This window comes from Streptacidiphilus alkalitolerans, assembly GCF_042511045.1.
GTDB lineage: Bacteria > Actinomycetota > Actinomycetes > Streptomycetales > Streptomycetaceae > Streptacidiphilus > Streptacidiphilus alkalitolerans.
This window is the reverse complement of sequence record NZ_JBHEZX010000023.1, coordinates 57464-112956: the sequence shown is the minus strand read 5'-3', so window position 1 is coordinate 112956 and position 55493 is coordinate 57464. Positions and strand designations below refer to the sequence as shown.

Here is a 55493-nt window from a genome sequence, read left to right as displayed (position 1 = left end):
CAGCCGGTCCAGCACCAGCGGCAGCGCCTGCTCGTTGTAGACGACCAAGGCGGAGAGCTCCGGGTCCTGCCCGAAGAGGTCCTCGATCGCCTCGGCCACCCCGGCCGGGCTGGCCTCGGCCGGGCTCCAGACCGGCGGCACGCCGCGGGCCGCCATCTCGTCCAGCGCGCCGGACCTGGCCCGCAGGGCGTAGCCGGCCTCGCGGGCGTAGGTGTCGGCGGACTGCCCCAGGAACCCTATGTGACGGTGCCCCAGGTCGTGCAGGTGCTGCACGCACATCGCCCCCGCCGCGGCGAAGTCGAAGTCGACGTGGACCAGGTCGCCCGGATCCTCCGGGGTGCCGATCAGCACGGCCGGGCGTCCGATCGAGGCGAGGAGCGGCACCCGCGGGTCGTGCAGCTGCACCTCCATCACGATGACCCCGTCGACCATGGCGCTGCCGACCACGTTGTTGATCTCGGCGACGCCGTCCTCGGCGGTGAGCAGCAGCAGGTTCATCCCCTTGGCCCGGGCCGCGTGCACCACCGCGAAGACGAACTGCATCTGCACCCGGCTCTGCCCGTCCGAGAGCATCGGCAGCACCATGGCGATGACATTGGTCGCCTGCCGGCGGATCGAGCGCGCCCCGGCGTGCGGGCGGAAGCCCAGCTCCGCGATGCTCTGCTCGACCCGGCGCCTGGTCTCCTCCGAGATCGGCCGGTTGCCGCTCAGTACGTAGGAGACCGTGCTGGGCGACACTCCGGCCAGCCGTGCCACATCCACCAACCTGGCGGCCACCGCACCTCCATCACCTTGTCGCTGGAACTCTGGGAACTTCGGGACTCTGGGCCTTCGGGACTCCGGCCTTGTCAAATTACACGAGCGGGCAGTATCGGCAGGCTGGCGTCGTCGCGCAGGAACAGCGGGATGCGTTCCAGCGGGGCCCGGACCAGCGGGCTGGTGCCGCCCGCGAACTGCTCGCCGGTCCAGGCGTCGGTCCAGCGGGCCCCGACCGGCAGGTACACCGTGCGGCTGGTGGCGCCGGCCTCCAGCACCGGGGCGACCAGCAGGTCGGGCCCGAGCAGGTAGGCGTCGGCGACCTCCCAGGCGGCCGGGTCCCCGGGGAACTCCAGGAACAGCGCCCGCATCGGCGGCAGCCCGGTCCTGGCCGCGGTCTCCATCTGCTGCCGCAGGTAGGGGCGCAGCCGCTCGCGCAGGGCCAGGTAGTCGGCCATGATCGCGCCGGCCTGCTCACCGTAGGACCAGACCTCGTTGGGGCCGCCGCTGATGCCGGCCCCCAGCGCGGTGCGCGGCTCGCGGTGCCCGTGCATCCGGAACAGCGGGCTGAACGCGCCGAACTGGAACCAGCGGACCATCACCTCCCGGTAGGCCGGGTCGTCCGGGTCGCCGCCGTGGAAGCCGCCGATGTCGGCGCACCACCAGGGCAGCCCGGACAGCGAGGTGTTCAGTCCGGCGGTGATCTGCCGGCGCAGCGCGTCGAAGTCCACGCCGATGTCGCCGGACCACAGCGCCGCGCCGTAGCGCTGGCTGCCGGCCCAGGCCGAGCGGCAGAAGGTCAGCCCGTCCTGGGGCGCGCCCTGCTGCTCCGCGTCGGCGGTCATCCCCTCCCAGAAGGCGCGGGCGTGCTCGCGCGGGTAGAGGTTGGCGACCTCGGCGCCGTTGCCGGCCCACAGCCGCAGGTTGGCGTGGTGCATCGGCACCATCTCCGGCTCGCAGGCGTCCAGCCAGAAGACGTTGATGCCCAGGTCGGCGTAGTTGCGCTTGACCGTGTCCCAGACGAAGGCCCTGGCCTGCGGATTGGTCGGGTCGTAGAAGGCGACCTCGACCGGGGTGTCGGACTGCTTGTCGATCCAGCGGGTGTGGGTGGCCGCCCCCGACTCATTGCCGACCAGCAGGCCGCGCTCGCTGAGCGCGGGCCAGTTCTCGCTGGCCGGGTTGACCGAGGGCCAGACCGAGACCATCAGCTTGACCCCCATGGCGTCGAGTTCGGCGACCATCTGCTTGGGGTCGGGCCAGTCGGCCTCGTCGAAGCGCCAGTCGCCCATCGCGGGCCAGTGGAAGAAGTCGGCGACGATCACCGACAGCGGCAGGCCGCGCCGCTGGTGCTCGCGGGCCACGTCGAGCAGCTCCTGCTGGGTCCGGTAGCGCAGTTTGGACTGCCAGAAGCCGGTGGCCCAGCCGGGCAGCTCCGGGCTGTGCCCGGTCGCGTCGGCGTAGCGGGAGAGGATCCCGGCCGGGCCGCCGCCGGCGGTGAACCAGTAGTCGATCTGCCGGGCCTGGTGCGCGGTCCAGCGGGTGCCGGTGGAGGCCAGTTCGACCGTGCCGGCGGCGGGGTTGTTCCAGAGCAGCCCGTAGCCGCGGTCGGAGAGCAGGAACGGGATGCTGACCTCGGTGTTGCGCTGGACCAGGTCGATCACCGCGCCCTTCTGGTCGAGCAGCCCGTGCTGGTGCTGGCCCAGGCCGTAGAGCCGTTCGCCGTCGTAGGCCTGGAACAGCTGCTCGATGCGGTGCCGGCCGTTGCCGAGCGGGCCGAAGTGGCGGGCGCCGGGCCACCAGACGTGGGCCGGGCGCTCGGCGAGCAGCTCGGCGCCGTCGGCGTCCAGGAAGCGGAGCAGTCCCGCCGGGGAGATCTCCACCCGCAGCCCCCCGTGCCGCAGCACGGCGCTGGGGCCGTGCACGGCGCTGCGGGCGCCGATGGCGGCCTCGGCGGACACCGTTATCGCGTCAGCGGCCGGGATCTCGATGACGGGGGCCGGGGTCGGCTCCGGTGCGTCGAGCAGGGCGCCGGGCAGATCGTCGAGCAGCCGTCCGGTGCCGGAGCGGACCCGGACCGCGTCCGGGCCCCAGACCTCGACCCGGACGAACTGCTCGGCGTTGCGCCACTCCAGGCTCGTCGCGTCCTGCCGAAACACCGTCATGCCCTGGTTCTCCTAGCGTCGAAATAATTCGATGAATCCAGGACGTGCCTGGCCCATGGAGCGAAACCATCCCCCCGGGAGGCGACTCCCGTCAAGGGCCTGGGCTGCCGGACCTGGTCCGTTGTGCTGCGGAGATACAGGCCGGTAACGGTTGTGGAACATATGATTGACACCTCGGCGGGGCCGCGCTTTGATTCGTCGAAACGTTTCTACGAATGATCGGGAAAGAGCCAGCGATGACCAGAGTGAGCAGAATCCGGGCCCGGCGCGGCAGTTGGCTGCTGGCGACGACCGCGGCCATGGCCCTGACGCTGACGGCCTGCGGGTCCGGCGGCACGGCCAAGCCCGCGGCGGACGGGAAGATCGCGCTCACCGCGATGGACTACTTCACCTCGGAGCCGCAGCACAGCGCGGTCGGCGCGATCCTGAAGAGCTGCGCGGCGGCGGCCGGGGCGACCGTCACCCAGCAGAGCGTGGCGAACCCGCAGCTGATGCCGAAGGTGCTGCAGCAGCTGTCCTCGCACACGCTGCCCGACCTGCTGATGCTGGACAACCCCAACCTGCAGCAGATCGCCCAGACCGGCGCGCTCACCCCGCTGGACTCGGCCGGCGTCGACCTGAGCGGCTACTACCCGTCGATCCTGGTCGCGGGCTCCTACCAGGGCAAGGTCTACGGCCTGGCCCCCGCGGTGAACTCGATCGCGCTGATCTACAACAAGGACCTGCTCGGCGCGGCCGGTCTCAAGCCGCCCACCACTTGGGCCGAACTGACCGCGGACGCGGCGAAGCTGACCACGCCCAAGCACTACGGCTTCGCCTTCTCCGCCGACAACGACGGCGAGGGGGCCTGGCAGTTCCTGCCGTTCTTCTGGGGCAGCGGCGGCGACCTCCAGCACCTGGACGCGAACGGCTCGGTCCAGGCCCTGCAGCAGCTCACCGGCATGGTCAAGAGCGGTTCGGTGTCCAAGTCGGTGGTGACCTGGGCGCAGAGCGACGTCAACGACCAGTTCATCGCCGGCAAGGCGGCCATGATGATCAACGGACCGTGGCAGTTCCCGACCCTGGACGCGGCCACCTCGCTGCACTACGGGGTCGCCCCGATCCCGGTGCCCAAGGCGGGCGACCCGGTGACGGTCCCGCTGGGCGGCGAGGTGTGGACCGTCCCGGTCACCACCACGGCCAAGGAGAAGGCCGCCGCGAAGGTGCTGGCCTGCATGAACAACAGCGAGAACCAGCTCTCCTACGCCAAGAAGGTCGGCGAGGTGCCGTCCCTGAAGTCGGCCGCCGCGCAACTCGGGCAGACCACACCGGAGATGGCGCCGTTCGTGACCGAGGTCGAGAACGCGCGGTCCCGCACCGCGGAGGTCGGCACCAAGTACCCGGCGATCCAGACCGCCATCGAGACGGCGCTGCAGTCCGCGTTCACCGGCTCCGCGACGCCGCTTCAGGCGATGACCAAGGCGCAGACGACCGCGAGCAGTGCCCAGTAGCTCCGGCGGCTCCTGCTCTGGAACGGAGGTAGCAGTCGATGACCCACGTCGAACTGACTCGCAGTCACCTGACCGATAGTCAACTCGGCAGGGATGCAAAGCCGTCGGCGCCGCCGACCGGGCGTACGCGGGCCCGGCGCGAGCGGCTGGCGCAGTGGGCCTTCGTCGCACCAGCGGTGGTGTACCTGGTGGCCTTCTTCGGCTACCCGATCGTCAAGAACGTCGTCATGAGCTTCCAGGACTACAGCACCGCCAGCCTCTACACCGGCAGGGCGCCGTTCGCCGGGCTGGCCAACTACCGGGCCCTGCTGCACTCCGGGCGGTTCGGCGAACTGGTCTGGCACACCGCGGTGTTCACCGTGGTCTCGCTGGTCGGGCAGTTCGTGCTGGGACTGGCGCTGGCGCTGTTCTTCACCCGGCGCTTCCCGCTGGGCGGGGTGATCCGCGCGCTGCTGCTGCTTCCCTGGCTGCTGCCGATGGTGGCCTCGGCGACGGTGTGGCGCTGGATGCTGGACCAGGACAACGGCGTGGTGAATTCGCTGCTCACCTCGGCCCGGCTGGCCCCCGCGCACGGCGTGCCCTGGCTCTCGGACTCCCACACCGCGCTGTTCGCGGTGATCATCGTCAACATCTGGGTCGGGATCCCGTTCAACCTGGTGATCCTCTACGGCGGGCTCAAGGAGATCCCGCCGGAGCTCTACGAGGCCGCCGCCATCGACGGCGCCGGACGGATCGCCACCTTCCGGCACATCACCTGGCCGCTGCTGCGCCCGGTGGTCACCGTCGCGGTCGTGCTCGGCTTCATCTACACCGTCAAGGTCATCGACATCATCCTGGTGGTCACCGGCGGCGGCCCCGCCTACGGCAGCCAGACCCTGGCCGTGGAGTCCTACCAGCTGTCCTTCAAGACCTTCCTCTTCGGCCAGGGAGCCGCCATGGGAAACATCCTGATCCTGGTGTCGCTCGTGTTCGCCATGGTCTACCTGCGCTTCAACCGGCAGGCGGTCCGGGCGGAGGGCGAGCAGTGAGCGCCGTGACCGCGCAGCGCGGAACCCGGCGCGGCAAGCGGCGCGGAGCGCAGCGCGGCAGGGGGTCGACCGTCGTGGCCCTGGTGATCCTCTGCGTGCTGCTGTTCCCGGTGTACTGGATGGTGAACACCTCGCTGCAGAGCGGGGTCACCTCGTTCAACACCGACTGGTTCCCGTTCCACCCGAGCCTGTCCGGCTACCGGCAGGCCATCGCCGACCAGGGCGGCCACCTGCTGATCAGCCTGGCCGTCGCGCTGGGGGCGACGGCGATCAGCCTGGTGCTGGCCACCCCTGCGGCCTACGGGCTGGCCCGGTTTCCACTGCCGGGGCGCGGCGGAATCATCGTCGTCATCCTGGTCACCCAGATGATCCCGGGCATCGTGGTCGCCAACGCCCTCTACGGGACCTACAGCTCGCTGCACCTGCTCAACTCGCTGCCGGGGCTGGTGCTGGCCGACGCCTCGTTGGGCATCCCGTTCTCGATCCTGCTGATGCGGTCGTTCATGGCGACCATCCCCAAGGAGATCATCGAGGCGGCCCGGGTCGACGGGGCTGGCCGGCTGCGGACCTTCCTGTCGATCGTGGTGCCGGTCAGCCGCAACGGCATCATCACCGCCGGGCTGTTCAGCTTCCTGTTCGCGTGGAGCGACTTCCTCTTCGCGCTCACCCTGACCTCCACCGACAAGGTCACCCCGATCACCCTCGGGATCTACCAGTACCTCGGCGCGCAGACCGAACAGTGGAGCCCGGTGATGGCCAGCGTGGTGCTGGCCTGTGCTCCCTCGGCCGTACTGCTCGTCGTCGCCCAGCGGTTCATCGCCTCCGGCATCACCGGCGGCTCGGTCAAGTAACCCGAGTAACCGCACGTGAGCACCACCCACCTGTCCGGACCCACCCGTCCATCCCAGGGAGTCCTCATGCATGTGCCAAGCCTGCCCGGCCGACTTCGGGCCGCGCTCCTCGCCATGACCACCGCCGCCGCGCTGAGCTGCGCGTTCCTGGCGTCCCCCACCCACGCGAGCGCCGCCGACAGCACGGTGTCGGTGGACCTGTCCAAGCCGGGGGCCACGGCCACCCACGTCGGCTCCGGCTTCCTCTACGGCCTGTCCCAGGACGGCTCGGGCCCGGCCGACTCGCTGCTCCAGCCGCTGCAGCCGACCCTGTTCCGCGGCGGCGGGGCCCGGATCGACGGCGGCGGCTGGATCGGCGACGGCTACGCCGCCGGGTCCGGCTACCGGGTCCGGATCAACTCGGCGCTGTCCCAGGCCAAGCGGGTCACCGCCGCGCCCTACGGCGCCACGTACCACCTGCTGGTCTCCGACCTGTACGGGGCGGACACCACCCAGCCGTCGAACACCGTCTACCCGTGCGACAACGGCAACTGCGCCAACTGGACCGCCTTCATCGACCAGGTGGTCGGCGACGTCCAGGCCTCCGGGGTGAAGGTCAGCTACGACATCTGGAACGAGCCCGACGGCACCGGCTTCTGGCAACGGGGCGTCAACAGCGCGCAGTATTACCAGATGTGGGACACGGCGGTGCGGGAGATCCGCCGCCTGGTCCCGTCCGCGTCCATCGTCGGCCCCTCCTACAGCGGCTACAACCACACTTGGCTTGACGGCTTCCTGGGCCAGACCAAGGCCGACGGCACCCTGCCGAGCGTGCTCAACTGGCACTTCGGCAACGACCCGGCCGCCGACGCGGCGGACGCCGACAGCCTGCTGGCCACCCACGGCCTGCCCGCGATCCCGCTGACCATCAACGAGTACCTCTTCTCGCAGCAGCAGAACTCGGCCTACTCGGCCTGGTTCCTGGACCGGCTCGCCGTCTCCGGGGTCTCCGCCGCCGCCCACGCCATCTGGACCGACTGCTGCGGCGCCGGCACCCTGGACTCCCTGCTCACCGGGAGCGGCAGCGGCCAGCAGCCCTCCGGGCAGTGGTGGGTCTACCAGGCCTACGCACAGCTGACGGGCAATCAGGTGGCCAGTAGCAACAGCGGGGCGATGGCCATCGCCGCCACCGAGGACCAGGGCCGGGGACGCGCCACCGCGCTGCTCGGCAACAACGGCGGCCAGACCGGCACCACCACGGTCGCGGTCAACGGGCTGTCCTCGACCCCCTGGCTGCTGTCCGGCGGCACGGTGCATGTGACGGTGCAACGGATCCCGGACCAGAGCCAGTTGGTCACCCCGATCACCGTCACCGACACGGTGATGACGCCGAGCAACGGCAGTATCAGCGTCCCGGTGAACGTCCTCTCCGGCACCGACGCCTACACGGTCACCCTGTCGCCCAACGGCGTGGCCGCCACCCCGCCGCCGGTGCCGACCACCACGGTCGACGCCAACAGCACCGGCGCCGGCATCGACCAGTTCTCCTACAGTGCGGGCTGGGGCGTGGCCACCGGCATCGGCGACATGTACGCCGGCACGGCGAACTGGACCCACACCGCCGGGTCCACCGCGCAGTTCCAGTTCCAGGGCAGCCAGGTCGCGCTGCACGCGGTGCGCGACACCGACCAGGGCACCATGACCGTCTCGGTGGACGGCTCCGCGCCGGTCACCCTGGACGACTACGCGGCCACCCGGAACGCCTCCGGCATCGTCTGGACCAGCCCGGTGCTGGCGAACGGCGCGCACACCCTCACCGTCACCGCGACCGGCAACCACAATCCGAGCAGCAGCGGCAACACCGTCGCGCTCGACAGCGCGGACGTGCTGCAGACCCAGTCGACGTCCACCACCGTGGCCGTCGACGGCAACGCTACCGGGAGCGGCAACGACCAGTTCTCCTACAGCGCGGGCTGGGGCCTCGCCAACGGCATCGCGGACATGTACGACGGCACCGCGAACTGGAGCCAGACCACCGGCTCCACCGCGACCTTCGCCTTCACCGGCACCCGGATCGCGCTGCACGCCGTGCGCGACGTCGACCAGGAGATGATCGCCGTCTCCGTGGACGGCGGCGCCGAGACCGTGGTCGACGACTACGCGGCCACCCGGAACGCCTCCGGCGTCGTCTGGACCAGCCCGGTGCTGGCGAACGGCGCGCACACCCTGCGCGTCAGGGTCACCGGCAACCACAACCCGAGCAGCAGCGGCTACAACGTCGCGATCGACAGCGTGGACGTGACCACCAGCTAGGCACGTACGGCGCCTGTGCCCTCCGGACAGCCCGTCCGGAGGGCACAGGCGTTTCTACCGTAACGGCGATACGGGTTTTAAGTAGCAAAGTTTCTGCAGGAGTGTTACTGTCGTTTCCATGGACGTGAGAACACGGATTCTGGAAGCGGCGGCCGAGCTGCTGTCGCAGTCGGCCGACGCGGATGTCTCCACCCGGGCGGTCTGCGAGGCGGCCGGGGTCGGAGCACCGATGCTCTACCGGCAGTTCGGCGACAAGGAGGGCCTGCTCTCCGCGGTCGTGGACTACGGCTTCGAGCAGTACCTGGCCTCCAAGCGGGCCGCGCGCCCCTCGGTGGACCCGGTGCAGGACCTGCGGGACGGATGGGACAACCACATCCGCTTCGCGCTGGAGAACCCCAACTACTACCGGTTGATGTACTCCCCGGGCCTGTCCGTACCGCCGGAGGCCGCCGCGGAGGCGCACCGGCTGCTGCTCGGCGTCTGTGAGCGCTGCGCCGCCGCCGGCCTGCTGCGGGTCTCCCCGCAGACGGCGGCCCAGATGGTGATGTCGGCCAACGCCGGCGTCGCGCTGTCGCTGATCTCACGTCCCGCGCTCTACCCGGACCCGGCCTTCTCCCGGCGGGTCCGCGATGCCCTGGTCAGCACGGTCACCTTCGAGGCCGCAGAGCTGGACGGGGCGGCCGGGACGGACGGGACGGCGCTCGCCGCCACCGCCGCGACGCTGGGGGCGCAGCTGCGCTCCACACCGCCGCCGGGCCTGACCGGGCCGGAACAGGCCCTGCTCCAGCAGTGGCTGAGCACCCTGGCGGACCACACCGCCGACTGACCGCCGCCCCCGGCCCACACCACGAGCCCACACCACCACAGCAGGCGACACCCACGACCGGCGCCCCGCGCGCCGGACGGCGATGCCGCACACCCTGATTCACGCGAACACCCCATGAGGAGCATCACCATGAGCACCACCACCCCCGCCAGCGTCACCACTCCCGCCACCACCCAGCGCGTCGCCATCGTCACCGGCGGCTCGCGCGGCATCGGGCGGGCGGTCGTGGACCGGCTCGTCGCCGACGGCCACGCCGTCGCCATCGCCTTCGCCGGCAACCAGGCCGCGGCCGACTCCGCCGTCGAGGCGGTCCGCGCCGCCGGCGGCCGGGCGATCGCGGTCCGGGCCGACGTCGCGGACGAGAACGCCGTGTCCGCCCTGTTCGACCTGGTCGAGCAGACCTTCGGCGGCGTCGACGTCGTCGTCCACGCCGCGGGCCGGATGGACCTGGCGCCGCTGGCCCAGCTGGACCTGGACGTCCTGGACCAGCTGCACCGCACCAATGTCCGCGGCACCTTCGTGGTCGACCAGCAGGCCGTGCGCCGACTGCGTTCCGGTGGCGCCCTGGTCAACTTCTCCAGCTCGGTGATCGGCCTGGCCTTCCCCGGCTACGCCGCCTACGCCGCCAGCAAGGGTGCGGTGGAGGCGATGACGCTGGTCCTGGCCCGCGAGGTGCGCGGACGCGACATCACCGTCAACGCCGTCGCCCCCGGCCCGACCGCCACCGAGCTGTTCCTCGAGGGCAAGGACGAGGAGACCCTGGCCCGCCTCGCCGCCCAGCCGCCGCTGGAGCGCCTGGGCACCGCCGAGGACATCGCCGGGGTTGTCGCCTTCCTGGCCGGCCCGGCCGGCCGTTGGGTCAACGGCCAGGTCCTGCGCGCCAACGGCGGCATCATCTGACGCCCGCCCACCCCTCCCGGATCCGAACGTACGAGAGAACGTACGAGAGAAAGGCAACCGTCATGTCTGTCACCCTTCCCCAGGTCGTCCTGGTCACCGGCGCGTCCAGCGGCTTCGGGGCGCTCACCGCCCGGGCCCTGGCCCGCGCCGGGCACACCGTCTACGCCGGCATCCGCGAGACCGGCGCCCGCAACGCGCCCGCCGTGGCCGAGCTGGCCGAGTACGCCGCGGAGCACGGCGTGGACCTGCGCGCCGTCGAGCTCGACGTCTCCTCGCAGCCCTCCGCCGACGCGGCCGTCGCCGTGATCGTCCGCGACCACGGCCACCTGGACACCGTGGTCCACAACGCCGGGCACATGGTGCTCGGCCCGGCCGAGGCCTTCACCCCCGAGCAGTTCGCCCAGGTCTACGACACCAATGTGCTCGGCGCCCAGCGGGTCAACCGCGCCGCGCTGCCGCACCTGCGGGCCCGCGGCAGCGGCCTGCTGCTGTGGGTCGGATCGTCCAGCACCCGCGGCGGCTGCCCGCCGTTCCTGGCACCCTACTTCGCCGCCAAGGCCGCGATGGACGCCCTCGCCGTCAGCTACGCCGCCGAGGTGGTCCGCTTCGGCATCGACACCGCCATCGTGGTCCCCGGCGCCTTCACCTCGGGCACCAACCACTTCGCCCACGCGGGCACCCCGGCCGACACCGACCGCGCCGCCGCCTACGACGACAAGTACCAGGCGCTGATGGCCGACGTGAACAAGCGGCTGGCCGCGATCATCCCGCCGGACGCGGACGTCGCCGAGGTCGCCGAGGCCATCGTCCGTCTGGTCGCCCTGCCGGCGGGCCGGCGTCCGCTGCGGGTGCATGTCGACCCCAGCCGGGACGGCAGCGAGGTGGTCTCCGCCGTCGCCGACCGGGTCCGCGCCGAGTTCTTCCGCCGGGTCGGCCTGGAGGACCTGCTCGCGGCCGACGCCAGCCTCTGAGCCTCGCTCGGTCGTGGCCGGTCGTGGTCAGTGGTGCTGTTTGACGAAGGCGAGGGCGGTGTCGGCGACCTCCTGCCAGCCGCTGTCGAAGACCAGGGAGTGGCCCCGGCCGGGGATCTCCTGGAGCTCGGTGGGGCTGGAGTTGCGCCGCTGCTTGCGGTAGGACGCCTCGGCGATCGCCCGTGGGGCGATGTGGTCCGACTCGCCGGTGATGAGCAGCATCGGGCCGCGGCGGGGATTGCCGGTATCGGCCTTCGCCTCGGTGGCCGGGTTGAGGTTCGCGGTGGCCGCCTGGAACAGCGGAACCCCGGAACCGGCCACCGGGAAGGTCCGGTAGAGGCGCTCGGCCTCGCTCTCGCTCACGGCGTTGGCGAAGGAGTAGCGGAACTGAGGGTAGGTCAGGCTGACCGCGCGCCGGTAGTTGGCCGGGTTGCCGAGGACCGGCATGGCCGACCTCAGCGCCGACAGCGGCAGCGGCAGCACACCCCGGAACGGGGCGGAGTCGATCGGCACGGACACGGCGGCCAGCCCGCGTCCGGCCAGCTGCTGGGTGATCAGGCCGCCGAAGGAGTGGCCGATCACCGCGGGCTGCTGGGTCAGACCGCCGACGGCCTCCGCGACGTGGTCGGTGACCTGCTTGATGCTCTTGCCGGCGAAGACCTCCGGGTGCTCCCGGGCCTCGGCGACGGTCTCCGGGTCGTCGGGCCAGCCCGGAGCGAGGGTGGCGTAACCGTTCTGCTCGAAGAACGACCGCCACGGCTGCCAGCTCGACGCCAGCATCCACAGCCCATGGACGAACACCACCGGTTTCCGGCCGGAGGCGTTCGCCGCGTCGACCTCCTGCTGCTCACGAGCGTTGAGACTCATCGTGCACCGCCGTTCGGGGGGAGAGGCATCTCCCTGTATTTTCCGGGAGGCGCGTGCCGGAGTCGATGTCTCGGCCGACACGGTGTTGGGCCGATCATTGTTTGCCAGAACAATGAAGGCCGGGATGGCGGGGTTCGGGCCCGGCTATTATTGGTCCGTGGAACACAAGCCGCAGGACAGGGTCGGGGCGCAGGTGGCCGAGCTGGGTGCCCGGATGGTCCAGCAGGCGGAGCCGCTCGCCGATGCGCTGGTCGACCGGATCCGGGCCGCGGTGCCCGTCTACCGCACGGACGCGGCGGTCAGCGCGGAGGAGCTGCGGCGCACCTGCCTGGACAACATCCACTTCGTCTTCGGGCCGATCGGACGGGTCCCCGCGCTCAACTCGCCCGAGTCGCGCGAGAACGGCAGGCAGCGCGCCAGAGCGGGCGTGCCGCTGACGGCGGTGATGGAGGCGTACCGGGTCGCCGCCCGCTTCCTGTGGGAGCAACTGGCCGACACGGCCGCCCGCAGCGCGGTCCCGGCCGAGGTCACCGTGCGGGCCGCCTCGGAGATGTGGCTGGTGCTGGACACCTACACCCAGCACATGGCCGAGGGCTACCGCGAGGAGATCACGGCCCAGCTGCTCAGCCGCGAGCAGGAGCGCTCGGCGCTGCTGGAAGCGCTGCTGGAGGGCCGCCTCGCGGAGGCCGACCTCTGGGACGCGGCGGACGTCCTGCGGATCCCCGCGCGTGGACCCTATGTGGTGATCGCGGCGCGGGTCCCCGACATCGGACGGCACGCGCTCCCGCAGGCCGAAGCGGCGCTCAGGGGCATCGGGGCGGCCTCGGCCTGGCGGCTGCTGCACGACGTCGAGGTCGGCGTCGCGCGACTGCCGGGGTTCGGCTCCGGGTCTGACTCCGGATCTGACGCAAGGTCAGGTGCCGGAGTGGGATTGGCACTTGACCGGCTGGCCGAGGTGCTCGGGTCAGACAGCGGTGCCCGGGTCGGGGTCAGTCCGCCCTATGACGACCTCAGGGAGACCGCGTCCGCGCTGCGACTGGCGAGGATCGCACTCCGCGGCGCGTTCGACGGCCGGAGGGTCACCCTCTTCGACCGCGACCCCCTGGCCGTCGTCGCCGCCGTCGGCACACCGGAGGTGATGCGGCATATCGCCCGCAGCGTCCTGGTCGCCCTGGACCGGCTCTCGCCGGAGCGGCGCTCGCTGCTGCTCTCCACCTTCGGCGCCTGGCTCGACAGCGGCGGCTCGGCCGACCAGGCGGCCGGGGTGCTGTTCTGCCATCCGAACACCGTCCGGCACCGGCTGCGGCGGCTGGAGGAGCACACCGGGCGCTCGCTGGCCGACCCGCGTGGCATCGCCGAGTTGAGCGTCGCCTTCGAGATCGACCGGCGGGTCAGCCGCGCTCCTCGCCCGAGGTGACCGGGTTGTCGGTGTCGTCGAGGGCGTCGAGGGCATCGATCAGGATCCGGATCTCCTCGGCCTGCTGCGGATCGTCCATCGCCTGCCAGAGTTCCCTGGCCCGCTCCAGATGGCCGCGGGCTTCCTCGGCCGGGCCGGTGGCCGTACGGAGCCGACCGAGATTGCCCAGGATCTCGGCCTCGGTGATCCGGTTCCCCACGGCGCGGGTGAGCGGCAGGGCCCGGAGCAGAAACTCCTCGGCCTGGTCGAACTCCTTGGCGTGCAGATGGGCGGCCCCGACATTGGCTGTCGATATGGCCACGCCGTCGTGGTCCGCTATCTCGATGGCGGAGGCCAGGCTGGCGTGGTACCAGCCGAGGGCCTCGGTGAAGTTCCCGAGCCGCTCCATGGCGCTGCCGAGGTTGTTCTGCACATTGGTCACCGCCATCGGCCGATCCAGCGCTCGGGCCAGGTCGAGGGCCTGCAGCCCCAACTCCACTGAGAGCGCGACCTTTTCCGGGTGGTCGATGTAGAGGATCGCCAGGTTGGTCAGCACGGACAACTCGCCCACCGCGTCGTCCAGTTCCCGGCGGATGGCGAGCAGGGCCACCAGGCAGGACTCGGCCTCGTCCGGGCGATTGGTCTGGTAGAGCAGCGCCGCCTGGGAGTTGAGCAGCCGGGCCTCGGCCTCACGGTCCCCGAGCAGTTGGGCGGAGGCGATCCCGGCGGTATTGCTGGCCTGCCACTCCCGATGCCGGGCAACGAGCCGGAAGTATCCCCAACTGAAGGAGGCGAGCAGGACCGCCGACTCCGGCAGGCCGTGGGTCACCGCCTGTTCGGTCATGGCCACCAGGTTGGCGCGTTCCTCGTCGCACCACTGGAGTGCCGCGCTGAAGCTGTCGAACGCCAGCGGTTGGTGGCCCGGGTCCGGCGGCGCCAGCTCCGGCCGCCGGATCTTCGGAACGAGCAGGCGGTCGGCTGCCGCGAGGGTGCCGAGGTACCAGTGGGCCAGTCGGCCGAGCGCCTCGCGGCGCAGTTCCTCGGGCTCCTCCCGCAGGGCGCATTCGGCGGCGAACACGCGCAGCAGGTCGTGCAGTCGGTAGCGGCCGGGGAGGACGCAGTCCAGCAGGCAGTTGTCGACCAGGTACGCCAGGGTCCGCTCGGCCACAGCGAGCGGCTCGCCGAGCAGGGCCGCCGCCGCGGGCAGGCTGATGTCCGGCCCGCCGGCCAGGCCCAGCAGGCGGAACGCCCGGGCCGGACTGCCCTCGCCGGACGCGGCGCCGCTGGGCAGGCTTCGGTAGCTGACCTCGATGCTGGCCCGGACCGCGGTGTCCTCCACCCGCAGCTGGTCCAGCCGCCGGTACTCGTCGGTCAGCCGCTCGGCCAGGTCGGCGATGGTCCACGCGGGACGGTTGGCCAGCCGGGCCCCGGCGATGCGCACCGCCAGCGGCAGCCCGGCGCAGCAGCGCAGCAGGTCGGCGGTGGCCTCCGGCTCGGCGTCCGCCCGGGCGGAGCCGACGATGCCGGCGAACAGGGCACGGGCCTGGGCGTCGTCCAGCGCCTCGATGTCGAGGCGGTCGATCCCGACCAGGCTCGGCAGCCTGCTGCGGCTGGTGACCAGCACCGCGCTCCGGCCCGTGCCGGGCAGCAACGGCCGCACCTGGGCGCTGTCCCGGGCGTCGTCCAGGACGATCAGCAGCCGCTGGTCGGCGACCAGGGTGCGGTAGCGCGCGGACCGTGCGTCGATGTCGCTGGGCACGGCGTCGGCGGCGACACCGAGGCTGTGCAGGGCGGTGGCCAGTGCGTCGGCCGGTGGGACGGGTTCGGTGCCGGCGCCGCGCAGGCTGATGAAGAGCTGCCCGTCCGGGAAGTCCCCGGCCAGCAGGTGCGCCGCGTGCACGGCCAGGGTGGTCTTGCCCATCCCACCGGTTCCGCTGATCGCGGACACGGCGACGGTGCCGCCGTCGCCGGTGGCGGCGAGTGCTGCGCGCAGGCGGCGGAGGTGGCTCTCGCGTCCGGTGAAGTCGGGTATGTCGATCGGCAGTTGACGGGGGACGGCGGCGCGGGCCGGCTTGGCCGTCCCCGACGACGGCTCGGTCGACCCCGCCGACTCCTCGGCGTCGAGCACCTCGCGCTGCGCCTGCCGCACCAGCGGCCCCGGCTCCACGCCGAGTTCGTCGACGAGGCGCCGCCGCAGCACCTGGAAGACCTCCAGCGCCTCGGCCTGCCGGCCGGCCCGGTGCAGGGCCAGCATCAGCTGCGCGTGCAGGCCCTCCCGCAGCGGGTGGGCGTCGGCCAGGGCGCGGATCTCGGCGATCAGCTCCTGGTCGCGGCCGAGTTGCAGGTCCGCCTCGATCCGGCCCTCCTGGGCCAGCAGCCGGGTCTCCCGCAGCCACTGGTCCTGGGCATGCAGCAGCTCGGGACCGTCGGGTATGCCGGAGAACGGGTCGCCCCGCCACAGCGAGAGCGCCGACGCCAGCACGTCGCCGGCCCCGGCCCATTCGGACTTCTCCAGCAACTGCCTGCCCTGCTTGCACCGGTCGGCGAAGACCTGCAGATCGAGCTCGCCCTCGGTCACCCGCAGCAGGTACCCGCCCGGCGAGGTGCGCAGCCGGGACCCGGCCTCGTCACCCAGCGCCCGGCGCAGTCGGGCGATCAGGTTGCGCAGCGAGGCGTCGGCGGAATCCGGGGCGTTGTCGCCCCACAGGTGCTGCCGCAGGGTGCCCGGGGCCAGCTCCTGGTTGGCATGCAGCAGCAGCACCGCCAGCAGCCCGCGCAGCTTGGAGCCGCTGACCGGTCGCTCGGTCGCGCCGTCCAGGACGACCAGCGGCCCGAGTAGGCAGAACTGCATCCTGCGGCTCCGTATCACCTGTGGTTCCCGCGCCGGTGGTTCCCAGCGGTTGCCCAGATGTTACCCCGGTGTTGCGCGGCTCCGGCAGGCTCGTCGCAGTCAGCCGATTCGAAGTGGGGGTCGGAGACGGCACGGACGTGGTCCTGGCTGCGGCGGCAGCCAGGACCACGCCCCGTCCCGGTACAGGACACGGGGCCTGGGACCGGGCGAACTTCCCGCAGCGGCGGCATCCCGGCCATGACCGGCCGTCAGCCGCCGCAGGGCGGAGTGGAATTCCTGATGCTGTTGAAGAGCCATGGTGTGCACCGGGCCCTTGGTGATCAGGGGGTATGGGCGATACTGATCCGGTGACGTCCACCGCTTGGCTCGACATCGGCATATTGATCTTTGGCCTCGTCGCGGGCGGCTTGATCAACTGGTTGGCGCAACCTGCGAAACTGGGCCAAAAGGCCATCATCATCTGTATCTGCGTGGCCGTAGCCATTGTTGTGGTGCTTACGGTGATCAAGGATGGTCCCGATGATGAGCAGCATCGCATCGACGCCATTGCGTGCCCGCGCCTCCTCGACGGCGCACACGACCTACTGGCGAAGCAATCCGGGTTGGCCGCGCCGCCCCTTGCGGGCTTTGCCTTCACGCCGAGCCAGGAGCTTCCCGGAAGGGTTGACCTCACGCTGACCTGGATCAATCCGTCACCTGTCTATCAGAGCGCCATCGCGATAGAGGGTGTTTATGGTCAAACTGGTTCCAATGACGGCTTTATTGACCACAAGGAACCCGCAGCTGCCACTGGCGAGTGCTGGAACTGGTACCACTACGGGACGCGCGATGACGCGCAGCCAGAGACTGTGAGAATTCAAGTGAGCGGACTGTGGCCGGAGCAGCAGTACTGCTTCTACACCGTTTTCCGGACCGACAAGGGCTACTCCAAACCGACGGCGATTCGCTGTGATACGGCGACCTGGAAACCCGGGTGGGGTGTACCGGCGCAAGCTCCTCGGACATAGCCTGAGCCGTGTCCGACGCCCCGGCCGTATCGGGGCAGCCGCTCGGCAGTGGACGGCTCTCGCTGAGCCCCGAGGGCCGGGCCGAGGTGGAACGCATCGCCACCCGCGTTTGCTTCTGACTGGATCGGGTGCCCTTCGCGGCGGGAGTTGTCGGAATGCTGATGTGACTTGCACCACTCCTGCTCACACTGCGTACGGGAAGGATGGGAGCTACCAGCGGTGGTCTGTACCACCGCATCGCTGCGGAGTGTAGTGGGAGCGTTACTGGTGCGTATCCCGGGCGGGAGCTGGTGACCCGTTGTGTCCGGCCTCGTCTGCTGGGTGACTTTCCGCCGGGATCGTGCGTAAAACCCGGGGGCGAAACGTTTAGCTGGTTCTGGGACACACCGTGTCTTCGGCGAAAGGAAACTGACGCTGTGTTGAGTGAAGAGAGCCAGATGAACACCACCAGTAGTCCCCGAAGCGACAGACTGCGCCAGCCGCTGCGGGCCGCCCGGGAGGTCGGGCGATGAGCGACCCTCGTGCGGGAACGGGTGAGCCGACGGGTCTGTCGCTGGACGCGGAGGGCTTCTACCTCCAGCACCACCGGCCCTACCACGCCTACGCGTACGTCCGGCTCGGCGACGGGCGCGGCACGGACCGGCTGGTGCACGAGGTTTTCGCGGACATCGCCTGCGACTGGGAGGCGATGCTGCGAGCGGCCAACCTGCAGGACCGCTGCTGGCATGTGCTGCGCTCGGCTGTGGACCACCGCAGCGCGCAGACACCCGGCCGCTTCGAGGCGCGACTGGCCCTGGGTTATGCCGCGCTCCTGGACGCCGCGCCTGCGGCGCAGGCTGTGCCGGTTGAACTCTTCAAGAGCGTCGGCGAGTTGACAGAGCGTCAGCTCGATGTCCTCATCCTGCGTCGAGTGCTGGGGTACGACCTCCCGTACACCGCCTGGATTCTCGGCGTACCGCAGCGCGGCGTTGTCGAGCGCGATCTGCGGAGTGCGCTCGCGCACCTGGAGGGGGCGCTCGACCGGCCGCGCATTCCGGTCCAGCACGATCCGCAGCAGAAGCTCGACCGCGTCTTCGCCGAGTTCGCCGCCATCCGCGAGAGCCTGACGGCGATGCAGAGCCCGGTCGGTCTGTACAAGGCGATGGCCGACCTGGGGGACCGTCGGATGGGCGTGTTCCTGCTGCGCAAGGTGATGGGCTTCAGCTCGCGCTATACCGCGTGGCTGCTGGACGTGACCGTGTCCACGGTGGATCGGGATCTGCACAGCGCCATGGCGCAGGTCGAGGAGGCACTGGTCGAGCGGCGGGTGCTGCGGGCAGCGAACGAGATGCTGGCGGAGGGGGAGCAGTGAGCGCCGTGCAGCGCATCGGCCTGGACGACATCGTCGCGGTGGCCTTTCCCGCCGAGCGGAGTTCCGCGCCGCCGCCCGATGTGGCACAAGGGCTGCGCGACCTGGCTGCGACGGTGGCCGGCCGGCGTGCGGGTGGCGGGTCGGTCCCGTCGTGGGCGGTCCAGGCTTCCACCGACCGGCACACATTGGAGTTGTTGGCGCGCTCGGTCGTCAACTCGCGCTCTGCGGCGGCGGAGATCGGTGCGCTGACCCAGGACTCGGCGGCGTCGGCCGACAGTGCCCGGGCGGTGGCGGATCCGGACCGCGAGATCGAGGGAGCCAGGGTCTTCGGCTGCCTGCTCTATCTGACCGGCCACCCCCACAGTGCCCGGTTCTGGTGGCAGATCGCCGGGGGCGCCGGTGACAGCACCTCGGCCTACTGCCTGTATCTGCACCATCGGCAGCGGGGCGAGACGCACACCGCCGGACTGTGGCTGGACACGGTTGCCCCCGGGTACGCCCAGCCGGGTCTGGGTGCGTACGCGCCCTCGCTGCCGCCGCTGCCGCAGGAACTGATGGGCGGTGTCTTCGGTACCGGTGCACCGCCGACGCAGGGGGGCCGACTGGCGGGCGAGGGCCAACTGGCCGGCGAGGTGGAGCGGCTGGTGGTCCACCTCCCCGGGGACGACAACGACGGGATCGCCGTACGCCCGGGGCCCGCCCTGGCCGCCCGCCTGCGGGAACTCATCCCCGCAGGTCACAGCTGCACCCCAGCGCGACGCCCGGCAGTGGACGAGTGACCGCCGCCCTCCTGGCGCTCGCGCTCGTCGCCGCCTTCCTGCTCGCGCTGCTGGTCGCCATCGCTGCCGCGCTGCTGGCCCGCATGGACGGCGCGACCGTGCCCGCGGCCCTCCTGCGCGGGGGCAGGACGTTCGGTGGCGCCCTCACCCTCCTCGTGGCCTTGCTGGCGCTGGGAATCGGAGCCCTCGGGTGAGGCACCGTCAGCCGGCGTCGGGCAGGCGGTAGACGCGGGTGGCGGTGGCGCCGAAGACGGCGGCCTCCTCGTCCGGGGCGAGTGCGGCGGTGAGGATCCGGGCGGCGTCCAGCACCTCGCGGTAGGAGGCGGCGAGGGTGCAGACCGGCCAGTCGGTGCCGAACATCAGCCGGTCCGGGCCGAAGGCCTCCAGGGCGGTGTCGACGTAGGGGCGCAGGTCGGCCGTGGTCCAGCTGGGCCAGTCGGCCTCGGTGACCAGCCCGGAGAGCTTGCCGACGGTGTTGGGCAGCGCGGCGAGCGCGCGGATTTCGCGCTCCCAGGTGGCCCGGTCGCCGGAGCTGATCGGGGGCTTGCCGAGGTGGTTCAGGACGAAGGTCAGCTCCGGCAGGGCCGCGGCGATCTCCGTGGCGGCCGGCAGCTGGTGCGGCTGCACCAGTAGGTCGTAGACCAGGCCGGCCGCGCCCACCGCGGCCAGGCCGCGGCGTACGTCCGGGCGCAGCAGCCAGCGCGGGTCGGGCTCGCCCTGGACCTGGTGACGGATGCCCACCAGGTGCTGCCCGCCCGGTAGTTCGCGCAGCCGGGCCAGGGTGTCGGCAACGTCGGGGGCGGTCAGGTCGGTCCAGCCGACCACGCCCGCGACCAGGGCGCTGCGTTCGGCGACGGCCAGGAACTCCGGGGTCTCCTCGGCCACGGTCACGGTCTGCACCAGCACCGAGGCGCCGACCCCGGCCGCCGCGGCTTCGCGTTCCAGCTCCTCGACCGCGAAGCCGCGGCGCAGCGGGGCCAGCTCGGGGCCGGTGATCCAGTCCTGGTCCCGGACCGTCAGATCCCAGAGGTGGTGGTGCGCGTCGACCACCGTCGGCGCCGACGAAGCCGCCGCGCTCACAGCTGCCACACCACGGGCAGGGCGGCGTCGCCACCGTCGTCGGAGTAGTCGTGGACGACCTCCAGCAGCTCCGCCATCCGCAGCTGCCAGGCCGTGTTGACCGGCAGGGTGGCCAGGTGGGAGATCAGGGCCGGGTAGTCCTCGCAGTCGATCAGGTGGAACAGCTCGGTTCCGCTGCGCCAGATGGTCCAGGAGTGGCAGCCGGCCTCGCGCATGGCCTCGGTCAGCTCCGCCGGGACCTCGCGGTGGGCCTGTTCGTAGTCGGCGATGCGGTCCGGCAGCACCCGGGTGTGCAGGGCGGTTCTCATGTCAGCTCCGAAGCGGGGGAGTCGGCGACGACCAGGACGTGCAGGGTGCGTGGTCCGTGCACGCCCTCCACCCGGTCGAGTTCGATGTCGCTGGTCGCGGAGGGGCCGGAGACGAAGGTCAGCGGCCGGGACGGGTCGAGCCGGGCCAGCGCCTCGGGCACGTCCCCGACGATCTGGTCCTCGCGGACCACGCAGAGGTGGTAGTCGGGCAGCAGGGTGAGGGCCCGTCGGCCCTGTCCGGGGCCGGCGTCCAGGACCACGGTGCCGGTGACCGCGATGCCCAGCGCGGCGGTGGTGAGCACCCCGTCCGCGCGCTCCAGCGCGTCCACCGCCAGCGGCGGTTCGTCGCCGAGCCGGTGCCACGGCCCCTGCGGCAGCAGTTCCTCCGGGAAGCCGGGCGGGACCAGCAGCTCGCGCACCTCGCGTTCGGCCAGCAGCGCGGCGATGGCGGCGGCGGCCTCGGCCGCGCTGACCCGGACCACCCGGGCCCGGTAGTCGGCCACCCGCTCGGCGAACAGCCCCGGCACGTCCGCACCGGCGTGGCTGCGCAGGTAGTCGGACGGGACCGGGACCTGCTCGGGCAGTTCGGCGGCGGGGACGTCGCCCAGCGCGGCGCGGATGTCCGCCAGGATCTTCTCTCGGGCGCTCAACTCCCGCTCCCCTCTTGAGTTTTGTCGATAGCAGGATGGGTGCGGCGCCACCAGGCGTGGAAGGTCTCGGCCGGCGGCTGCGGGGTGTCCCGGCTGTCGGCCCAGCCGTGCAGCGGTCCCGGCAGTCGGCCGATCCGGCCCTTGCGGGCGAGCAGATGGCTGCCGAGCCTGGCGCTGCGCTGCGCGGCGGAGAGCCGGCGCGGGGCGGCGAAGGTGGCCGCTGCCGCCTTCATCACCAGGGCCTCGGCTGTGGGCAGGGTGCGGCTGCGGCGCTTGCTCTCGACCACCTGGGCCCGCAGATGGGTGAGCACCTCCGGGATGTTGATCTTCACCGGGCAGGCGTCGTAGCAGGCCCCGCACAGGGTGGAGGCGAACGGCAGCGAGGCCGCCGCGCTGTTCGGGTCGCTGCCGACCCCGACCAGCTGCGGGGTGAGCACCGCGCCGATGGGCCCGGGGTAGACCGAGCCGTAGGCGTGGCCGCCGGTGCGTTCGTAGACCGGGCAGACGTTGAGGCAGGCGGAGCAGCGGATGCAGGCCAGCGCCTGGCGGCCGACGGTGTCGGCCAGGGTGGCGGTGCGGCCGTTGTCCAGCAGCACCAGGTGGAAGTCCTGCGGCCCGTCGCCGGGGGTGCTGCCGGTCCAGGTGGAGGTGTAGGGGTTCATCCGCTCCCCGGTGGAGCTGCGCGGCAGCAGCTGCAGGAACACCTCCAGGTCGGACCAGTCGGGCAGCACCTTCTCGATGCCCATCACGGTGATCAGCGTCTGCGGCAGGGTCAGGCACATCCGCCCGTTGCCCTCGGACTCGACCACGCCCACGGTGCCGGTGGCGGCGATGGCGAAGTTCGCGCCGGAGACGGCCACCCTGGCGCGCAGGAACTTCTCGCGCAGGTGCAGCCGGGCGGCCTCGGCCAGGGCCCGCGGTTCGTCGGTCAGGTCGGCCGGGGCCGGGCGGCCCCACTTGCCCATCTCCCGCTCGAAGATGTCCCGGATCTCGGCCCGGTTGCGGTGGATCGCCGGGACCAGGATGTGCGACGGGCGGTCGTCGCCGAGCTGGACGATCAGCTCGGCCAGGTCGGTCTCGTAGGCGGCGATACCGGCCTCGGCCAGCGCCTCGTTCAGCCCGATCTCCTGGGTGGCCATGGACTTGACCTTGACCACCTCGTCCGCACCGGCGGCCCGGACCAGCCCGGCGACGATCCGGTTGGCCTCGGCGGCGTCGGCGGCCCAGTGCACGGTGCCCCCGGCCCGGGTCACCGACTCCTCCAACTCCAGCAGGTAGAGGTCGAGATGACGCAGGGTCCGGCGCTTGAGGGCGGCGCCGGCGTCGCGCAGCTGCTCCCAGTCCTGCAGCTCGCCGGTGACGGTGAGCCGCTTGTCCCGGATGGTGCCGGTGGCGTGGCGCAGGTTGCGGCGCAGCTGGCCGTTGGCGAGGGCGGTGCGGGCGGCCTCGGGGAAGGGCGGGGTGTCCAGCCAGACCAGGCCGTTGGGGGTGGTCATGCGGGGTCTCCCTCGGTCGCGGCGAGGATCTCGGCCAGGTGCAGGGTGCGGACCCCGGAGTGCAGCCGGGACAGTCCGCCGCCGATGTGCATCAGGCAGGAGTTGTCGGCGGCGGTCAGCGCCTCGGCCCCGGTGCCCCGGACGCAGGCCGCCTTGTCGGCGAGCATCGCCGCCGAGGTGTCGGCGTTCTTCAGCGCGAAGGTGCCGCCGAAGCCGCAGCAGGACTGCGCGTCGGGCAGTTCGACCAGGTCGATGCCCTTGACCGCGCGCAGCAGCCGCAGCGGCTTGTCGCCCACTCGCAGCATCCGCAGCGAGTGGCAGGTGGGGTGGTAGGTGACCCGGTGCGGGTAGTAGGCGCCCACGTCGGTCACCCCCAGCACGTCGACCAGGAACTCGGACAGCTCGTGCACCCGGGGCGCCACCTCGCCGACCGCCGAACGCAGCGCCGGGTCGCCGTACTGCTCGGCGAGGACGCCGTGGCCGTCGCGCACCATTCCCGCGCAGGAGGCCGAGGGGGTGACCACGGCGTCGTAGCCGGCGAAGGTGTCCGCGAAGCGGCGCACCATCGGCATCGCCTCGGGGCGGTAGCCGGTGTTGAAGTGCATCTGCCCGCAGCAGGTCTGCCCCTGCGGGAACTCCACCGTGTGCCCGAGCCGCTCCAGCAGCCGGACCACGGCCTGCCCGGTCTGCGGGTAGAGGCTGTCGCTGAGGCAGGTGATGAACAGTGCGATCCGCATCAGACCTCCCCGGCCGGGGTCGGCACCCGCGCGTCGAGCAGGCCCTCGGCGCGCAGCTCGGACCACAGCTCCGCGGGGATCCGACGGGTCGTCATATCGGCGGCGTCCTCGGCCTCGGCGGCGCTGCGCAGGCCCACCAGGACGGCGGCCACGGCCGGGTGGCCGAGCGGGAACTGCAGCGCGGCGGCCCGCAGCGGCACCCCGTGCCGCTCGCAGACGGCCTTGATCCCGAGCGCCCGCCGCAGCAGGGCGTCCGGGGCGGCGGCGTAGTCATAGGTCGCCCCGGGCCGGGGGTCGGCCAGCAGACCGGAGTTGAACACCCCGCCGGCCACCACCGACACCCCGCGCCGCTGCGCCTCGGGCAGCAGCTCGGCCAGTCCGTCCTGGTCCAGCAGGGTGTAGCGGCCGGCCAGCAGCACCACGTCCAGGTCGGTCTCCCGGACGAAGCGGGTGAGCAGCGCGGACTGGTTCATGCCCGCGCCGATCGCGCCCAGCACGCCCTCGGCGCGCAGTCGCTCCAGCGCCGGGTACGCCTCGGCCAGGGCCTGGGCCGCGTGCTCGTCCGGGTCGTGCAGATAGGCGATGTCGATCCGGTCCAGGCCGAGCCGGGTGAGGCTGTCCTCGATGCTGCGGCGCACGCCGTCGGCGCTGAAGTCCCAGACCCGGCGCCGGGCGGCCGGGACGGCGAAGCCGTTGGCGAGGTCGTCCCCGTCCACCCGGTCGACCGGTTCCAGCAGTCGGCCGACCTTGGTGGAGAGGGTGTACTCGGCGCGGGGACGGTCGCGCAGCGCCGCGCCGAGGCGGTGCTCGGACAGCCCCAGGCCGTAGTGCGGGGCGGTGTCGAAGCTGCGGACGCCGGCCTCCCAGGCCGCGTCCACCGCGGCGCGCGCCTCCAGGTCGCTGACCGGGGTGAACAGGTTGCCCAGGGTGGCGGCCCCGAAGGCGAGCCGGGTCACCGGGACCTTGCCGCGGCCGAGGGTGGTGGTCTGCATCCGGCTCACCCTTCCACGGGGCGCAGCCGCAGGCCCTGCATACCGCCGTCGACGGCCAGGGCGGTGCCGGTCACCGAGGCCGCGTCCGGGCTCGCCAGGTAGGCGATGGCGGCGGCGACCTCCTCGGCGCTGACCAGTCGGCCGGTCGGCTGACGGGCGTTCAGGGCCGCGCGCTCGGCGGCCGGGTCGCCGGCGGCGTCGAGCAGTCGGCCGACCCAGGGGGTGTCCACGGTACCGGGGTTGACGCAGTTGACGCGGATGCCCTCGCGCACGTGGTCGGCGGCCATGGCCAGGGTCAGCGACAGCACCGCGCCCTTGCTGGCCGAGTACAGGGCGCGCTGCGGCAGCCCGGCGGTGGCGGCGATGGAGCAGGTGTTGACGATCGCGGCATGCTCCGAGGCGCGCAGGTGCGGCAGCGCGGCGCGGGTGGTGCGGACGATGCCGAGCAGGTTGATGTCCAGCACCCGGTGCCACTGGTCGTCGGGGTTGTCCTCGACCGAGCCGATGGCGCCGATGCCGGCGTTGTTCACCAGGATGTCCAGCCCGCCCAGCTGTTCCACGGCCGCGGCGACGGCGGTGCGCACCGAGGCGTCGTCCGCCACGTCGGCCTTGAAGCCCAGCGGCAGGTTGCCCGGGTCGAGGTCGAGCACGGCGACGGTGGCGCCGCGCTCGGTGAGCCGGTGCACGGTGGCCAGGCCGATGCCGGAGGCACCGCCGGTGACGAGTGCGCGAAGTCCGGTCAGGTCGCTCATACGGAGACCTCCTGTGCGGTGAGGGCGAGTTCGGCGGCCCAGAAGCCGCCGTCGGGATAGGTGTAGCGGGCGATCGACTCCGGGTGCATCTGTGCGGAGAAGCCGGGCGCCCGGGGCGCCCGGTAGTGGCCGCGGTGGATCCGCACCGGTTCGACGAAGTGCTCGTGCAGATGGTCGACGAACTCGATGACGCGGTCGTCGGTGCTGCCGGACAGCGCGAGGTAGTCGAACATCGAGAGGTGCTGCACCAGTTCGCACAGTCCCACCCCGCCCGCGTGCGGGCAGACCGGGACGCCGAACTTCGCGGCCAGCAGCAGGATCGCCAGGTTCTCGTTGACCCCGCCGACCCGGGCGGCGTCGATCTGCAGCACGTCGAGGGCGCCGGACTGCAGCAGTTGCTTGAAGACGATGCGGTTCTGCACATGCTCCCCGGTGGCCACCCGGACCGGGGCGACCGCGGCCCGGATCGCGGCGTGGCCGAGGATGTCGTCGGGGCTGGTGGGCTCCTCGATCCAGTAGGGGTCGAACTCGGCCAGGGCCTTGGTCCAGGCGATGGCCTCGGTGACGTTCCAGCGCTGGTTGGCGTCGATGGCGATGCGTACGGCGGGTCCGACCGCCGCGCGGGCGGCCCGGCAGCGGCGGATGTCGTCGGCCAGGTCCGCGCCGACCTTCAGCTTGATCTGGGTGAAGCCGTCGGCCAGGGCCGCCCGGGCCAGCCGGGTCAGCTTCCGGTCGGAGTAGCCCAGCCAGCCGGGCGAGGTGGTGTAGGCGGGGTAGCCGCGGCGCAGCAGCTCCCGCTCGCGCTCGGCGCGTCCGGCCCGGCCGCGGCGGAGCAGCTCCAGCGCCTGGTCCGGGCTGAGCGCGTCGGCGATGTAGCGGAAGTCGACCTGGGAGACCAGCCACTCGGGCTCGGCATCGGCGAGGAACCTCCACAGCGGTTTGCCCGCGCGCTTGGCGGCCAGGTCCCAGACGGCGTTGACCACGGCGCCGACGGCCATGTGCATCACGCCCTTCTCGGGGCCGAGCCAGCGCAGCTGGCTGTCGCCGACCAGGTCGCGGTTCAGGCTGGCCGGGTCGGCGCAGAGCTCGGTGACGGACCGTCCGACCACATGGGCCCGCAGCGCGTTGATCGCGGCGACCTGGACCTCGTTGCCGCGGCCGATGGTGAAGCTGAAGCCGTGGCCCTCCAGGCCGTCGCCGGCGTCGGTGCGCAGCACCAGGTAGGCGGCGGAGTAGTCCGGGTCCGGGTTCATGGCGTCGGAGCCGTCCAGGTCCCGCGAGGTGGGGAAGCGGACGTCGTAGGTCTCGACGGCGGTGATCCTGCCGGTCCTGCCTGGCGTGCCGGGCATGCCGTTCATGCGGGTTCGAAGGTCTGCCGCTGGGTGCCCAGGCCGTCGATGGACAGCTCCACCACGTCCCCGGAGCGCAGGTAGGGGTTGCCGGGCAGGCCGAGGGCGACCCCGGCCGGGGTGCCGGTGTTGACCACGTCGCCGGGCTCCAGGACCAGGTACTGGCTCAGGTACCAGATCAGGTGGGCCACCTCGAAGACCATGTTTTTGGTGTTGCCGTCCTGGCGCTGGACGCCGTTGACGGACAGCCGCAGGCCCAGCTGCTGCGGGTCGTCGGCCTGGTCCGGGGTGACCAGCCAGGGGCCGAGCGGGTTGAAGGTCTCGCAGGACTTGCCCAGGTCCCACTGGCCGGAGTACTCCAGCTGGAACTCGCGCTCGGAGACGTCGTTGCTGACCGCGTAGCCCGCGATGGTGTCCAGCGCGGCGGCGGGGGAGTCCAGGTAGCGGGCCCGCCGGCCGATCACCACCGCGAGCTCCACCTCCCAGTCGGTCTTCACCGAGTTGCGCGGGATCAGCACCCGGTCGTGCGGGCCGACCACGGTGCCCGGGTCCTTCATGAAGACCACCGGCCGGGGCGGGATGGCGGCGCCGGTCTCCTCGGCGTGGTCGCGGTAGTTCAGGCCGATGCAGACGACCTTGCCGGGCCGGGCGACCGGGGCGCCGATCCGCAGCCCGTCCGGGTCGAGCAGCGGCAGGGCGCCGTGCGCCAGCGCGGCGCGGGCGCGCTCGGGGCCGCCCGAGGACAGGAAGGCCCCGTCGATGTCGGAGGTGATCCCCGACAGGTCGCGGAGCCGGTCCTGGTCGTCCAGGAGAGCGGGGCGCTCGGCACCTACCGGGCCTACGCGTAGCAGACGCATCCTACAAACCTCCGATGAATGGGGGGAGTGATGTGGACTTTAGGCGCGCCAGTATCAATCTCGCAAGCGCCCACCAGGGTCGGGCTATCATTCATCTGATGACTGTCACGGGTGGTGCATCATGCTCGGGATGACGAGGATCTGCGAAGGGAACGGCCGTGGCGCTGACGGACGAGGCGATCGACCGGATCAAGGCCATGCTGGTCTCCGGCGAGCTGCAGCCGGGCGAACGCCTGCCCAAGGAGGAGGTGCTCGCGGTCCAGCTCGGCCTGTCCCGCAGTTCGCTGCGTGAGGCGGTACGGGCGCTGACCGCGATGCGGATCCTGGTGGCCAAGCAGGGCGACGGCACCTATGTCTCCAGCCTGGAGCCGCATCTGCTGCTGGAGAGCCTCTCCTTCGTGGCGGACGTCTCCCAGGGCGAGGCGGCGATGCAGCTGCTGCAGATCCGGCGGCTGGTCGAGCCGCAGGCCACCGCGGTCGCTGCGGCCCGGATCAGCGACGCCGAGGTGGCCTCGCTGCGCGAGGTCCTGGCCGCGAGCATCGCCGCCGACAATCTGGACGAGTTCATCCGGCTGGACTGCGAACTGCACCGCAGGATCGCGCTGGTGGTCGGCAACCCGGTGCTGTCGCTGCTGCTGGAGATCCTCTCCACGCAGACCCAGCGGGTCCGGCTGCTGCGCGGCACCCGGGTCGGGCCGGCGATCGAGGACGTGCACCGCGAGCACACCGCCATCGTGGACGCCCTGGCCGCCCGCGACCCGCAGTTGGCCGCCGCCGCGGCGACCGTCCACGTCGCCGCCGTCGAACGCTGGCTGGCGGTCGACGGCGACTAGCGCGCAGCGGGTTGTTGGGCTCAGTGCGGGCAGGTCAGCAGCCCCGCGGCGAGCTTGGCGGTCAGCACCCGCCGCACGCTGGCGTCCACGCCCTTGCGGAACGCCGGGTCGCGGTTCACCTCGGCCAGCACCGCCGCGGTCATCGCGCCGACCGTGGCGGGGTCGACCGTCAGCACCAGGTCGCCGCCCGCCGCCAGGAAGCCGGTGGCCCGCTGCCCGGCCGGGACCGACCGCACCGAGGCGGCGTTGCCCAGGTCGTCGGAGACCACCACGCCCTGGAACCCGATCGTGCCGCGCAGCAGCCCGCGCACCACGGTCGGCGAGAAGACCGCCGGGTGGCGCGGGTCGATCCTGGTGTAGGTGGCCAGGGCCACCATGACGAACTGCGCGCCCGCCTGGATCCCGGAGCGGTACGGCAGCACGAAGTCGCCGTCAGGACCGGTCACGTTGTCGACCACGTTCGCCGCGAAGTCGGTGTTGCCCTGGACATGGCCCAGGCTGGGGAAGTGCTTCAGGGTGCTGAGCACGCCGCTCTGCCGCAGGCCGCGCACAAAGGCCGAGGACTGCCGGGCGACCGTGCCCGGGGTGCTGCCGAACCCGCGGGCGAGTCTGCCGATCGGCTCATTGACCGAGGTCTCCTCGGCCGGCACCACGTCGACCACCGGTGCCAGGTCCAACTGGACCCCGGCCTGGGCCAGTTGGCGCCCCCAGGTGGCGGCGCGCCCCTGCAGCAGCGCGGTCGGCCAGCCGCCCTGCTCGGCGGCGCTCGGCATGGCGGAGAAGCCCGGGCCGCCCAGCACCTGGATCTGGCCGCCCTCCTGGTCCACGCCGACCAGCAGGCCGACCCTGCTGCCCGCGACGGTGGGCGCGAGCGCCTGCACCCGGTCCGTCCCGGCCCGTACCGCGCGGGAGCCGGCCTCGGTGTGCCCCATCAGGATGACCGAGCCGACCTGGCCCTGGCGCAGCACCTGCAGCTGCGCGGCGGTCGGCCCGGTGCTGCTGACCGCCGACATGAACAGCTGGCCGACCCGCTGCGCGGTGCTCATCCCGGCCAGCGTCCGCTCGACGCAGGCACTGGCCGCGCTGCGGGTCTGCGCGCCGGTCGGGGACGCGGTGGGCGACGTGGACGTGGGCGACGTGGAAGCGGGTGATGCGGAAGCGCTGTGCGGCGCGGTCGGGGTGGGCGACGCGGAGGCCGGGGAGCCGCCGCCGTCCCCGCAGGCGGCGGCGGCCATGGCCACTCCCAGCAGCAGGACCAGCAGCGGCAGTTTCAGGCCTGCGGTACGGGCAGCGGCCGGCATGGATGCTCCAAGCGGGTGGGATCGCGGTGGAATCGTCGTCCGCCGCCGGCCATCGGCGGAGAACTGCAGCGTACGGGGACGGGGCGGGCTCAGGGGGTGCCCGGCCGACGGCCGGCCAGGGTCCGCACCACCTTGGGCCCCGCCCACTTCCGCAGCTTCCGCAGCGGGGTGAACTCCTCGGCGGCCTGGTTGACCCAGTAGTACATCTGCGGCGGAACGTAGGGCAGCAGCGGTGAGTGCCGCTGGCCGAGCAGCGAGAACAGCTGAGGGGGCTTCAGGTGCATGTAGCGGGGGATGTTCTCGTACCACTGGGCGCTGTAGCGGGCCGCGCTCTGGGTGGAGAGGATGGCGAACTTCCGCTCCGCCTCGTAGGCGGCCAGCGCGGCCGGGAGCGCGGGGTGCCGCCGCACCGCCCCGGCCAGGCTGACGGCGTCCTCCAGGGCCAGTGTGGTGCCGGCGCCGACGGAGTAGTGGGTGGTGTGGGCGGCGTCGCCGATCAGCACGATGCCGTCGTGGTGCCAGCTGGCGTTGGTCAGCGTCCGGAAGCTGAGCCAGGAGGCGCTTCCGCCGCCGTCCGGCCTGCTGATCAGCGGGTGGCCGTCCAGCTGCCGGGCGAAGATCCGCTCCAGCAGCGCCATGGTCCCGCTCTCGTCCAGCCGGTCGAAGCCCAGCCCGGCCCAGGTCTCCGGGGAGCACTCCACGATGCAGGTGCTGCGGTCGCTGCTGAAGCGGTAGCCGTAGAACCAGATCCAGCCGTGCTCCGACTCGGCGAAGGCGAAGGTGAAGGATTCGAAGGCCCTGCTGGTGCCCAGCCAGATGAACTTGTTCCGGCCGGTCGCGACCTCGGTCCCGAAGCGGTCCGGGTACTGCTGCCGGAGCCGGCTGTGCAGGCCGTCGCCGGCCACGACCAGCTCCGCGTCCGGGAGCTGGCCGCGGTCGGTGATCTCCCGGCCGAACTCGACCCGGACGCCCAGGTCGGTCGCCCGCTCGACCAGGATGTCGAGCAGGCGCTGCCGGCCGATGCCGAAGCCCTCGTCGCTGGGGTGCGTCGTGGACTGCTCCCGGACGTGCGCCACGCCGTCGGTCCAGCGCACCGAGTTCTCGCTGATCGCCCGCGCGGTCGCGGGATCGCCGTCCCGCAGCCGGTCGAGCAGATCGCCCCAGTAGGTCACGCCCCACCCGTAGGTGGACCCGGCCGGGTTCCGTTCGAGGACGGTGATGTCGTGGCCCGGGTCGGACCGCTTCATCAGGATCGAGAAGTACAGGCTGGCGGGCCCGCCACCAGCGCAGACGATGCGCATGTCTTTCCCATGGTTCAGTAGCTCGGTGTAGTCGAACGATTTCACACCGTAGCAGCTGAGCGGTGGGGGAAGGCTCAGCGGTAGACCCGCAGATAGTCGGCGGCGAAGGTGATCGGGGCGGTCCCGGAGGGGCCGGGGTGGTACTGGCCGGCGCTGACCGACAGGCTCAGGTTCAGGTAGGCCGACCAGTCGGCGCCGACGCCGGTGCCGTCCGAGTAGACCTTGGTGCCGTTGACGTACCAGTCCACCGACTTCGCGCCGTAGTACGTGCCGATGGTCACCCAGTCGCCGGGGCCGACGGCCTTGGCGTCGGTGTAGTAGTCGTGCGCGGCGTTGACGTGGTTGGTCAGTTCCAGCAGGTTGGGGTTGTCGGGGTGGTACTCGAAGGAGTCGATCTCCCCGTTGCCGTTCTTCCAGGTCCACAGTGCGGGCCAGGCGCCGGAACCGGTCGGCAGCTGGACCCGGGCCTCGGCGTAGTCGCCGGTCCTGACCTGGAAGCCCTCGGTCGAGCCCTCGGTGGTGAGCTGGCCGGTGGTCCACGCCTGCTTGCCGTTCTCCAGGGTGTGCGCGGAGGGGGCGGCGGTGAAGGTGGCGACGCCGTTGGCGACCTGGACCGCGTTCGGGTCGAGCCAGTCGAGCTTGTTGTCGTTGGGGTTGTGGTTCCCGTACTGGAACGCGCTGCTGGTGCTGCCGACCCAGCGCGAGCCCCAGGCGATCGGGCTGTTGAACTCGTCCGACCAGGCCAGCGAGGTGCCGGGGACGGGCGAGGCCGGCGGGGCCGAGGACGGCGCGCTGGGTGTGGGCGTCGGGGTCGGTGTGCTGGGGCCGGTGGCCGCGGCGGGAGCCACCGTCAGCGTGCGGGTGGGCAGGTTGTGCCAGCCGCCCCTGCTGTCCTGCCAGAAGCCGAACTCGGTGTAGCTGCCGGCCGGCAGCGTCCGGCTGCCGGTGGTCAGGGAGACCGCGCCCGGGCAGATCCGGACGTTGCTCCGGGAGCCGGGGAAGTCGAGGTTGGCGCCGGACGCGTCGCGGACGCCCACGCCGAGCGTCCTGGCCGTGAAGCAGGAGCTGGAGTGGACCGTGAGCGAGGCCGTGGCGGCGACGCCGGCGGTCATCGAGCTGGGGGTGAGCCGGTCCTGACTGACGCTGGTGGCGGCCTGGGCCGGGACGGCGACCAGCGGGACGGCGGCCACGGCGGCGGCACCGGCTATCGCGGCGAAGCGCGCGGGGGTGATCCAAGGAGACATGGCAGGGTTCCTCGTCACGCCTGCGAGGTGAGCTGTCGGGTTCGGACTGAGGTAGCCCGGCCGCCCGGTGGGAGCGGCTTCACCCCGAGCCGAGACCCGCACGCCCGTTCGGGCGCGGACTCGGCAACTGACCTGGTTCCCCCGCTCCTGTCCGTACTGGAGCTCGGTGTCCCGCCGACGAGTGGACAGGACTCGGCGTCCCGGCGGCAGGCTCCGCCCACGGCGGAACCTGCAGGCTAGACATGCTTACGGGAATCGAACAACGGAATGTGCGCGGACTCACAGCGAGGGAGCAGGACCGCGCGCCACGGCCGATTAGGAGCGAAACAGACCTATTTCCTGGCTAGCGTGAGCACCACGCGATCGACCGCACGGGTCGGGCGCAGCGAGGAGGAAGGTGGTCCCCATGCCCACGCTGGTAGCCGCAGAGACCGATGAGCGCGACGCCCTGCTGCAGTTCGTGGAGGCCCAGCGCGGTGCGCTGCGGCGGGCGTTGGCGGGTCTGACCGAGGCCGAGGCCGCAGCCGCTCCGACGGTCAGCGCGCTGTCGGTGGCCGGGCTGGTGAAGCACTGCGCGGAGATGGAGAGCAGCTGGGTCAGGTGCACCCTGGCCGGGCGCCCCACCCTGCTGAAGCGGGACGAGTCGAACTGGGGCGACTCCTTCCGGCTGGTGGAGGGCGAGACCGTGGACGACGTGCTGGCCTTCTCCGACGCGGTGGCCGCCGAGACGACCGAGATCATCACCGCCCTGCCCGACCTGGACCTGACCGTCCCGCTGCCGGAGGCCCCCTGGTTCCCCGCGGATTCGCGGCGCTCGGCCCGCTGGATCCTGCTGCACCTGGTGGAGGAGACCGCCCGCCACGCCGGCCACGCCGACATCCTCCGCGAGTCCCTCGACGGAGCCACCGCCTTCGGTCTGATCGCCGCCGGGGCGAGGAAGTAGGCCCCCGGGGCCGCCGGACCTGGGCTTCAGCGCCCGGTGCTCCCGTTGTTCCCGGCGGTCCCGGCGGTCCCGGTGGCTCCGGGTGGGAGCAGTGGGCCGCCGGGCCAGTGCTGGAAGACGAGGTTGGTGAGCACCCGGACCACCTCGTCGCGCACGGTCAGCTGGTCCAGCACCAGCCGCTGCAGGCCCTGGCTGGTGTCGGTGGCCACATGGGCCAGGAAGTCGTCGGGCCCGGTGAGGTGGTAGACCGCGCGCACCTCGGGCTGGGCCAGCAGGTGGTCGACGAACGGCTCGACCAGCGGGCGGCGGTGCGGGCGGACCTGGATGTACAGGAACGCCTCCAGCGGGCGGCCGAGCTTGGCGGCGTCGACCTGGATCCGCTGCCCGGTGATCACTCCGGAGGTGCGCAGCCGCGCCACCCGGTCCAGACAGGTCGACGCGGCGACGCCGACCACGGCGGCGAGGTCCTTGTTGCTGATCCGGGCATCGTTCTGCATCACCCGCAGGATCTCAAGATCAACCGTATCCAGTTCGATGTTTCCCATGGAGCCAGAATAATAATCGAAAGCGTTGTGGCGCCACTGAACATTGCTCGAACCTATGGGCATGAAACCCGCTGACATCCGTACCCGGGCCGTCCACGCCGGCCGTGAGGACCTGGCCGATCTCGGCGTCCATGCCGCGCCGATCGACCTGTCCACCACCTACCCCTCCCGGGACAGCAGGGCCGAGGCGCTGCGCCTCGACGGCTTCGGCTCGGGGGAGTGGGACGGCGGACTGCCGGTCTACGGCCGCGTCTCCAATCCGACCGTCGAACGCTTTGAACGCGCTCTGGCCGATCTGGAGGGACTGCCCGCGGCGGTCTCCTTCGCCAGCGGGATGGCCGCGATCAGCGCCGCGCTGCTGGCCGTGCTCAGCGGCGGACGGCGGCACGTGGTGGCCATCCGCCCGCTCTACGGGACCACCGACCACCTGCTCGGCTCCGGGCTGCTGGGCACGGAGGTCAGCTGGGCCGACCCGGAAGGCGTCCGCCGGGCGCTGCGCCCCGACACCGGCCTGGTCTTCGTGGAGACCCCCGCCAACCCCACCTTGGCCGAGGTCGACCTGGCCGATATCGCCGCCCAGGCCGGGGACGTGCCGCTGCTGGTCGACAACACCTTCGCCACCCCGGTGCTGCAGCAGCCCGCCCGCCAGGGCGCCGCCATGGTGCTGCACAGCGCCACCAAGTTCCTCGGCGGCCACGGCGACGTGATGGGCGGCGTGATCGCCTGCGGGGACGAGCAGGCCGCCCTGCTGCGCCGGATCCGCTTCGCCACCGGCGGGGTGCTGCACCCGCTGGCCGGCTACCTGCTGCTGCGCGGCCTGTCCACGCTGCCGCTGCGGATCGGCGCGGCCAGTGCCACCGCCGCCGTCCTGGCCGACCGGCTGCGCGAGCACCCGGGCGTGCGGGCGGTGCACTACCCGGGCCACCAGCAGGGCCGCCCTTCCGACCAGATGGCGTCCGGCGGCGCGCTGGTCGCGTTCGAGGTCGACGGGGATCCGCACCGGGTCATCTCCGCGGTGCGGCTGATCACCCCGGCGGTCAGCCTGGGCAGCGTCGACACGCTGATCCAGCACCCCGCCTCGATCAGCCACCAGATCGTGGACCCCGAGCAGCGCAGGGCCTGCGGGATCAGCGACCGGCTCCTGCGCCTGTCCGTCGGCCTGGAGGCACCGGACGACCTCTGGAGCGATCTCGACCAGGCGCTCGATCAGGCGCTCGACCAGGCCGGGAACGCCGCCGCCGGGTAGGTCCGGTCCGGCTCGGGTCAGCTGCGGGTGGCGAGGCAGAACGGGTGGCCGGCCGGGTCGAGCATCACCAGCAGGCCCAGGGCCCGGTCCTTCGGCTGGTGCTCGGGCGTGGTGGCCCCGTAGGCCTGCAACTGCTTCTCGGCCGCCTCCAGGTCGTCCACGAAGAAGTCCATGTGGACCCGCAACGGCACTTTCGACGAGGGCCAGGTCGGCGGCCGGTAGCCGTCGACTCTGCGGAAGACCCAGGTCGTTCCCGACATGGTGACCCAGGCCGAGTCGTCGTCGCTGTGGGTGATCTCGCCGCCGGACGCGTCCCGGTAGAACGCGGCCACCCGCGCCGGGTCCTGGCAGTCGATGACGATGCAGGCGAGTGCGATGACAGGGGCCACGGTTCGCTCCGAGGTCAGTGGGCGGGGGTCAGGGTTCGGGGTCGCTCCCGCTCCAGCATGGCAACCGCTGAACCGACGTCAGTGCTGGAAGAGCATCTCGGGGTAAGTAGGTGAGGTTCCGTCAAGAATCGGGTCGTGGCCGCCGCGCAGCCAGCGGTCGAAGAAGGCCGCGACATAGGTCTCCTCCAGGCTGACGGCCCGCGCCGGACGGATGGTGCCGACGTCGTCGGTGACGGTGCTCGGAGGCAGGACCGTCGGGCCCAGCGCCCGCGCCAGTTGCGGGACCAGGCTCTCGGCATCGGTGTAGGAGACATGGCGCGAGCCGGCCATGGTCACGTCCCGCACCCAGCCCCGCTCGTGGTCGTAGAAGGCACGCCAGGACGGGTCGGAGGCGAGGCTCTCGCCGTCCGCGCTCTGACTGCCCATCAGCAGGAACGGCCGGTCGATCCCGTTCGCGGCCGAGGACATCAGCGGTGCGCCGGGGGTGGGCTCGCCCGCGTACTCCAGGATGCCGTCCAGGTCGATCCCGGCCTTGATCCGGCGGTCCTGGTACATCGCCTGCGCGGCGGTCGAGCCGCCCGCGGACTGGCCGTACATGCCGACCCGGCCCAGGTCCAGCGACCCGGCCAGTCCGGCCGGCAGGGCGGCGCCGGCCGGGGCGTGTCCTGCGGCGATCCGGCCGAGCGCGTCCAGCACCGAGGTCGCGTCGTCGGCGCGCACGGACACCACCTTCCGCAGCAGGTCGCCGACGGTGCCGTCCTGCTGCGCCTGGGCGAACAACTGCGGCAGCACGCTCGTCTCGACCCGCCCGCCGGGGAACTCGACGCCCGAGGCGTCGTAGGTGGGGTCGATGGTCACCACCACGAAGCCGCGGCTGGCCAGGTCCTCGGCCACGGTGCTGTCCCAGCCCCGCGGGTCGCCCGCGCCGGGCGAGAAGAGCAGCACCGGGAACCCGCCGCGCGGCGCGGTGGCGGCGGGCGCCTCCCGGTAGGCCCAGGTACGGGTGGAGGCCCAGTCGACCAGGCCGCTCGGCAGGCCGAGTTCACCCGCGTTCAACTGGTCGAAGGCGGCGGCGGTACCGGCCGGGAACTGCGCGGCGCGGGTCCGGCCGGCAGTGTCCCGGGCCGGGTAGTAGACGCTGGCCATCAGCTCCCGGTAGGCCGGCGACGCCGTCCACGGGTTCGGCCTGGCGGCGTCGACCAGATGCAGGTCGACGATGCCGACCTGGTGCGGCCCGGTCGGTTTCGGCAGGGTCAGACCGCGCACCGGCGTGCTGTGGGGCCCGCCGCCCGCCGCCGGGGCGCCGAACGAGACCGCGGGAACGGCCGTCGCCGCCATCGCGGCGACCAGGCCGACGGCGGCGGCCCGCGCGGCCCAACGGCGGCTGTGACGGGGTGTCAGGGTGCGGCTGCTCATGTGGGAGGGCCCTTCCTCTGGTGTCCTCTGGTGCCGGTCGGATCGTCCGCCCCTGCGGACGCCCCCCTCCAGGTTCTCCCGCCGCGCCGGCCCCGGACGAGGGTGGTGGCCCCCGGCCCGGGGGTGAGGTTGACCCCACCCCCGGGCCGGGCGACGGCCGTCGGCGTGTCCGGGAACCGCGTCTGCGAGGATGCGGAGGGGAATCCGACGACCGAGGACCGGTACCAGGACCTCACATTTTCCGGGCGCCGCGCGTCTACCTGGTGAGAGCTACGATGCGGGACGCAGAGAGGACCGGGATCATGTACACACGCCACGCGCTTGTCGACACCGTGCTGGGCGAGGTGACCGTGGTGGCCTCGGACGAGGCCGTCGTGGGCGTCTACTTCCCGCACCACTGGTACATGCCGGCGGTGGACAGCCTGGGCACCAGGGTCGAGGTCCAGGGCGACGCCCTGCTCGAAGCCGCGCGGACCCAGCTGACGGAGTACCTGGGCGGGGACCGGACCGCGTTCGACCTGCCGACGGCGACCAACGGCAACCCGCTGCAGGAGCAGGTCTGGGCCATCCTCCGGGAGATCCCGTACGGCGAGACCACGACCTACGGGGAGATCGCCGAGCGGCTGGGGGACAAGGCGCTGGCGCAGGCGGTGGGCCAGGCGAACGGCCACAACCCGATCTCCATCATCGTCCCCTGCCACCGGGTGGTGGGGAAGAGCGGAAAGCTGACCGGCTACGCGGGCGGGCTGAAGCGCAAGCAGTTCCTGCTGGAACTGGAGGAGCCGGAGCAGCTGAAGGCCGCCAAGCTGTTCTGACCGTCGGAGCTGTGCGGAACGCCGGAGCCGATAGCAGGAAAGGGACGATGAAGAAGCCTTTCGAGCAGGTGGTGGCCGACCACGGGGACACCGTGCTGCGCGTGTGCCGGGCCGTCGTCGGCGTCCACGACGCCGACGACGCCTGGTCGGAGACCTTCCTCGCCGCGCTGCGCGCCTACCCCGGCCTGCCGGAGGACGCCAATGTGCAGGCGTGGCTGGTCACCATCGCCCACCGCAAGGCCGTCGACGTGATCCGGGCCCAGGGCAGACGCGCCGTCCCGACCGGGGACCTGCCCGAGCGGCCGTCGGCGGTCGGTGTGCCCGAAGGCCCCGACCGCGACCTGTGGGACGCCGTCAAGGCGCTTCCGGCCAAGCAGCGGCAGGCCGTCGCGTACCACCACTTCGCGGGCCTGCCCTACAAGGACATCGCCGAGATCCTCGGCGGGACCCCGGAGGCGGCGCGCAGGGCCGCGGCCGACGGCGTCAAGACACTGCGGACCACCTTTCCGGACGCGTATGCGAGAGGAGCGACCCCATGAACGACACCGCACACGAGCCGGAGGTCTCCGCCCTGCTGGCGCCGGCCCCCGCCGACTCCGGGGCACTGGAGCGGCTGCACCGCCGCCTCGAGGCGGCGGCCGAGCGGGACGGGCTGCTCGACGTCGCCTATACGACCGTGGACACCCCGGTCGGCTGCCTGCTGCTCGCCTCGACCCCCAGGGGGCTGGTCCGGGTCGCCTTCGACCGGGAGGACCACGACAAGGTCCTGGAGACCCTCGCCGGCAGGCTGAGCCCCCGGCTGCTGCGCGCCCCGAAGCGTCTGGACCAGGCCGCCCGCGAGATCGACCAGTACTTCGCCGGCACCCGGACGGCCTTCGACCTGGCCCTGGACCTGTCGCTGTCCAGCGGCTTCCGGCAGCTGGTGCAGCGGCATCTGCCCGAGATCGGCTACGGGCGGACGCAGAGCTACGCCCAGGTGGCCCGGCTGGTCGGCAACCCGAAGGCGGTCCGTGCGGTCGGCACGGCCTGTGCGACCAACCCGCTGCCCGTCGTCGTCCCCTGCCACCGGGTGGTGCGCACCGACGGCACGCTCGGCGGCTACGTCGGCGGCCCGGACGCGAAGTCCGCGCTGCTGACCCTGGAAGCGGCGGCCTGACCGTCCCGGCCCGGTTTCTGAGGGTTGCTCAACTTTCCCTCAATTCACTTGTGTAGCAATGGGTTTATGGATTGACTCACTGTCGTGACCGGCTCCCGCCTCGGAGAATCCCGGTTCTGGCAGGGGGAGCCGGCAGGCCTCAACCGAGCCGTTCACGCACCGGACCCAGCCCGTCCCGGACGGGCTGCTCCATCATCAGGAGTACAGGAACCGTATGCACCGTCTTGTGAGCACAGCCATCGCCACCACCCTGGCCACGGGCGGGCTGGTCGCCGTCGCCGCCCCCAGCCAGGCCGCCGTCCACCCGCAGATCTGCTCGGACGCCGGCATCCACTACGACATCATCAACAAGTCCAGCGTGCTGGTCCCGACCAACCTCTACAGCGCCTGGGTGCCGATCAACGGCAGCATCCTGCCGACCTACAACCAGACCAAGACCGCCACCGTCAGCGCCTCCGGGACGGCCACCGTGTCGGCCGAGGCCGGGATCATCTTCGCCAAGGCCAGCACCTCCTTCGCCGTGACCGTGGGCAAGAGCTGGAGCAAGAGCGGCTCGTGGACCTACGCGGTCCACTCGATCCCGAAGAAGTCGGGCAAGAAGTGGGCCCGGCTGATGATGTTCCACTCGGCCAAGAAGTTCACCGCCGAGAAGTACAGCCTCAACGGCACCTGCAGCAAGACCACCATCATCTGGAAGAAGGTCATCACCGCCCCGGTGGCGAAGAACGACAACTACTGGAGCCTGCAGTACAAGTAGTACGCAGGTCAGCATGCACGCAGGCGTGACGGCGGCGAGCACGGCGTCCGGCGCTCATGGAGCCCGCTATGCTTCATGAACTTTCCAGAACGCCGTGCTCGTCCCCCATGGTGCCCGGACCAGGGCCGGAATGTCAGCACGGCACCGTGTGCTCCGGTGATCACGGGACGAGTGGGGAGATTCGTATGACGCAGAGTCAGGACACGCGCAATTCGGACGGCGGCGCGGCTCCCGCGGGGCCGTCGACCCTCCTGCTGGCGGATCTGGCGCGGGCCGTGATCGCCTCCGCCGCTCCGGAGCAACTCGAGCTGCTGGAACGCATTCCCGCTCGCTGGACGGACGGTGGGGGCCCCGGCCGGGGCCGCCGCGGATGGGCCGGCGGCTCGGTCTCCTCCGGCATCGACCCGGCGGTGCTCAGCGAGATCGTCTATCCGCTGCTCACCGGCGCCTTCGCCCAGGTCCTGGGAACGGCCGCGCTCACCGGCTGGCAACAGCGGCGGACCCTGCGGCGGTTGGGCCGTCGAAGCACCGACACGCCGGTCGCCCAGGTGCAGTTGAACCTCGACGCCGCCCAGGCCGACCGCCTCCGGGCCGCCTGCCTCGCCCACGGCGAGACGCTCGGCCTGACCGCCGCCGAGGCCGGCATGCTGGCGGACGCCCTGTACGGCGCGCTGCGGCAGACGCTGAACGACGATCCCCAGCAGCGCCCTTGACGGATCCCGACTCCCGTCCCGAGCCCGCGCGCCGGTCCGGGTCGCCCTTTGCTGATGCGGCGCGGGTGGCCGCACCACCCCACCTGTGGTGGACCTACCTGCTGACCTTCTTCGCGTTGGCCGTCATGGGCGGCGGAGCCGGGCAGGCCCTGTTCTCCACCCGCGACCTGGGCCACTTCGCCGCCGGCCTGCCCTGCCTGGCCGGATACGGCTACACCGTGCCCGTGTTCGGCGCCGTCGTCACGGACCCGTTCGATCCGCACTTCGTCGACTGCGAGGCCCCGTACAACCACGGGAACGGTGTCGCGATGATGGTCGGCGCCGTCTCGGTGGTCGTCGCCGTCTGGCTGCTGATGGTCTGCGGCGGGCTGATCATGCGTGCCCGGCTGAACCGCGGCGCTCGGGACGGGTCGTCGGCGACGGCCGCGGCGGCCCAGAGGGCTGTCGATCGCTTTGAAATCTGGTGCGACGTCTGGCAGTTGACCGGGCGTCAGCGACCCCGACTGGTACTGGTGGCTCCGGGCCGGTTCGGCGGCCGGGCGTTCACCACCGGGGTGCCGCTGGCCCGGCCGGTGGTGGCGCTGCCGCTGGGACACGCCTACCTCGAACCGGCGCGGTTCGACGTGATCGTCCTGCACGAACTGGCCCATGTACGCTCCCGCGACCTGCTCTGGGCCGCCTCGGTGTGGTGGGCCGGATGGCTCAACGTCCCGGTGCTGCTGCTCTCGATCAGTTCGGTCCTCTTCGGCCACCCCGAAGCCCATGTGTCGCGCTACACGGCCTCGTTGTGGACTGCGGCCGCCCTGTCCGCGGCGGTACTGATCCTGCGTGCGGCGCTGCTGCGGCGCCGCGAGCTGGCCGCCGACCGGTTCGCGGTCGAGGTGCTGGGTGCGGACGGCCCGCTGCGGGAGGTGCTCGGCGCCCGGGCCAGGACGCCGGCCCGGTCCGGGCCCGCCGGTTTGGATCTGGCCCAACTGGTCTTTCGGATCCAGCAGTTGACCGCCTCTCATCCGCCGCCGGAGCAGCGTGCCGAGGCGGGCGGGCGCCGTGGTTCCGGGGATTCCGACCACTGGGAGGGCGGGTTCGCGGTCTCGGCGGCGACCAGTCTCATCGCCATGTTCACCTATCAGGGCGTGTACATCGCGCTGGCGGACCTGTCGGGATCCCACTGGGCGAACCCCATGCTGCCGACCGACCTGGAGTTCGCCTCGGCCGGTCTGCTGTGGGCCTGTGTGATCGTCCCGGCCTGGGTCGGCCGGGTGACGGCCGCTGCCCGTGCGGGCAGGGCGCCGACCTGGTGGGGCCCGGTGGCCGGGGTGGTTCTGGGCCTGGTCGTCGGCTACCTGCTCCAGGCGCCGGGGAACCAGCCGGTGGGCGGTGTCAGCCTGTTCCCCGGTCATCTCGCGCTGGTGGGCGTGGTGTTGGGGGGACTGGCGGTGGCGGGAGTCGCCGTCTTCACCGCCGGGCTCGCGACCTGTGTCGCCGGGTCCGCGGTCGGCGGTGCTCGGCGCAGACTCGCCCTGGTCTCGGCGGTGCTCACCGCGGCCGTCGCCCTGACGACAGCCCTCGGTGTGGCGGTCCTGCTGCTCGTGGCCCAGGAGCGGTGGGGGAGTGCGGCGGAGAACCGGACACTGCTGTCCGGGGCCGGCGATCTGCGCGACTGGTACGGCGTGCCGTTGCTGATGCTGGTCGGATGCACCCTCGTCCTGCCCCGGCCGGTCGGCGCCCGGTGGGTCCGTTCGCTGAACCCGCTGCCGCGTCGCTGCCTGCCGGTGGTGGCTGCGGCGGCCGGCGTCGGAGGGGTGGCCTCGACCCTGTCCTGGCAACTGCGCATCGGAGCCGCCCACTCCGAGGACGCCCAGTACCTGCTGGTCTTCGGAGGCTGGTGGATCTGCGCCCTGGCCGGTTGGGGCGCGACCGCGGTCGTCCTGCTGACCGGCCGGGGCCGGTCGCGGGACGTGGGCGGGGCCGGAGGCCGGTCCCTTCCGGCGGGAGTTCCGGCCGCGCTGAACGCGGGGCTCGTCACCGCGGCGATCGCGGGCCTGGTCGAGTACCTCACGGCGGACGTGTCCGGCTACGGGGGCACGCTGCACCTGCTCCAGGAGTCGGCGCGTCGGCCGATGTGGATCCTGTGCACCGTTGTGGTGGCGACCCTGCCGTGGCTGGTCGGGCTGGTCCTGCTCGCCCGGCGTCTGCGGCGGGGCTTGCTGCGGGGCTCGCTGCGGGGCTCGCCGTCGGGCGCGGCACGGCCGGTGGTGATCCGTTCGGTGGGGACCCTGCCCATAGCTGTGGGCACCGGTCTCGGCGTCGCCGCGCTCGCCGGGGCCCTGGTCGCGGGGCTGCTGGCGCCGGTCACCGTCTCCGCCCATGACCGGAGCGCCGGTCTGGCCGCGCTACGCGCCGTTCCGCTGGAACGGGGCGTGCCCCAGGTCTCCACTGCGCCGAGGGCGTCCGCAGCACCGACGGGTTCCGCACGGCCCACGGCCTCGGTCGCGCCTCCGACCAGCGCGGGTGACCCCGGCCGGGCGTTGGACCACGCCTCGGCCGAGCGGGTCTTCGCCGGCCTTCGGGACCTGTTGCCGACGGACCGGAAGACGGTCCCCAACAGCAAGCACTCCACGAACACCATCAGCCCGCACCGCTGTCAGACCCTGTTCGACGGCGACTACGCCTCCGAGCGGTCCCGGCCCCGCAGCGCCGACATCACCCACACCTATGAGGTGCCGGCCAAGGGGGTCATCGCCACCGGAATGACCGTCGTCTTCAGTGTCGTCTCCTACACCACGGCGTGGGACGCGCTCGCGCCGACGCGTCTGGAGACCGCCCGGTGCCCGCATTCGGTGTGGCTCGGCAGCGGCGTGGGGGCCGGCCCCATCCAGGTGTCCCTGACCGCACGGGATCTGACCGGCACTCCGTTCCCGGCCCTGCGGCAGGACCTGGCCCTGGTCTCCGGTGTCGGTTCGGCCACACTGACGGACACCGGTCTCTACTACGGCGAGTTGGTCGGGCATACCCTGGTGTCCGTCCAGGTCGACTACATCTACACGGGCGCGCGTCCGACGGCGGCGGTGCGGCGCTTTCCGCAAACCCTGGCCGACGCGGCGCTGAGCGCCTTCGTCAAGAACCTGCGAGCCGAAGCGGTCCGCTGAGCGCGGTGCGGGCTGAGGTGCGTACGGTGGAAGCCCTGCCGTACGGGGGGACAGCAGGGCTTCCATGTACCACTATACCGGCATGTGCATGCCACTGGGGTACTTGGGGTTGACCTTGGTCACTGTCACATTGCCTACTGCGAACGGGAGTTGCTCCATCTGCCAGGACTGGGACGGTGACACGATCGCTCTCCGTGGAGCGTTGATCCGTGGGATTCGGGAGACAGGGAGCGACCGTGGCCGTTGAACGTCCGAGGCTGGTCCTGGTGTGCGGGCTTCCGGGCGCGGGGAAGACCACGCTGGCGAGGAGGCTGGCGCAGGAACTGTCGGCGGTGCGGCTGTGCCCCGACGAGTGGATGGTGGATCTCGGGTTCGACCGCTTCGACGGCGACGCCCGGGACCGGGTCGAGGCACGCCTGTGGATCCACGCCCAGGAACTGCTCACCCGGGGCGCGGTGGTGATCATGGAGAACGGATTCTGGGACCGTGCCGAGCGGGACGAGATGCGGCTGCTGGCACGGTCGCTCGGAGCCGCGGTCGAGCTGCGCTACCTGGACGTGCCGTCGAGCGAACTGCACAGGCGGGTCGGCCTGCGCAACAAGGAGCCCGGGGCCGCGGTGATCTCCCCGGAGCTGCTGGCGGAGTGTGAGGCCGCGATCGAGGTACCGGGAGCGGCGGAGCTCGAGCTGTTCGACGCGCCCTTCGCTGAAGGACCCGCGGTCACTCCCCGGTGAGTCCGTCGACCGACTCGCGCAGCAGGTCGGCATGGCCGTTGTGCCGTGCGTACTCCTCGATCAGATGGCACAGGATCCAGCGCAGGCTCGGCGCACGGCCGTCGGCCCAGGCACGCTTGGCCGGCTGCTCCGGGCCGCCGTCGGCCAGTGCCTGGGCGACCAGGAAGCGGGACCGGGCCACGGCGTCCTGCCAGAGCGTGGAGAGCTGCTCGGGGGTGTCCTCGGCGGCGGAGTGCCAGTCCCAGTCGGGGTCGGCCTTCCAGTCCACGGTGTCCCACGGGGGCTGCGGGTCCTGCCCGTGCAGCGACCGGGAGCACCAGTGGTCCTCGACGTAGGCGAGGTGCTTCAGCATGCCGCCGAGGGTCATCGGCGAGGCGGCGACCGTCCTGCCCAGGCCGTCCGCGTCCAGGCCCGCGCACTTCCAGGCCAGGGTCGCCCGCTGGTAGTCGAGGAAGCCGAGCAGGGTGGCGGTCTCGCCCGCCGCGAGCGGAGGCTCCGGGCGGCCCTGCTCGTCCAGGTCATAAAGATCGTTGAGGTCGCTCATGGGCGCTGAGTCTAGGGTCTGGACCCCCCGGAACAGCACTGAATTCGCGCCGGTGCGCCCGCGGCGTCGGTCAGCGGTGCGGCGGGGTGTCGCGCCGTACACTTTCGGCTGCCGGTACACCCGCCCGCCCGCCGAAGTGAAGGCAGTTCCCCGTGCTCGACGCCGACGACGTCCGTCGTATCGCCCTGTCCCTGCCGCAGACGGTGGAGAAGGAACTCTGGAACCACCCGACCTTCCACGTCGCCGGCCGGATGTTCGTCACCGTCCCCGACGACGGGACGTCCTTCGCCGTGCGCTGCCCCCGGCAGGACCGGTACGAGCTGATCGCCTCCGAGCCGGAGAAGTTCTGGGTGCCGCCGCACGAGGCGAACTCCTCCTGGGTACGGGCCCGGCTGGCGGCCCTGGACGGGGCGGACGAGCTCCGCGACATCGTGGTCGACTCCTGGCGGCAGGCCGCCCCGGCCGAACTCGCCGAGACCTTCCACCTGCCCGGCTGGAAACCGGGCAACGGCTGAGCCGACATCAGGTTTGTGGGGCTCTATGCCCATATTCATGCGCGGGTGTCAGCGGATTTGCTAGACCTGGTGTCAGGATCCAGACAATGGGGGAGAGATGGACGTCGAACACGACGCGCTCGTGATCGCTGCCACCGCGGAGCAGGCCGACACCGACCGTCAGGGCAGGGAGGCGTGAGCCAGGAAGCCGATCCCCCTGCCGTGGAGGAGCCGTACGCGGGAGCCCCGGCCCTGCAGACCGAGTTGTCGCTGCTCATGGACCTCATGCTCGACGCGCTCACCGACCGGCTCACCCCGTCCGAGCAGCGCGCCTTCCTGCTGCGGCGCGCCGCTGCGAACGACCGCACGGCCCTGCTGGTGGTCGGCCTCGCCAGCCGCCGGGACGACGTCGAGGGGTGCGTCGCCGACGCCGAGCGCACCGCCCGCGACCTGTGGGCGTACGACCGCAAGCACGGCACCGGCGGCGAGGCGGCCGACCTCCCACTGCCCGAGGACGCCGCCGAAGGCACCGCCGAGGGCAGCGCCCGCGCCTACGTCCGCCGCGAATACCGCGCCTGGAGCAGGCAGTGACGCTGCCTCGGGGCCCGCTGGGCGATCTGGTCAAGGCCTGACTACGGCTGGGGGGCGAGGTCCCAGGTCTGGTCGGCGGCCCAGGAGTCGATGGTGTGCCAGTCGACCTGCGGGTAGGAGCGCTGCAGGGCCTCGACGTCGACCTCCAGGCCGGTCTCCTGGAAGTAGCGGAACATCGACGCCAGATCGGCGGAGGACTCCTCGATCACGGCCAGCGGAACTTCCTGGTAGGTGATCTCCCGCTTGCTCGCCGTGGCGATCGCCGCCGCGATCCGACGGGGCGTCACCAGCTGGCCGGCGATGTCGATCCGCCGGCCGGCGAACTCGGACGGGTGGTCGAGGATGAACGCGGCGAAGGCGCCGATGTCCGCCGTGGCGATCAGCGGCAGCGGGCTGTCGGCGGGCATCGGCAGGGCGAGGACGCCGTTGCGCAGCGACTGCAGGGTCCATTCGGTGGTGTAGTTGTCCATGAACACGGCGGGCCCGATCACCGTCCACGGCACACCGCTCTCGGCGAGATGCCGCTCTATCCGGTGCTTGCTGTCGAAGTGGGGGACGCCGGTGGCCCGGTCGGCGTTGGCGGCCGAGGTGAACACGATGTGCCGCACCCCCGCCGCGGCGGCGGCGTCCAGCAGGGCGGTGCCCTGGCGGATCTCGGCGTCGAGGTCGGTGCCGAAGGGGGTCGACATCGCGAAGAGCGTGCCGGCGCCCGCCAGCGCCGCGTCCAGCGTGGCCCTGTCGTCGAAGTCGGCGCAGACGACGTCGGCGCCGAGCGCCCGTAACGCGTCGGCCGCCGGGGAGCCCGGGCTGCGGGTGAGCGCACGCACCGGGCGTCCCCGTCGCAACAGGGCGCGGGCCGCGGCACCCCCCTGCTCTCCGGTGGCGCCGGCCACGGCCACGGGGAGGTTCGCCAGGGCGAGATCGGATTCCTGTGTCATGCGCCAAACATACGGTGCACCAACAGCTTTGCGGGAACAAACCGCCGGAGAGTCCGACCACGGGATCCGAGCGGGGCGGGCCGGCCCGTCAGCCTACTGGGATGCCGGGGTTGACGAGGCCGTCGCCGCCGGTGGCGGTGTTGTCGGGGGTGATCGTCACCGGGCAGGTCGCGGCGTTGTAGTCGGTGACATCGATGCCGTAGGAGGGGCTGATGGTGGCGGCCGTCAGGTCGGAGGTGTTGCCGTGGAAGACCGTGCCGCAGCCCCAGCCGGCCGCCTGACTGTGGGTCTGGAATCCGTCCTTGAGGGTGTGTGAGCCCTTGTTGTTCTGGATGGTGTAGTTGTTGCCCTTCACATCCACCCAGGAGTCGTCGAAGTTCTTGTCGGTGAGCCCGTTGCCGTCGAAGGTGTTGCCGGAGACCAGGCCGCCGGTTGTGCCCTCCTTCAGGTCGATGTTCTCCGCACCGATGTTCGGGCCGATCACATTGTTGAGGATCTGCACATAGTCGCTGTTGTCGGTGAGGGTGTTGGCCGTTCCGACGTAGACGCCCTCGCCCTTGCCGTCGCCCTGGGTGCCGGTGTCGTGGATCGTGGAGTTTTCCAGCACGCCGTACTGGCTGGAGTTGCGGAAGTGCACCCCTTCCATGGTCAGGTTCCCGACGTTCACTCCGTCGATGACCACGTGGTTGGCCGAGTCGACCACGATGCCCTTCTGCGCGTGCCCGAGGGTGATGCCGTGCACGGTCCAGCACGAGGCCCCGTCGAGGTGCAGTCCGTAGCCGCCGCCGGTGTTGGTGGTCAGCACGGCGGCGGAGGAGCCGGTCAGGGTGATCCGGCTCTGCGCGGTCCCGGGGACGGAGGCGACGAAGTTGCCGGTGTAGGTGCCGTCCGCGAGCTGGATGGTCTGCCCGGGCACGGCCGCGGCGAGCGCCGCCTTGAGCCCGGCGCTGGTACTGACCTGCACGGTGCTGCCGCTGCCGGTCGTGGCTGTGGCTGTGGCAGAAGCGGAGGCGGAGGCCGTGGCCGTGGCCGTGGCCGAGGCGCTGGCGGACGGGCTGGTGCTGGGGCCGGACGGGCCGCTGAGGGTGATGTCGTCCGCGTCGAAGGCGCCCTGGCCGTACCAGCCGTGGGTGTAGACCTGCACCGAGGTCGTCGCCGGGCCGGTGGTGAAGGTCGTGGTGAGCGCGGTGTAGCCGGTCGCGCTCGGCGTCCAACTGCTGGCGCTGACACCGGTTCCGGTCGCTCCGAGGTACACATACGCGCCCCGGACGTAGGCCGACAGGCTGTAGGTCGTGCTCGGCAGCACGCTGACGGACTGTGCGCACTGGGCCGTGTCGCTCCCGGACGCCGCGCCCTGGAGGGCATGGCTGCCGCTGTGCACCGGGGAGGCGACCACGGTGTCCAGCGGTGAGCAGGTCCAGCCGGACAGGGTCCCGGTCTCGAAGTCGCCGTTGGACAGCAGGTTGACCGTGGCGGCGCCGGCGGCGGTCTCCGCCGCCGCGAGGGCCAGCGAGCCGGCGACCAGCACCGCCGCCGCGACGGACGCGGTGGCGGCGGTGCGGCGTCCGCGGGTTGCACCCCGGACGGACCCCAGGGGCGGACGTGCGGAACGGGCGCGTTCGGGCATGGCGGACTCCGGTGCTCGTGGGGGCGGAGCAGCCCGCGCCGGACGGACAAGGTGGGGGTCGTCCTCGGGGCGCGGTCTTCGGGCGCGGTAAGACTTCGGCAAGCGTGTACATGCATAAATTGGCCTAGACCAGAAGGCCCGTCAAGACCCGCTCCCGGGACGAGGGCGCCGGGCCCGCCACCGCCCGTGCGGTCACCTGTGTGTTCAGTGGGTTGAACAAGAAAACAGCCCGCTGGTATCCCGGTGGCCCATGTGTTCATGACTTGAAGTCATGTACCCGTCGACTCGCTCTTCGTCAGGAAGGCGCCGCAAAATTGGTCCAGACCTTGACCGCAGAAGCTGGGGCGAGTTCAATCGCACTCGAAAGCCCGCTTCTGACCGACTGTCAGCTGCCGAATTGCGGGATTGTCACCGTTTGTGCGGGCCTCTTCACCCCCTGTCCCCCCTCGGAGAAGCGATGCGGCCAACGCATCCTGGGAGCGCTCCAACGACAACGTAAGCACAGCTTGGAACGCTCCCGGACTCTGTGGAGGTGTTCCCCCACCTGAAGGGTTGTGTTCATGTTTCGAAGTCTTTCGGGCCGCCTACGGGCTGTCCTGGCCATCGCGGCGAGCTGTATCGCGCTGACCGTGCCGACCGTCGTCACTGCCCAAACCGCGAGCGCCGCCGCGGCCGTCGTCAACTGCCAGCCGCAGGGGTCGCTGAGCCTGGCGGGCGGTGAGTACACCCTGCAGAACAACGAGTGGAACTCCAGCGCGCCGCAGTGCGTGACGGCCACGACCGGGACGGCCTGGTCGGTCAGCACGGCCGACTTCAACCTGTCCGGCGGCGCACCCGCGACCTATCCCTCGATCTACAAGGGCTGCCACTGGGGTGCCTGCACCACCGGCAGCAACCTCCCGATCCAGGTGAGCAAACTGGGCAGCGCCACCTCCTCCTGGTCGACCGTGCAGCCGGCCTCCGGCGCGTACGACGTGGCGTACGACCTGTGGACCAACTCGGCTCCCACGACCGGCGGCCAGCCCGACGACAGCGAGATCATGATCTGGCTCAACAGCCGCGGGGGAGTCGCCCCGTTCGGGTCGAAGACCGCCACCGCCACGATCAGCGGCCACAATTGGGACGTCTACACCGGCCGTCAGGCCGCCTGGAACATCGTGTCGTACGTCCTCCAGGGCGGTGCCACCTCGGTCAGCAACCTCGACGTCAAGGCGATGATCAACGACTCGGTCGGGCGGGGCACGACCGGCGCCAACGCGTACCTGATCGACGCCGAGGCGGGCTTCGAGATCTGGCAGGGCGGCCAGGGCCTCGCCACCAACTCCTTCTCCTTCAACGCGACCCAGGGCACCGGCGGCGGCACCGGGACCGGACCCACCGGCCGGATCACCGGCTTCGGCGGCAAGTGCGTCGATGTCGCGGGCGCCGCGACCGCCAACGGCACGGCGGTGCAGCTCTACGACTGCAACGGCACGGCGGCCCAGTCCTGGACCGTGGGCACCGACGGTACGGTCCGCGCGCTCGGCAAGTGCCTGGACGTGACCGCGGCCGGCACCGCCAACGGCACCAAGGTCCAGCTCTACGACTGCAACGGCACCGCCGCGCAGCAGTGGCACTCCGGCGCCAACAGCGCACTGGTGAACACCGGTTCGGGCCGCTGCCTGGACGCCACCGGCAACAGCTCCGCCAACGGCACCCGGCTGCAGATCTGGGACTGCGGAGGCAGCGCCAACCAGCAGTGGATCCTGCCGAGTTGACCGATCCGAGTTGACCGAGGCCGCCCGTGCGGACCGGGCCGTCGGGCCCACCCGCGGGCGGCGCCCGTCCCACACCACCCCTGGAGGGCATTCATGCGCAGGTTCCGGATATCAACGAGAAAACAGACAACCCTGATGGCCGCACTTGCCCTGGTCGCCGGTGGTTCCGGCGTCCTCGGCGCGGTCGCCCCGGCGGCGAACGCCGATGCGTCGGCAGCGACCCCGGCAGCCGCCGCCGCAACGACCACCGCCGCGTGCCCGTGGGTGCACTCCACCGCGCCGATCCCGCAGCGGGTGGCCCAGTTGCTGGCGAAGATGACCACGGCCCAGAAGGTGACCCTGGCCACCGGGGCCGGCGGTTCCAGCTACGTCGGCTTCACCCCGGCCATCGGCTCGCTGTGCATCCCGGCGATGAACCTGGAGGACGGTCCGGCCGGGGTCGCCGACGGCATGACCGGTGTCACCCAGCTCCCGGCCCCGGTCAATGTGGCGTCGACCTGGGACACCGCGGCCGAGCAGACCTACGGCAGCGTCATCGGCGCGGAGGAGGCGGCCAAGGGCACCACCGTCGACCTGGGCCCGACCATCAACATCACCCGTGACCCGCGCTGGGGACGGGCCTTCGAGTCGATGGGGGAGGACCCGTACCTGAACGGCCAGCTCGGCGCCGCGGACATCCGCGGGGTGCAGTCCACCGGGGTGATGGCGCAGGTCAAGCACCTGGCCGTGTACAACCAGGAGACCAACCGCAACACACCGTCCGACAACGCGGTGATCAGCAACCGGGCCATGCAGGAGATCTACCTGCCCGCGTTCCAGGACTCGGTGCAGCAGGGCGCGGCCTCCTCGGTGATGTGCTCCTACAGCACCGTCAACGGCACCTACGCCTGCCAGAACCCGTATCTGCTCAACACCGTGCTGCGCCAGCAGTTCGGCTTCACCGGCTTTGTGACCTCGGACTGGGGCGCGACCCACGCCACCGCGGCCTCCGCCAACGCCGGTCTGAACCAGGACATGCCCGGCAATGACGGCTTCTACGGCAGCGCGCTGCAGACCGCGGTCGGCAACGGCTCGGTCAGCCAGGCCACGCTCAACTCGCTGACCACGGGCATCCTGACCGAGATGTTCGCCTTCGGCCAGTTCGACAAGGCGCCGACCGGCTCGCCCGCGCAGCCCGCCACCAGCACGGCCAACCAGAGCACGGCCGTGCAACTGGCCGAGGAGGGAACGGTCCTGCTGAAGAACAGCGGCAATGTGCTGCCGCTCGGATCGGCCACCCGGTCGGTCGCGGTGATCGGCGCCGACGCCTCGGGCTCCCCGCAGAGCGCCGGCGGCGGCAGCGCGGCCGTCAACTCCAGCGGCACGGTCACCCCGTTGCAGGGGATCACCGCGCGGGCCGGCGGCAGCGGCGTCAGCGTGAGCTACAACGACGGCTCCTCGACCAGCTCGGCGGCCTCGGCGGCTGCCGCGGCCGGCGCGGCGGTGGTCTTCGTCAGCGACTTCGAGAGCGAGGGCAGCGACCTGGGCGGGATCGACCTGCCGAGCGCGGAGAACTCGCTGATCTCCGCCGTCGCCGCGGCCAACCCCAACACCGTCGTGGTGCTCAACACCGGCTCCGCGGTGACCATGCCGTGGATCGGCTCGGTCAAGGGCGTGCTGGAAGGCTGGTACCCGGGGCAGGGCGACGGCACGGCCATCGCCTCGCTGCTGTTCGGCGACAGCAACCCCTCCGGCCACCTGCCGGTGACCTTCCCGACCTCGCTGTCCCAACTGCCCGCGCACACGGCCGCGCAGTGGCCGGGCACCAACGGCACGGTGCAGTACTCCGAGGGCGTGGACGTCGGCTACCGCTACTACGACGCCAATGGACTGACCCCCCTGTTCCCCTTCGGTTTCGGCCTGTCCTACACCAGCTTCGGCTTCAGCAACCTGCATGTGGGCACGCTGTCGGCGGGCGGCGCGGCCACGGTCACCGCGACCGTCACCAACACCGGCTCGCGGGCCGGCGCCGACGTCGCCCAGCTGTACGTCACCCAGCCGGCGGCCTCCGGCGAACCCCCGCGCCAGCTGCAGGGCTTCGCCCGGGTGAACCTGCAGCCGGGCGCCAGCCAGACCGTCAGCTTCCCGCTGACGCAGCAGAACCTGCAGTACTACAACGCCACCTCCAACGCCTGGGCCACCAGCACCGGCAGCTACGGCATCTCGGTCGGCGACTCGGACACCAACCTGCCGCTGACCGGCTCACTGTCCGTCGGTTCGGCGCAGCTCGGCCAGCCGCTGACCGTCACCAACCCCGGTACCCAGGAGGGCCTGGCCGGTTCCCCGGTGTCGGTCCAGGTGGCGGCGCACGACAGCACCGCCGGCCAGACCCCCGCCTTCAGCGCGACCGGGCTGCCCGCGGGCACCTCGATCTCGGCCGCGGGGCTGATCACCGGCACACCGACCACGGCGGGCACGTACACCGCCACCGTCACCGCCCAGGACGCGGCCGGGGCGCTCGCCTCAACCACCGTTCTCTGGACGGTGGTTCCGGCCGACGCGGTCCCGGCCACCCCGCTGGTCGGGGTCGGCGGGCTCTGCCTCGACCTGGCCGGTGACAACAACACGGACGGCTCCAAGGTCGAGGTCTACACCTGCAACGGCACCAACGGCCAGGAGTGGTCCGAGGCGTCTAACGGCACGGTGCAGGCGGCGGGCAAGTGCCTGGACGCCAAGGCGGGCGGGACGGCCGACGGCACCCTGGTCGACCTCTACACCTGCAACGGCACCGGTGCGCAGGTCTGGCAGCCGCAGGCCAACGGCGCGCTGCTGAACCCGGCCTCCGGAAAGTGCCTGAACGATCCCAACTCCTCCACCACGCCCGGCACCCAGGTCACCCTCTCCAGCTGCACCGGCGCCGCGAACCAGTCCTGGACCTCCCCGGCCGGCTCGACCGGAGGGTCCGGCTCCACCGGTCCGGTGACCGGGTACGCGGGGCTCTGCCTCGACGTGGCGGGAGCCAGCACCGTGGACAAGACCAAGGTGGACGTCTACACCTGCAACGGCACCGGCGCCCAGCAGTGGACCGTGTCCGGCGGCACTCTGCAGGCCCTGGGCAAGTGCCTGGACGTCAACGCGGCCGGCACCGCCAACGGCACCCTGGTCGACCTCTACACCTGCAACGGCACCGGCGCCCAGGTCTGGCAGCCGCAGGCCGGCGGGGCCCTGCTCAACCCGGCGTCCGGCAAGTGCCTGGACGACACGGGCTCGTCCACGACGCCCGGCACCCAGGTCCAGATCTGGACCTGCACCGGAGCGTCCAACCAGTCCTGGACCCTGCCCTGACCGAGGGCCCTCGGTCCCGGGAATCCTCGGACGGCCCCGGTGGCGGCGGTTACCCCGCCGCCACCGGGGCCGTCCCCTGTGGGTCGGCGGCGGCGTCGGCGATGTCGGTGGCGGCCGTGGTGTCGTCCAGGTGCTCCTCGACCCAGCTGCGCAGCAGGCTCAGCGGCACCGCCGCGCTGCGGCCGAGGTCGGTCAGGCTGTACTCGACGTGCAGCGGCACGGCGGGGTAGACGGTCCGGTCGACGATGCCGGCATCCTCCAGCCGCCGCAGGGTCTGGGTGAGGACCTTGGGGCTGACGCCCTGCAGCAGCCGCTGCACTGACCCGAACCGCTGCGGCCCCTGCTCCAGGGCGCCGATGGCCAGCGCGGACCACTTGTTCGCCAGCAGGTCCAGCATCGCCCGGCACGGGCACTGGGCCGCGTAGACGTCGTGGTGGGCATGCTGACCGGTCCGGCAGCCGATGGTCACAAGGGTGCTCCTCACCTGGATACTTCCCGATGGGAAGTAGGTTCCCTTGATGGTAACCACCCCTCCGGGGCTACGGTCAAGCCCACCGGACGAAGGGCCGATACGCGGCCTTTCGCCGGATACGGTACAAGGGAGTCGACGTGTCCTCGATGCGCGCGGTGGTGCAGCACACCCTCGGTGGTCCTGAGGTCCTGCGGGTGGAGCAGGTGCCCAGGCCGGTGCCGCTGCCGACCGAGGTGCTGGTGCGGGTCCACGCCGCCGGGATCAACCCGGTCGACTGGCAGACCCGGGCCGGGGCCGGCATGGCCGGGGTGCTCGGCGAGCCGCCGTTCGTGCTGGGCTGGGACGTGTCCGGGGTGGTGGAGCAGACCGGGTTCGGGGTGAGCACCCTCGAGCCCGGCGACGAGGTCTTCGGCATGCCCTGGTTCCCCCGCGAGGCGGGCGGTTACGCCGAGTACGTCGCCGCGCCCGCCCGGCAGTTCGCCCGCAAGCCGGCCGGCCTCAGCCATGAGCAGGCCGCCGCCGTACCGCTGGCGGCGCTGACCGCCTGGCAGGCCCTGGTGGACACCGCGCGGGTGCGGCCGGGCCAGCGGGTGCTGATCCACGCCGCCGGCGGCGGGGTCGGACACTTCGCCGTCCAGTTCGCCAAGCACCTCGGCGCCCATGTCACCGGCACCGCCAGTGCCTCCCGCCATGCCTGGCTCACCGGGCTGGGCGCCGACGAGCTGATCGACTACACCGCCGTCCCCTTCGAGGACGCCGCCAAGGACATCGACGTCGTGATCGACCTGGTCGGCGACCGGCACGACCGCACCAGCACCCGTTCGCTGGACGTGCTGCGCCCCGGTGGCCTGCTCGTCGCCGTCCCCTCCGGCGTCTCGCCGGAACTGCTGCACGCGGCCCAGTCGCGGGGGCTGCGGACCAGCGCCTTCCTGGTCGAGCCGGAGGGGGCGGCGCTGACCCGGATCGCCGGACTGATCGACGCGGGAGAGGTGCGGGTGGAGGTGGAGCAGGTGTTCCCGCTGGAGCAGGCCGCCGAGGCCCACTCCCGCGGCGAGGCCCGCCGCACCCGCGGCAAGCTCGTGCTGAGCGTCACGCCCTGAGCCGGCCCGGCAGCGGCGCGGAGCCGGGCGCCCGGCCGAGGGTGCGGTCGGAGACGGTCAGCAGGAGGAAGAGCGCCCCGGCGGCGAGCATGACCCAGGCGAGGTGGTGCATGCCGCCGGTGGTGACCCGCGGGCCGAAGGAGGCGGCGGCGGTGGAGGAGGCGACCATCGAGCCGATGTAGGCGAAGGTGCGCAGCAGCCCGGCCGAGGAGGCGGTGCGCTCGGGATCGGCCTGGAAGTAGACCGAGTTCTGCAGGGCCAGGCTGTTCAGCCCCTGCGGGATGCCGAAGACCAGGGCGACCAGCACCAGCATCCACACCGGGCTGCTGCCGGCGAGCGTCAGCATCACCAGGCAG

The 55493-nt window shown here is 71.8% G+C and carries 51 protein-coding genes, 1 pseudogene and 1 riboswitch (2 of these 53 running past the window's edge); of the genes and pseudogenes, 27 read left to right on the top strand and 25 right to left on the bottom strand.

The genetic code is table 11. From position 1 onward, the window contains the following. Together ACEZDG_RS34435 and ACEZDG_RS34430 are read right to left on the bottom strand one after the other, a co-directional pair. Positions 1-777, bottom strand: partial view of a LacI family DNA-binding transcriptional regulator gene (locus ACEZDG_RS34435; protein ID WP_380517839.1) — the 5' portion only. 240 nt of this gene lie to the left of the window's left edge; the window shows 777 of its 1017 coding nt (coding positions 1-777); its start codon is at positions 775-777; its stop codon lies off the left edge, out of view. Between the two features lie 71 nt (positions 778-848). After that, a complete protein-coding gene (locus ACEZDG_RS34430) occupies positions 849-2918 on the bottom strand; it encodes a glycoside hydrolase family 31 protein (RefSeq protein ID WP_380517837.1) in 2070 nt (689 codons plus the stop codon). Between the two features lie 236 nt (positions 2919-3154). On the opposite strand from ACEZDG_RS34430, the gene ACEZDG_RS34425 reads away from it, so the two are divergent. From ACEZDG_RS34425 to ACEZDG_RS34395, 7 genes are all read left to right on the top strand, one after another. Then, positions 3155-4408 (top strand): sugar ABC transporter substrate-binding protein, encoded by a 1254-nt coding sequence (locus tag ACEZDG_RS34425; RefSeq protein WP_380517834.1) that lies wholly within the window; start codon positions 3155-3157, stop codon positions 4406-4408. A 38-nt stretch (positions 4409-4446) separates the two neighbouring features. Continuing rightward, positions 4447-5436, top strand: coding sequence for a carbohydrate ABC transporter permease (locus ACEZDG_RS34420; RefSeq protein WP_380517831.1), 990 nt, complete (start codon positions 4447-4449; stop codon positions 5434-5436). Next, positions 5433-6287 (top strand): carbohydrate ABC transporter permease, encoded by an 855-nt coding sequence (locus ACEZDG_RS34415; RefSeq protein WP_380517828.1) that lies wholly within the window; start codon positions 5433-5435, stop codon positions 6285-6287. Before ACEZDG_RS34420 ends, ACEZDG_RS34415 begins: the two co-directional genes overlap by 4 nt. A gap of 66 nt (positions 6288-6353) precedes the next feature. Beyond that, a complete protein-coding gene (locus ACEZDG_RS34410) occupies positions 6354-8579 on the top strand; it encodes a hypothetical protein (protein WP_380517825.1) in 2226 nt (741 codons plus the stop codon). A 118-nt stretch (positions 8580-8697) separates the two neighbouring features. Further along, positions 8698-9405, top strand: coding sequence for a TetR/AcrR family transcriptional regulator (locus tag ACEZDG_RS34405; RefSeq protein ID WP_380517823.1), 708 nt, complete (start codon positions 8698-8700; stop codon positions 9403-9405). 129 nt (positions 9406-9534) lie between these two features. Beyond that, positions 9535-10305 (top strand): SDR family oxidoreductase, encoded by a 771-nt coding sequence (locus ACEZDG_RS34400; protein WP_380517820.1) that lies wholly within the window; start codon positions 9535-9537, stop codon positions 10303-10305. Positions 10306-10367: 62 nt separating this feature from the next. Beyond that, complete coding sequence (locus ACEZDG_RS34395; protein ID WP_380517817.1) at positions 10368-11276, top strand: SDR family NAD(P)-dependent oxidoreductase; 909 nt, start codon at positions 10368-10370, stop codon at positions 11274-11276. Between the two features lie 27 nt (positions 11277-11303). Here the strand turns inward: ACEZDG_RS34395 and ACEZDG_RS34390 are convergent, their stop codons facing one another. Then, on the bottom strand, positions 11304-12143 hold the full coding sequence (locus tag ACEZDG_RS34390) for an alpha/beta hydrolase (protein WP_380517813.1): 840 nt from the start codon (positions 12141-12143) through the stop codon (positions 11304-11306). Between the two features lie 157 nt (positions 12144-12300). On the opposite strand from ACEZDG_RS34390, the gene ACEZDG_RS34385 reads away from it, so the two are divergent. Beyond that, positions 12301-13560: a PucR family transcriptional regulator gene (locus tag ACEZDG_RS34385; RefSeq protein WP_380517810.1), complete on the top strand. Its 1260-nt coding sequence runs from the start codon at positions 12301-12303 to the stop codon at positions 13558-13560. Here the strand turns inward: ACEZDG_RS34385 and ACEZDG_RS34380 are convergent. Continuing rightward, positions 13535-16390 (bottom strand): AfsR/SARP family transcriptional regulator, encoded by a 2856-nt coding sequence (locus ACEZDG_RS34380; protein ID WP_380517808.1) that lies wholly within the window; start codon positions 16388-16390, stop codon positions 13535-13537. The genes ACEZDG_RS34385 and ACEZDG_RS34380 overlap by 26 nt on opposite strands. A gap of 347 nt (positions 16391-16737) precedes the next feature. On the opposite strand from ACEZDG_RS34380, the gene ACEZDG_RS34375 reads away from it, so the two are divergent. From ACEZDG_RS34375 to ACEZDG_RS34360, 4 genes are all read left to right on the top strand, one after another. Further along, entirely contained in the window at positions 16738-17397 is a 660-nt protein-coding gene (locus ACEZDG_RS34375) for a hypothetical protein (RefSeq protein WP_380517805.1), read from the top strand. A 508-nt stretch (positions 17398-17905) separates the two neighbouring features. After that, on the top strand, positions 17906-18748 hold the full coding sequence (locus ACEZDG_RS34370; protein WP_380517803.1) for a hypothetical protein: 843 nt from the start codon (positions 17906-17908) through the stop codon (positions 18746-18748). Further along, on the top strand, positions 18745-19527 hold the full coding sequence (locus ACEZDG_RS34365) for a hypothetical protein (protein WP_380517800.1): 783 nt from the start codon (positions 18745-18747) through the stop codon (positions 19525-19527). Before ACEZDG_RS34370 ends, ACEZDG_RS34365 begins: the two co-directional genes overlap by 4 nt. Further along, on the top strand, positions 19524-19721 hold the full coding sequence (locus ACEZDG_RS34360) for a hypothetical protein (protein WP_380517797.1): 198 nt from the start codon (positions 19524-19526) through the stop codon (positions 19719-19721). The genes ACEZDG_RS34365 and ACEZDG_RS34360 overlap by 4 nt, the downstream gene beginning before the upstream one ends. A 7-nt stretch (positions 19722-19728) precedes the next feature. Here the strand turns inward: ACEZDG_RS34360 and ACEZDG_RS34355 are convergent, their stop codons facing one another. From ACEZDG_RS34355 to ACEZDG_RS34315, 9 genes are read right to left on the bottom strand one after another with little or no spacing between them, the layout of a single operon-like run. After that, positions 19729-20607, bottom strand: a complete 879-nt coding sequence (locus ACEZDG_RS34355; RefSeq protein WP_380517794.1) for an amidohydrolase family protein — start codon at positions 20605-20607, stop codon at positions 19729-19731. After that, positions 20604-20915: an L-rhamnose mutarotase gene (locus tag ACEZDG_RS34350; RefSeq protein ID WP_380517791.1), complete on the bottom strand. Its 312-nt coding sequence runs from the start codon at positions 20913-20915 to the stop codon at positions 20604-20606. Before ACEZDG_RS34350 ends, ACEZDG_RS34355 begins: the two co-directional genes overlap by 4 nt. Next, complete coding sequence (locus tag ACEZDG_RS34345; protein ID WP_380517788.1) at positions 20912-21565, bottom strand: LutC/YkgG family protein; 654 nt, start codon at positions 21563-21565, stop codon at positions 20912-20914. Before ACEZDG_RS34345 ends, ACEZDG_RS34350 begins: the two co-directional genes overlap by 4 nt. Continuing rightward, positions 21562-23061, bottom strand: a complete 1500-nt coding sequence (locus tag ACEZDG_RS34340) for a lactate utilization protein B (RefSeq protein ID WP_380517785.1) — start codon at positions 23059-23061, stop codon at positions 21562-21564. The genes ACEZDG_RS34345 and ACEZDG_RS34340 overlap by 4 nt, the downstream gene beginning before the upstream one ends. After that, the gene (locus ACEZDG_RS34335) at positions 23058-23798 is read right to left on the bottom strand and encodes a (Fe-S)-binding protein (RefSeq protein ID WP_380517782.1); all 741 of its coding nucleotides are present in this window, start codon (positions 23796-23798) and stop codon (positions 23058-23060) included. The genes ACEZDG_RS34340 and ACEZDG_RS34335 overlap by 4 nt, the downstream gene beginning before the upstream one ends. Next, the gene (locus ACEZDG_RS34330) at positions 23798-24790 is read right to left on the bottom strand and encodes an aldo/keto reductase (RefSeq protein WP_380517779.1); all 993 of its coding nucleotides are present in this window, start codon (positions 24788-24790) and stop codon (positions 23798-23800) included. Before ACEZDG_RS34330 ends, ACEZDG_RS34335 begins: the two co-directional genes overlap by 1 nt. 5 nt (positions 24791-24795) lie before the next feature. Continuing rightward, complete coding sequence (locus tag ACEZDG_RS34325; RefSeq protein ID WP_380517776.1) at positions 24796-25542, bottom strand: SDR family NAD(P)-dependent oxidoreductase; 747 nt, start codon at positions 25540-25542, stop codon at positions 24796-24798. Next, positions 25539-26891 carry an enolase C-terminal domain-like protein gene (locus ACEZDG_RS34320; RefSeq protein ID WP_380517774.1) on the bottom strand — a complete coding sequence of 451 codons (1353 nt, stop codon included), beginning with the start codon at positions 26889-26891 and terminating at the stop codon, positions 25539-25541. Before ACEZDG_RS34320 ends, ACEZDG_RS34325 begins: the two co-directional genes overlap by 4 nt. Positions 26892-26896: 5 nt before the next feature. Beyond that, on the bottom strand, positions 26897-27748 hold the full coding sequence (locus ACEZDG_RS34315; RefSeq protein WP_380517771.1) for a fumarylacetoacetate hydrolase family protein: 852 nt from the start codon (positions 27746-27748) through the stop codon (positions 26897-26899). A gap of 158 nt (positions 27749-27906) precedes the next feature. On the opposite strand from ACEZDG_RS34315, the gene ACEZDG_RS34310 reads away from it, so the two are divergent. Further along, positions 27907-28581, top strand: a complete 675-nt coding sequence (locus ACEZDG_RS34310) for a FadR/GntR family transcriptional regulator (protein WP_380517768.1) — start codon at positions 27907-27909, stop codon at positions 28579-28581. 20 nt (positions 28582-28601) lie between these two features. Here ACEZDG_RS34310 and ACEZDG_RS34305 read toward each other — a convergent pair whose 3' ends face one another. The 3 genes from ACEZDG_RS34305 to ACEZDG_RS34295 form a co-directional block, all read right to left on the bottom strand. Continuing rightward, a complete protein-coding gene (locus ACEZDG_RS34305) occupies positions 28602-29882 on the bottom strand; it encodes a glycoside hydrolase family 3 N-terminal domain-containing protein (RefSeq protein WP_380517765.1) in 1281 nt (426 codons plus the stop codon). Positions 29883-29971: 89 nt separating this feature from the next. Then, complete coding sequence (locus ACEZDG_RS34300) at positions 29972-31183, bottom strand: FAD-dependent monooxygenase (RefSeq protein WP_380517762.1); 1212 nt, start codon at positions 31181-31183, stop codon at positions 29972-29974. Between the two features lie 74 nt (positions 31184-31257). Further along, positions 31258-32427: a glycoside hydrolase family 16 protein gene (locus ACEZDG_RS34295; protein ID WP_380517759.1), complete on the bottom strand. Its 1170-nt coding sequence runs from the start codon at positions 32425-32427 to the stop codon at positions 31258-31260. A gap of 3 nt (positions 32428-32430) precedes the next feature. Next, a riboswitch (cyclic di-AMP (ydaO/yuaA leader) is annotated at positions 32431-32606 on the bottom strand. 227 nt (positions 32607-32833) lie between these two features. Between ACEZDG_RS34295 and ACEZDG_RS34290 the strand changes: the two genes are divergently transcribed. After that, complete coding sequence (locus tag ACEZDG_RS34290; RefSeq protein WP_380517756.1) at positions 32834-33370, top strand: DinB family protein; 537 nt, start codon at positions 32834-32836, stop codon at positions 33368-33370. A 26-nt stretch (positions 33371-33396) separates the two neighbouring features. Here the strand turns inward: ACEZDG_RS34290 and ACEZDG_RS34285 are convergent, their stop codons facing one another. After that, entirely contained in the window at positions 33397-33915 is a 519-nt protein-coding gene (locus ACEZDG_RS34285) for an Lrp/AsnC family transcriptional regulator (protein ID WP_380517754.1), read from the bottom strand. A gap of 61 nt (positions 33916-33976) precedes the next feature. Here ACEZDG_RS34285 and ACEZDG_RS34280 point away from each other — a divergent pair, with 61 nt between their 5' ends. Continuing rightward, the gene (locus ACEZDG_RS34280) at positions 33977-35161 is read left to right on the top strand and encodes a trans-sulfuration enzyme family protein (RefSeq protein ID WP_380517751.1); all 1185 of its coding nucleotides are present in this window, start codon (positions 33977-33979) and stop codon (positions 35159-35161) included. A 17-nt stretch (positions 35162-35178) separates the two neighbouring features. Here the strand turns inward: ACEZDG_RS34280 and ACEZDG_RS34275 are convergent, their stop codons facing one another. Together ACEZDG_RS34275 and ACEZDG_RS34270 are read right to left on the bottom strand one after the other, a co-directional pair. After that, on the bottom strand, positions 35179-35550 hold the full coding sequence (locus ACEZDG_RS34275; RefSeq protein WP_380517749.1) for a VOC family protein: 372 nt from the start codon (positions 35548-35550) through the stop codon (positions 35179-35181). A 78-nt stretch (positions 35551-35628) separates the two neighbouring features. Next, a complete protein-coding gene (locus tag ACEZDG_RS34270) occupies positions 35629-36966 on the bottom strand; it encodes an alpha/beta hydrolase (RefSeq protein ID WP_380517746.1) in 1338 nt (445 codons plus the stop codon). A gap of 302 nt (positions 36967-37268) precedes the next feature. On the opposite strand from ACEZDG_RS34270, the gene ACEZDG_RS34265 reads away from it, so the two are divergent. The 7 genes from ACEZDG_RS34265 to ACEZDG_RS34235 all read left to right on the top strand — a co-directional run bounded on the left by ACEZDG_RS34265 (position 37269) and on the right by ACEZDG_RS34235 (position 44290). Continuing rightward, on the top strand, positions 37269-37781 hold the full coding sequence (locus ACEZDG_RS34265; protein ID WP_380517744.1) for a methylated-DNA--[protein]-cysteine S-methyltransferase: 513 nt from the start codon (positions 37269-37271) through the stop codon (positions 37779-37781). A gap of 47 nt (positions 37782-37828) precedes the next feature. Continuing rightward, positions 37829-38320: an RNA polymerase sigma factor gene (locus tag ACEZDG_RS34260; protein ID WP_380517741.1), complete on the top strand. Its 492-nt coding sequence runs from the start codon at positions 37829-37831 to the stop codon at positions 38318-38320. Then, the gene (locus ACEZDG_RS34255; protein WP_380517739.1) at positions 38317-38937 is read left to right on the top strand and encodes a methylated-DNA--[protein]-cysteine S-methyltransferase; all 621 of its coding nucleotides are present in this window, start codon (positions 38317-38319) and stop codon (positions 38935-38937) included. The genes ACEZDG_RS34260 and ACEZDG_RS34255 overlap by 4 nt, the downstream gene beginning before the upstream one ends. A gap of 226 nt (positions 38938-39163) precedes the next feature. Further along, positions 39164-39694, top strand: a complete 531-nt coding sequence (locus ACEZDG_RS34250) for a hypothetical protein (protein ID WP_380517736.1) — start codon at positions 39164-39166, stop codon at positions 39692-39694. 185 nt (positions 39695-39879) lie between these two features. Continuing rightward, positions 39880-40407 carry a hypothetical protein gene (locus ACEZDG_RS34245; protein ID WP_380517734.1) on the top strand — a complete coding sequence of 176 codons (528 nt, stop codon included), beginning with the start codon at positions 39880-39882 and terminating at the stop codon, positions 40405-40407. 65 nt (positions 40408-40472) lie between these two features. Continuing rightward, on the top strand, positions 40473-43556 hold the full coding sequence (locus ACEZDG_RS34240; RefSeq protein ID WP_380517731.1) for a M48 family metalloprotease: 3084 nt from the start codon (positions 40473-40475) through the stop codon (positions 43554-43556). 236 nt (positions 43557-43792) lie between these two features. Further along, positions 43793-44290, top strand: coding sequence for an AAA family ATPase (locus ACEZDG_RS34235; RefSeq protein ID WP_380517729.1), 498 nt, complete (start codon positions 43793-43795; stop codon positions 44288-44290). Here ACEZDG_RS34235 and ACEZDG_RS34230 read toward each other — a convergent pair. Continuing rightward, entirely contained in the window at positions 44277-44834 is a 558-nt protein-coding gene (locus ACEZDG_RS34230; protein WP_380517726.1) for a DinB family protein, read from the bottom strand. The genes ACEZDG_RS34235 and ACEZDG_RS34230 overlap by 14 nt on opposite strands. Positions 44835-44986: 152 nt before the next feature. Here ACEZDG_RS34230 and ACEZDG_RS34225 point away from each other — a divergent pair, with 152 nt between their 5' ends. Beyond that, positions 44987-45349, top strand: coding sequence for an MmcQ/YjbR family DNA-binding protein (locus ACEZDG_RS34225; protein WP_380517723.1), 363 nt, complete (start codon positions 44987-44989; stop codon positions 45347-45349). Between the two features lie 174 nt (positions 45350-45523). Continuing rightward, positions 45524-45919, top strand: coding sequence for a hypothetical protein (locus ACEZDG_RS34220; RefSeq protein ID WP_380517720.1), 396 nt, complete (start codon positions 45524-45526; stop codon positions 45917-45919). Between the two features lie 41 nt (positions 45920-45960). Here ACEZDG_RS34220 and ACEZDG_RS34215 read toward each other — a convergent pair whose 3' ends face one another. From ACEZDG_RS34215 to ACEZDG_RS34205, 3 genes and pseudogenes are all read right to left on the bottom strand, one after another. Beyond that, entirely contained in the window at positions 45961-46857 is an 897-nt protein-coding gene (locus ACEZDG_RS34215) for an NmrA/HSCARG family protein (RefSeq protein WP_380517717.1), read from the bottom strand. An 88-nt stretch (positions 46858-46945) separates the two neighbouring features. Next, complete coding sequence (locus tag ACEZDG_RS34210; protein ID WP_380517893.1) at positions 46946-47947, bottom strand: sheath polysaccharide-degrading enzyme; 1002 nt, start codon at positions 47945-47947, stop codon at positions 46946-46948. A 42-nt stretch (positions 47948-47989) separates the two neighbouring features. Continuing rightward, a pseudogene (locus tag ACEZDG_RS34205) lies at positions 47990-48484 on the bottom strand (carbohydrate binding domain-containing protein); the annotation flags it as partial. A gap of 560 nt (positions 48485-49044) precedes the next feature. Here ACEZDG_RS34205 and ACEZDG_RS34200 point away from each other — a divergent pair. Continuing rightward, complete coding sequence (locus ACEZDG_RS34200) at positions 49045-50241, top strand: GH12 family glycosyl hydrolase domain-containing protein (protein ID WP_380517714.1); 1197 nt, start codon at positions 49045-49047, stop codon at positions 50239-50241. 135 nt (positions 50242-50376) lie between these two features. Beyond that, complete coding sequence (locus tag ACEZDG_RS34195) at positions 50377-53565, top strand: glycoside hydrolase family 3 C-terminal domain-containing protein (RefSeq protein ID WP_380517711.1); 3189 nt, start codon at positions 50377-50379, stop codon at positions 53563-53565. Positions 53566-53614: 49 nt separating this feature from the next. Here the strand turns inward: ACEZDG_RS34195 and ACEZDG_RS34190 are convergent, their stop codons facing one another. Beyond that, positions 53615-54049: a winged helix-turn-helix transcriptional regulator gene (locus ACEZDG_RS34190; RefSeq protein ID WP_380517708.1), complete on the bottom strand. Its 435-nt coding sequence runs from the start codon at positions 54047-54049 to the stop codon at positions 53615-53617. A gap of 134 nt (positions 54050-54183) precedes the next feature. On the opposite strand from ACEZDG_RS34190, the gene ACEZDG_RS34185 reads away from it, so the two are divergent. After that, on the top strand, positions 54184-55137 hold the full coding sequence (locus ACEZDG_RS34185) for an NADP-dependent oxidoreductase (RefSeq protein WP_380517890.1): 954 nt from the start codon (positions 54184-54186) through the stop codon (positions 55135-55137). Here the strand turns inward: ACEZDG_RS34185 and ACEZDG_RS34180 are convergent. Next, positions 55127-55493, bottom strand: partial view of an MFS transporter gene (locus ACEZDG_RS34180; RefSeq protein ID WP_380517887.1) — the end only. The gene runs 989 nt beyond the window's last position; only the last 367 of its 1356 coding nucleotides appear in the window; its start codon lies off the right edge, out of view; its stop codon occupies positions 55127-55129. The two genes, ACEZDG_RS34185 and ACEZDG_RS34180, sit on opposite strands and share 11 nt — an antisense overlap.

Excerpts from the sequence above, each read along its gene's own strand:
- ACEZDG_RS34430 (WP_380517837.1), bottom strand. The coding sequence starts at position 2,918 with ATGACGGTGTTTCGGCAGGACGCGACGAGCCTGGAGTGGCGCAACGCC.
- ACEZDG_RS34425 (WP_380517834.1), top strand. The coding sequence starts at position 3,155 with ATGACCAGAGTGAGCAGAATCCGGGCCCGGCGCGGCAGTTGGCTGCTG.
- ACEZDG_RS34420 (WP_380517831.1), top strand. The coding sequence starts at position 4,447 with ATGACCCACGTCGAACTGACTCGCAGTCACCTGACCGATAGTCAACTC.
- ACEZDG_RS34410 (WP_380517825.1), top strand. The coding sequence starts at position 6,354 with ATGCATGTGCCAAGCCTGCCCGGCCGACTTCGGGCCGCGCTCCTCGCC.
- ACEZDG_RS34405 (WP_380517823.1), top strand. The coding sequence starts at position 8,698 with ATGGACGTGAGAACACGGATTCTGGAAGCGGCGGCCGAGCTGCTGTCG.
- ACEZDG_RS34400 (WP_380517820.1), top strand. The coding sequence starts at position 9,535 with ATGAGCACCACCACCCCCGCCAGCGTCACCACTCCCGCCACCACCCAG.
- ACEZDG_RS34395 (WP_380517817.1), top strand. The coding sequence starts at position 10,368 with ATGTCTGTCACCCTTCCCCAGGTCGTCCTGGTCACCGGCGCGTCCAGC.
- ACEZDG_RS34390 (WP_380517813.1), bottom strand. The coding sequence starts at position 12,143 with ATGAGTCTCAACGCTCGTGAGCAGCAGGAGGTCGACGCGGCGAACGCC.
- ACEZDG_RS34380 (WP_380517808.1), bottom strand. The coding sequence starts at position 16,390 with ATGCAGTTCTGCCTACTCGGGCCGCTGGTCGTCCTGGACGGCGCGACC.
- ACEZDG_RS34370 (WP_380517803.1), top strand. The coding sequence starts at position 17,906 with ATGAGCGACCCTCGTGCGGGAACGGGTGAGCCGACGGGTCTGTCGCTG.
- ACEZDG_RS34350 (WP_380517791.1), bottom strand. The coding sequence starts at position 20,915 with ATGAGAACCGCCCTGCACACCCGGGTGCTGCCGGACCGCATCGCCGAC.
- ACEZDG_RS34340 (WP_380517785.1), bottom strand. The coding sequence starts at position 23,061 with ATGACCACCCCCAACGGCCTGGTCTGGCTGGACACCCCGCCCTTCCCC.
- ACEZDG_RS34335 (WP_380517782.1), bottom strand. The coding sequence starts at position 23,798 with ATGCGGATCGCACTGTTCATCACCTGCCTCAGCGACAGCCTCTACCCG.
- ACEZDG_RS34330 (WP_380517779.1), bottom strand. The coding sequence starts at position 24,790 with ATGCAGACCACCACCCTCGGCCGCGGCAAGGTCCCGGTGACCCGGCTC.
- ACEZDG_RS34325 (WP_380517776.1), bottom strand. The coding sequence starts at position 25,542 with ATGAGCGACCTGACCGGACTTCGCGCACTCGTCACCGGCGGTGCCTCC.
- ACEZDG_RS34320 (WP_380517774.1), bottom strand. The coding sequence starts at position 26,891 with ATGCCCGGCACGCCAGGCAGGACCGGCAGGATCACCGCCGTCGAGACC.
- ACEZDG_RS34315 (WP_380517771.1), bottom strand. The coding sequence starts at position 27,748 with ATGCGTCTGCTACGCGTAGGCCCGGTAGGTGCCGAGCGCCCCGCTCTC.
- ACEZDG_RS34305 (WP_380517765.1), bottom strand. The coding sequence starts at position 29,882 with ATGCCGGCCGCTGCCCGTACCGCAGGCCTGAAACTGCCGCTGCTGGTC.
- ACEZDG_RS34300 (WP_380517762.1), bottom strand. The coding sequence starts at position 31,183 with ATGCGCATCGTCTGCGCTGGTGGCGGGCCCGCCAGCCTGTACTTCTCG.
- ACEZDG_RS34295 (WP_380517759.1), bottom strand. The coding sequence starts at position 32,427 with ATGTCTCCTTGGATCACCCCCGCGCGCTTCGCCGCGATAGCCGGTGCC.
- ACEZDG_RS34290 (WP_380517756.1), top strand. The coding sequence starts at position 32,834 with ATGCCCACGCTGGTAGCCGCAGAGACCGATGAGCGCGACGCCCTGCTG.
- ACEZDG_RS34285 (WP_380517754.1), bottom strand. The coding sequence starts at position 33,915 with ATGGGAAACATCGAACTGGATACGGTTGATCTTGAGATCCTGCGGGTG.
- ACEZDG_RS34280 (WP_380517751.1), top strand. The coding sequence starts at position 33,977 with ATGAAACCCGCTGACATCCGTACCCGGGCCGTCCACGCCGGCCGTGAG.
- ACEZDG_RS34270 (WP_380517746.1), bottom strand. The coding sequence starts at position 36,966 with ATGAGCAGCCGCACCCTGACACCCCGTCACAGCCGCCGTTGGGCCGCG.
- ACEZDG_RS34265 (WP_380517744.1), top strand. The coding sequence starts at position 37,269 with ATGTACACACGCCACGCGCTTGTCGACACCGTGCTGGGCGAGGTGACC.
- ACEZDG_RS34260 (WP_380517741.1), top strand. The coding sequence starts at position 37,829 with ATGAAGAAGCCTTTCGAGCAGGTGGTGGCCGACCACGGGGACACCGTG.
- ACEZDG_RS34255 (WP_380517739.1), top strand. The coding sequence starts at position 38,317 with ATGAACGACACCGCACACGAGCCGGAGGTCTCCGCCCTGCTGGCGCCG.
- ACEZDG_RS34245 (WP_380517734.1), top strand. The coding sequence starts at position 39,880 with ATGACGCAGAGTCAGGACACGCGCAATTCGGACGGCGGCGCGGCTCCC.
- ACEZDG_RS34230 (WP_380517726.1), bottom strand. The coding sequence starts at position 44,834 with ATGAGCGACCTCAACGATCTTTATGACCTGGACGAGCAGGGCCGCCCG.
- ACEZDG_RS34215 (WP_380517717.1), bottom strand. The coding sequence starts at position 46,857 with ATGACACAGGAATCCGATCTCGCCCTGGCGAACCTCCCCGTGGCCGTG.
- ACEZDG_RS34200 (WP_380517714.1), top strand. The coding sequence starts at position 49,045 with ATGTTTCGAAGTCTTTCGGGCCGCCTACGGGCTGTCCTGGCCATCGCG.
- ACEZDG_RS34195 (WP_380517711.1), top strand. The coding sequence starts at position 50,377 with ATGGCCGCACTTGCCCTGGTCGCCGGTGGTTCCGGCGTCCTCGGCGCG.
- ACEZDG_RS34185 (WP_380517890.1), top strand. The coding sequence starts at position 54,184 with ATGCGCGCGGTGGTGCAGCACACCCTCGGTGGTCCTGAGGTCCTGCGG.